51 protein-coding genes and 1 tRNA gene (1 of these 52 running past the window's edge) are annotated in these 57,671 nt (G+C 58.6%); 32 read left to right on the forward strand and 20 right to left on the reverse strand.

Features of this window, described 5'->3' with window-relative positions:
- Together ACEN2J_RS08615 and ACEN2J_RS08620 are read right to left on the reverse strand one after the other, a co-directional pair.
- Positions 1–565 (reverse strand): sugar transferase (locus tag ACEN2J_RS08615; protein WP_442104998.1); only part of this gene is annotated, 565 nt, incomplete at its 3' end.
- Positions 566–1,035: 470 nt separating this feature from the next.
- Positions 1,036–1,233 (reverse strand): hypothetical protein, encoded by a 198-nt coding sequence (locus ACEN2J_RS08620; protein WP_442105000.1) that lies wholly within the window; start codon positions 1,231–1,233, stop codon positions 1,036–1,038.
- 280 nt (positions 1,234–1,513) lie between these two features.
- Here ACEN2J_RS08620 and ACEN2J_RS08625 point away from each other — a divergent pair, with 280 nt between their 5' ends.
- On the forward strand, positions 1,514–2,767 hold the full coding sequence (locus ACEN2J_RS08625) for a glycosyltransferase (RefSeq protein ID WP_442105002.1): 1,254 nt from the start codon (positions 1,514–1,516) through the stop codon (positions 2,765–2,767).
- Here the strand turns inward: ACEN2J_RS08625 and ACEN2J_RS08630 are convergent.
- The 3 genes from ACEN2J_RS08630 to ACEN2J_RS08640 are packed head-to-tail and all read right to left on the reverse strand — an operon-like array spanning position 2,764 to position 7,247.
- The gene (locus ACEN2J_RS08630) at positions 2,764–3,600 is read right to left on the reverse strand and encodes a glycosyltransferase family 2 protein (protein WP_442105004.1); all 837 of its coding nucleotides are present in this window, start codon (positions 3,598–3,600) and stop codon (positions 2,764–2,766) included. The two genes, ACEN2J_RS08625 and ACEN2J_RS08630, sit on opposite strands and share 4 nt — an antisense overlap.
- On the reverse strand, positions 3,594–6,230 hold the full coding sequence (locus ACEN2J_RS08635) for a hypothetical protein (RefSeq protein ID WP_442105006.1): 2,637 nt from the start codon (positions 6,228–6,230) through the stop codon (positions 3,594–3,596). The genes ACEN2J_RS08630 and ACEN2J_RS08635 overlap by 7 nt, the downstream gene beginning before the upstream one ends.
- A gap of 45 nt (positions 6,231–6,275) precedes the next feature.
- Positions 6,276–7,247, reverse strand: a complete 972-nt coding sequence (locus ACEN2J_RS08640; protein WP_442105008.1) for a hypothetical protein — start codon at positions 7,245–7,247, stop codon at positions 6,276–6,278.
- A gap of 88 nt (positions 7,248–7,335) precedes the next feature.
- Here ACEN2J_RS08640 and ACEN2J_RS08645 point away from each other — a divergent pair, with 88 nt between their 5' ends.
- The 4 genes from ACEN2J_RS08645 (at position 7,336) to ACEN2J_RS08660 (ending at position 10,036) form a co-directional block, all read left to right on the forward strand.
- Complete coding sequence (locus tag ACEN2J_RS08645; RefSeq protein ID WP_442105010.1) at positions 7,336–7,581, forward strand: WGR domain-containing protein; 246 nt, start codon at positions 7,336–7,338, stop codon at positions 7,579–7,581.
- Between the two features lie 12 nt (positions 7,582–7,593).
- The gene (locus ACEN2J_RS08650; protein ID WP_442105012.1) at positions 7,594–8,643 is read left to right on the forward strand and encodes a saccharopine dehydrogenase; all 1,050 of its coding nucleotides are present in this window, start codon (positions 7,594–7,596) and stop codon (positions 8,641–8,643) included.
- A 213-nt stretch (positions 8,644–8,856) separates the two neighbouring features.
- Entirely contained in the window at positions 8,857–9,393 is a 537-nt protein-coding gene (locus ACEN2J_RS08655) for a sigma-70 family RNA polymerase sigma factor (RefSeq protein ID WP_442105215.1), read from the forward strand.
- A gap of 10 nt (positions 9,394–9,403) precedes the next feature.
- Entirely contained in the window at positions 9,404–10,036 is a 633-nt protein-coding gene (locus ACEN2J_RS08660) for a ChrR family anti-sigma-E factor (RefSeq protein ID WP_442105014.1), read from the forward strand.
- Positions 10,037–10,070: 34 nt separating this feature from the next.
- Here the strand turns inward: ACEN2J_RS08660 and ACEN2J_RS08665 are convergent, their stop codons facing one another.
- Complete coding sequence (locus ACEN2J_RS08665) at positions 10,071–10,274, reverse strand: DUF1674 domain-containing protein (RefSeq protein WP_442105016.1); 204 nt, start codon at positions 10,272–10,274, stop codon at positions 10,071–10,073.
- Positions 10,275–10,348: 74 nt separating this feature from the next.
- On the opposite strand from ACEN2J_RS08665, the gene ACEN2J_RS08670 reads away from it, so the two are divergent.
- From ACEN2J_RS08670 to ACEN2J_RS08710, 9 genes are all read left to right on the forward strand, one after another.
- Complete coding sequence (locus tag ACEN2J_RS08670; protein WP_442105018.1) at positions 10,349–11,617, forward strand: RsmB/NOP family class I SAM-dependent RNA methyltransferase; 1,269 nt, start codon at positions 10,349–10,351, stop codon at positions 11,615–11,617.
- Positions 11,618–11,720: 103 nt separating this feature from the next.
- Positions 11,721–13,445, forward strand: coding sequence for a heparinase II/III family protein (locus ACEN2J_RS08675; RefSeq protein ID WP_442105020.1), 1,725 nt, complete (start codon positions 11,721–11,723; stop codon positions 13,443–13,445).
- 38 nt (positions 13,446–13,483) lie between these two features.
- Positions 13,484–15,073 carry a bifunctional phosphoribosylaminoimidazolecarboxamide formyltransferase/IMP cyclohydrolase gene (gene purH / locus ACEN2J_RS08680; protein ID WP_442105022.1) on the forward strand — a complete coding sequence of 530 codons (1,590 nt, stop codon included), beginning with the start codon at positions 13,484–13,486 and terminating at the stop codon, positions 15,071–15,073.
- Position 15,074: 1 nt separating this feature from the next.
- Positions 15,075–15,557 carry a signal peptidase II gene (gene lspA, locus ACEN2J_RS08685; protein WP_442105024.1) on the forward strand — a complete coding sequence of 161 codons (483 nt, stop codon included), beginning with the start codon at positions 15,075–15,077 and terminating at the stop codon, positions 15,555–15,557.
- Positions 15,558–15,610: 53 nt separating this feature from the next.
- Positions 15,611–16,138: a DUF3035 domain-containing protein gene (locus tag ACEN2J_RS08690; protein WP_442105026.1), complete on the forward strand. Its 528-nt coding sequence runs from the start codon at positions 15,611–15,613 to the stop codon at positions 16,136–16,138.
- A gap of 97 nt (positions 16,139–16,235) precedes the next feature.
- Positions 16,236–17,594: a M16 family metallopeptidase gene (locus ACEN2J_RS08695; RefSeq protein ID WP_442105027.1), complete on the forward strand. Its 1,359-nt coding sequence runs from the start codon at positions 16,236–16,238 to the stop codon at positions 17,592–17,594.
- On the forward strand, positions 17,591–18,910 hold the full coding sequence (locus ACEN2J_RS08700; protein WP_442105029.1) for a M16 family metallopeptidase: 1,320 nt from the start codon (positions 17,591–17,593) through the stop codon (positions 18,908–18,910). Before ACEN2J_RS08695 ends, ACEN2J_RS08700 begins: the two co-directional genes overlap by 4 nt.
- Positions 18,911–18,983: 73 nt before the next feature.
- Entirely contained in the window at positions 18,984–20,819 is a 1,836-nt protein-coding gene (mutL, locus tag ACEN2J_RS08705; protein WP_442105031.1) for a DNA mismatch repair endonuclease MutL, read from the forward strand.
- Complete coding sequence (locus ACEN2J_RS08710) at positions 20,816–21,976, forward strand: DNA recombination protein RmuC (RefSeq protein WP_442105033.1); 1,161 nt, start codon at positions 20,816–20,818, stop codon at positions 21,974–21,976. Before mutL ends, ACEN2J_RS08710 begins: the two co-directional genes overlap by 4 nt.
- 7 nt (positions 21,977–21,983) lie before the next feature.
- Here ACEN2J_RS08710 and ACEN2J_RS08715 read toward each other — a convergent pair whose 3' ends face one another.
- A complete protein-coding gene (locus ACEN2J_RS08715) occupies positions 21,984–22,757 on the reverse strand; it encodes an ABC transporter permease (RefSeq protein WP_442105035.1) in 774 nt (257 codons plus the stop codon).
- Between the two features lie 189 nt (positions 22,758–22,946).
- On the opposite strand from ACEN2J_RS08715, the gene cysQ reads away from it, so the two are divergent.
- The 7 genes from cysQ (at position 22,947) to ACEN2J_RS08750 (ending at position 31,372) form a co-directional block, all read left to right on the forward strand.
- On the forward strand, positions 22,947–23,741 hold the full coding sequence (cysQ, locus tag ACEN2J_RS08720) for a 3'(2'),5'-bisphosphate nucleotidase CysQ (RefSeq protein WP_442105036.1): 795 nt from the start codon (positions 22,947–22,949) through the stop codon (positions 23,739–23,741).
- Positions 23,738–24,982, forward strand: a complete 1,245-nt coding sequence (locus ACEN2J_RS08725) for a glycosyltransferase family 2 protein (protein ID WP_442105037.1) — start codon at positions 23,738–23,740, stop codon at positions 24,980–24,982. Before cysQ ends, ACEN2J_RS08725 begins: the two co-directional genes overlap by 4 nt.
- 105 nt (positions 24,983–25,087) lie before the next feature.
- Positions 25,088–25,984 (forward strand): UTP--glucose-1-phosphate uridylyltransferase GalU, encoded by an 897-nt coding sequence (galU, locus tag ACEN2J_RS08730; RefSeq protein WP_442105039.1) that lies wholly within the window; start codon positions 25,088–25,090, stop codon positions 25,982–25,984.
- Positions 25,985–25,988: 4 nt separating this feature from the next.
- Positions 25,989–27,206 carry a glycosyltransferase gene (locus ACEN2J_RS08735; protein ID WP_442105041.1) on the forward strand — a complete coding sequence of 406 codons (1,218 nt, stop codon included), beginning with the start codon at positions 25,989–25,991 and terminating at the stop codon, positions 27,204–27,206.
- Between the two features lie 62 nt (positions 27,207–27,268).
- Positions 27,269–28,279: a glycosyltransferase family 2 protein gene (locus tag ACEN2J_RS08740; RefSeq protein WP_442105042.1), complete on the forward strand. Its 1,011-nt coding sequence runs from the start codon at positions 27,269–27,271 to the stop codon at positions 28,277–28,279.
- A complete protein-coding gene (locus ACEN2J_RS08745) occupies positions 28,276–29,973 on the forward strand; it encodes a DUF5927 domain-containing protein (RefSeq protein ID WP_442105044.1) in 1,698 nt (565 codons plus the stop codon). Before ACEN2J_RS08740 ends, ACEN2J_RS08745 begins: the two co-directional genes overlap by 4 nt.
- Before the next feature lie 4 nt (positions 29,974–29,977).
- Complete coding sequence (locus ACEN2J_RS08750; protein ID WP_442105046.1) at positions 29,978–31,372, forward strand: nodulation protein NodH; 1,395 nt, start codon at positions 29,978–29,980, stop codon at positions 31,370–31,372.
- 9 nt (positions 31,373–31,381) lie between these two features.
- Here the strand turns inward: ACEN2J_RS08750 and fzlA are convergent, their stop codons facing one another.
- The 8 genes from fzlA to ACEN2J_RS08790 all read right to left on the reverse strand — a co-directional run bounded on the left by fzlA (position 31,382) and on the right by ACEN2J_RS08790 (position 42,119).
- Positions 31,382–32,047: an FtsZ-binding protein FzlA gene (gene fzlA / locus ACEN2J_RS08755; protein WP_442105047.1), complete on the reverse strand. Its 666-nt coding sequence runs from the start codon at positions 32,045–32,047 to the stop codon at positions 31,382–31,384.
- Between the two features lie 74 nt (positions 32,048–32,121).
- Entirely contained in the window at positions 32,122–32,775 is a 654-nt protein-coding gene (gene mtgA / locus ACEN2J_RS08760) for a monofunctional biosynthetic peptidoglycan transglycosylase (RefSeq protein ID WP_442105217.1), read from the reverse strand.
- 187 nt (positions 32,776–32,962) lie between these two features.
- Complete coding sequence (gltB, locus tag ACEN2J_RS08765) at positions 32,963–37,510, reverse strand: glutamate synthase large subunit (protein WP_442105049.1); 4,548 nt, start codon at positions 37,508–37,510, stop codon at positions 32,963–32,965.
- A gap of 67 nt (positions 37,511–37,577) precedes the next feature.
- Positions 37,578–37,952, reverse strand: coding sequence for a hypothetical protein (locus ACEN2J_RS08770; protein ID WP_442105050.1), 375 nt, complete (start codon positions 37,950–37,952; stop codon positions 37,578–37,580).
- Positions 37,942–38,658: a hypothetical protein gene (locus ACEN2J_RS08775; RefSeq protein WP_442105052.1), complete on the reverse strand. Its 717-nt coding sequence runs from the start codon at positions 38,656–38,658 to the stop codon at positions 37,942–37,944. The genes ACEN2J_RS08770 and ACEN2J_RS08775 overlap by 11 nt, the downstream gene beginning before the upstream one ends.
- A gap of 42 nt (positions 38,659–38,700) precedes the next feature.
- The gene (locus ACEN2J_RS08780) at positions 38,701–40,137 is read right to left on the reverse strand and encodes an NAD(P)-dependent oxidoreductase (RefSeq protein ID WP_442105053.1); all 1,437 of its coding nucleotides are present in this window, start codon (positions 40,135–40,137) and stop codon (positions 38,701–38,703) included.
- A gap of 174 nt (positions 40,138–40,311) precedes the next feature.
- The gene (locus ACEN2J_RS08785; protein ID WP_442105055.1) at positions 40,312–41,115 is read right to left on the reverse strand and encodes an undecaprenyl-diphosphate phosphatase; all 804 of its coding nucleotides are present in this window, start codon (positions 41,113–41,115) and stop codon (positions 40,312–40,314) included.
- Between the two features lie 17 nt (positions 41,116–41,132).
- A complete protein-coding gene (locus ACEN2J_RS08790; RefSeq protein ID WP_442105057.1) occupies positions 41,133–42,119 on the reverse strand; it encodes a complex I NDUFA9 subunit family protein in 987 nt (328 codons plus the stop codon).
- A gap of 150 nt (positions 42,120–42,269) precedes the next feature.
- Between ACEN2J_RS08790 and ACEN2J_RS08795 the strand changes: the two genes are divergently transcribed.
- Positions 42,270–42,354: transfer RNA gene (locus ACEN2J_RS08795), tRNA-Leu, on the forward strand.
- Positions 42,355–42,478: 124 nt separating this feature from the next.
- Here ACEN2J_RS08795 and ACEN2J_RS08800 read toward each other — a convergent pair.
- Positions 42,479–43,030: a TlpA family protein disulfide reductase gene (locus ACEN2J_RS08800; RefSeq protein WP_442105058.1), complete on the reverse strand. Its 552-nt coding sequence runs from the start codon at positions 43,028–43,030 to the stop codon at positions 42,479–42,481.
- 24 nt (positions 43,031–43,054) lie between these two features.
- On the opposite strand from ACEN2J_RS08800, the gene argH reads away from it, so the two are divergent.
- From argH to ACEN2J_RS08830, 6 genes are all read left to right on the forward strand, one after another.
- Positions 43,055–44,458, forward strand: a complete 1,404-nt coding sequence (gene argH / locus ACEN2J_RS08805) for an argininosuccinate lyase (protein WP_442105059.1) — start codon at positions 43,055–43,057, stop codon at positions 44,456–44,458.
- Complete coding sequence (locus ACEN2J_RS08810; RefSeq protein ID WP_442105061.1) at positions 44,455–44,595, forward strand: hypothetical protein; 141 nt, start codon at positions 44,455–44,457, stop codon at positions 44,593–44,595. Before argH ends, ACEN2J_RS08810 begins: the two co-directional genes overlap by 4 nt.
- A 188-nt stretch (positions 44,596–44,783) precedes the next feature.
- The gene (locus ACEN2J_RS08815; protein WP_442105063.1) at positions 44,784–44,909 is read left to right on the forward strand and encodes a hypothetical protein; all 126 of its coding nucleotides are present in this window, start codon (positions 44,784–44,786) and stop codon (positions 44,907–44,909) included.
- Positions 44,910–45,114: 205 nt separating this feature from the next.
- Complete coding sequence (locus ACEN2J_RS08820; protein WP_442105064.1) at positions 45,115–45,861, forward strand: class II aldolase and adducin N-terminal domain-containing protein; 747 nt, start codon at positions 45,115–45,117, stop codon at positions 45,859–45,861.
- A gap of 72 nt (positions 45,862–45,933) precedes the next feature.
- Positions 45,934–47,199: a diaminopimelate decarboxylase gene (gene lysA, locus ACEN2J_RS08825; RefSeq protein ID WP_442105065.1), complete on the forward strand. Its 1,266-nt coding sequence runs from the start codon at positions 45,934–45,936 to the stop codon at positions 47,197–47,199.
- A gap of 41 nt (positions 47,200–47,240) precedes the next feature.
- Positions 47,241–49,850: a TIGR02302 family protein gene (locus ACEN2J_RS08830; protein ID WP_442105067.1), complete on the forward strand. Its 2,610-nt coding sequence runs from the start codon at positions 47,241–47,243 to the stop codon at positions 49,848–49,850.
- Between the two features lie 85 nt (positions 49,851–49,935).
- Here ACEN2J_RS08830 and ACEN2J_RS08835 read toward each other — a convergent pair whose 3' ends face one another.
- Positions 49,936–51,012, reverse strand: a complete 1,077-nt coding sequence (locus tag ACEN2J_RS08835; protein WP_442105069.1) for a zinc-ribbon domain-containing protein — start codon at positions 51,010–51,012, stop codon at positions 49,936–49,938.
- A 181-nt stretch (positions 51,013–51,193) separates the two neighbouring features.
- Here ACEN2J_RS08835 and ACEN2J_RS08840 point away from each other — a divergent pair, with 181 nt between their 5' ends.
- The 3 genes from ACEN2J_RS08840 to ACEN2J_RS08850 are packed head-to-tail and all read left to right on the forward strand — an operon-like array spanning position 51,194 to position 53,507.
- Positions 51,194–51,865 carry a cell division ATP-binding protein FtsE gene (locus tag ACEN2J_RS08840; RefSeq protein ID WP_442105071.1) on the forward strand — a complete coding sequence of 224 codons (672 nt, stop codon included), beginning with the start codon at positions 51,194–51,196 and terminating at the stop codon, positions 51,863–51,865.
- 5 nt (positions 51,866–51,870) lie between these two features.
- Entirely contained in the window at positions 51,871–52,761 is an 891-nt protein-coding gene (locus ACEN2J_RS08845) for a cell division protein FtsX (RefSeq protein WP_442105219.1), read from the forward strand.
- Between the two features lie 11 nt (positions 52,762–52,772).
- Positions 52,773–53,507, forward strand: a complete 735-nt coding sequence (locus ACEN2J_RS08850; RefSeq protein ID WP_442105221.1) for a lysophospholipid acyltransferase family protein — start codon at positions 52,773–52,775, stop codon at positions 53,505–53,507.
- 69 nt (positions 53,508–53,576) lie between these two features.
- Here ACEN2J_RS08850 and ACEN2J_RS08855 read toward each other — a convergent pair whose 3' ends face one another.
- Both ACEN2J_RS08855 and fnrL read right to left on the reverse strand, forming a co-directional pair.
- Positions 53,577–54,467: a PhzF family phenazine biosynthesis protein gene (locus tag ACEN2J_RS08855; protein ID WP_442105073.1), complete on the reverse strand. Its 891-nt coding sequence runs from the start codon at positions 54,465–54,467 to the stop codon at positions 53,577–53,579.
- A gap of 100 nt (positions 54,468–54,567) precedes the next feature.
- Positions 54,568–55,314: a transcriptional regulator FnrL gene (gene fnrL / locus ACEN2J_RS08860; protein WP_442105075.1), complete on the reverse strand. Its 747-nt coding sequence runs from the start codon at positions 55,312–55,314 to the stop codon at positions 54,568–54,570.
- A 64-nt stretch (positions 55,315–55,378) separates the two neighbouring features.
- Here fnrL and hemN point away from each other — a divergent pair, with 64 nt between their 5' ends.
- Positions 55,379–56,734 carry an oxygen-independent coproporphyrinogen III oxidase gene (gene hemN, locus ACEN2J_RS08865; RefSeq protein WP_442105077.1) on the forward strand — a complete coding sequence of 452 codons (1,356 nt, stop codon included), beginning with the start codon at positions 55,379–55,381 and terminating at the stop codon, positions 56,732–56,734.
- Here hemN and ACEN2J_RS08870 read toward each other — a convergent pair.
- On the reverse strand, positions 56,731–57,671 hold the 3' portion of the coding sequence (locus tag ACEN2J_RS08870) for a glycosyltransferase (RefSeq protein ID WP_442105079.1). 289 nt of this gene lie beyond the right edge of the window; the window shows 941 of its 1,230 coding nt (coding positions 290–1,230); its start codon lies beyond the right edge, outside the window; its stop codon occupies positions 56,731–56,733. The genes hemN and ACEN2J_RS08870 overlap by 4 nt on opposite strands.

A 57,671-nucleotide genomic window follows, 5' to 3' on the forward strand; every position in this document is an offset into this window, starting at 1 on the left:
ACGGAATTGAAGCCACAACCCCAGACCAGATCGCCGCATGACCGACAAGCCTCAAACACCAGATTTGACAATAACTCACAACGCTCATCTCGCCAACAAAGACATTCCACAGTTGCGGCAACTCATCCAACGAAGATCGGCGCAAAAACTGGCCGAAACGCGTGATCCTCGGGTCGGATTTCAGCTTTTGCGTGGCGTCCCATTCCGCGCGGGCCTGCGGGTTGGCGGCAAGGTAATCGGCCATCCGACCGTCCGCATCGGTGACCATGCTGCGCAATTTCCACATGCGGAAATGCCGCCCCTCTTTACCCACACGCAACTGACTATAGAACGCGCTGCCACCATCACGGCGCACGCCCAACGCGAGGCCAAAAATGATCGGCACAATAATCGGGCCTGCCAGAACAACAGCCACGACATCCAGCGCACGTTTAAAAAAGTTTCGATATGCACCGCGCCGCCGAGGCTTGGCCTCAAACGGTAGGAATACAAGATCAGCGGCCCGAACAGGATCTTCACTGACCTCCGGGCCAACGGCAAGTAAATCTGAATAACGCATTGTCATTTTTGCGACCCAAAATACAATTGGGCACCCAAAAAGCGCGCATTAAACATGTTGTGATTAGGGCGGCCGGTCAAAGCCATCTCAAAACCATCAATTAGAACACAAAACTTATGATTAAAGCAGATCATAACACACACTCGGCAATTACGCCCCCGCTTACCCTTTTATCATATCTTAAGCGGGATTGGCGAAAATTATGGTCAAAGGTGCACTATATTATCGTAAAATTGTCTGCAAATTCGACGCGCAATTTTATGCCGTCAGGTTAATACAACCCGCGCAGGAAACGCCAACTCAGCGCATCGACATTAACCATTTGGGTGATTCGAAAAACGCCGCAAGAACTGCTAGTCTTGGCCTGTAGGGTAGCCCACGCGCCGTTGCTTTGCGCCGCGCCTTTGGGTGACGACGCACCCAAGGCTATTGGTTCCACACAGGCATAAATCTCTGTCAGTGTGCCTATTGGCAATCTACTGCCAGGCCGCTGACAGACCATAGCTTTGCACCCGAGAGCGTAGAACGGCCATCGTGATAAAGGCTGCTGCGCCGAAAACGCCGACTACCGGATAGAGAAGAATTGCGGCCCACAATGGTGCGCCCATGAGCAAAGAGGCCAACGTGGCAAAAACGCCAAAAACAATGCCCGAAAGTAAAACGCCGATAACCATTTCAAACCCTTCCCGCCAAATTGCCTTGGCTTTTGATCGTGTTACTTATTGGCAGTGGCTCCTCCGCCGCTACGTTAATTAATGTGTCGGCAGAGTGTGGCAAGTCTTGGGCAAGCTTAGGGCGGCAACGCGGCGTCTTGAATCTTTTAAGGATAAATTGACGGTGTCTCATCAAGGGCCAGCAATTGCCCGCAGTCACCAAAGGCTTGGCTGCGCGGTTCCGGGCTTGCAACGGCGCGGCCGCCCTTTACACCTGAACACAGTCAAAGGAGCCGCTGCTGTGAAAATTGCTTATCTCGTCAACACATACCCGCGCGCCTCGCACACATTTATCCGGCGCGAGGTACAGGCGCTAGAACGGCTAGGGCATCAGGTCCACCGCTTTGCAATGCGGTCCGAGAGGGGCAGTCTGATCGACCCCGCAGATCTGGCTGAAGACACCCGCACCGAGCATGTGCTGCAAAAGGGTTTGTTGCCTGTTGCGTGGGTGGCTTTGTGCTGGTGCATGGCGCATCCGGCAAAGCTGGCCCAAGCCTTTGCGGCAGCAATGCGGGCGGGCAAGCGCGGTGCGGGGCAAACAGCCGGCACGGGTGGGCGCTTGCGCCAGTTTGTGTATCTGATCGAAGCCGCCTATGTCGCCCAGCGCTGCGATGCCTTGGGTATTCAGCATTTGCACGCCCATTTTGGCACCAACTCGGCCGCGGTGGCGATGCTGGCCCATTTTCTTGGCGGCCCGCGCTACAGTTTCACCGTCCATGGCCCCGAGGAATTTGACGCGCCTTTAGCCTTGATGCTCGATGAAAAAATCCATCATGCGGCGTTTGTCGTGGCGATCAGCAGCTTTGGCCGCAGTCAACTGTACCGTTGGGCCGCCCTACCCGATTGGAAAAAGCTGCATGTCGTGCATTGCGGCATCGAGCAGGAAAAGTTTACCGCCACCAGCCCACTGCCCAGCGGAGGCCCGCATTTGGTGGCGATCGGGCGTCTGGCCGAACAAAAGGGCTTTTCCATGTTGATTGAGGCGCTGTCACTGGCGCTGCCTTTGCACCCGAACCTACGGTTAACACTGGTCGGCGATGGTCCGCTTCGCCCCGAAATAGAGGCCCTGATCGCCACCAACGGGTTGTCGCAAAACGTCATCTTGGCAGGTTGGCAAGATGAGGCAGGCGTGCAGGCAGCCCTTGCCGCCGCCCAAGCGTTGATTTTGCCATCCTTTGCCGAAGGCCTGCCGATGGTCGTGATGGAGGCAATGGCCGCAAACCGACCGGTGATTGCCACAGCCATCGCAGGCGTGCCGGAACTGGTGGTCGCGGGTGAAACGGGTTGGATTGTGCCCGCAGGTGACCCGCTGGCGCTGGCCGAGGCGATTGCCGCCCTCGCCGTCACCCCGCCCCAGACCCTTGCAGCAATGGGCCAAGCCGCGCATGATCGGGTGTTCGAACGCCACGATGTTGATATCGAAGCTGCCAAGCTGACAGCGCTTATCACAGGCGAAAAAGTCGGGGGCGCAAAACTCTCGGGGGCAAAGGTTTAACGCCCCCGCGTCCAATCTGAATTGCCACGCCGCGCCTTTACCGCCCCCGCCTTTACCGCCACAGACACAGCCGCATAGGTGGCAAAGCCAAGCGGATCAGCCACCGCGCGGCGCAGCAGTCCCAAAACGCCAAGCGGCGCCTTGCCTTCTTTTGCCAAAATATCGGGATAGCTTTGGGCAAGCTGCGCCACGCCCGCATCTTGCCTGCGCCGCACGCGGACCAAGGCGGCAAAGCCCTCGATCATCGGCCAATGATAGGCGGCATCAACGCCCACCCGTTCACTGGGCGCGAAGTGAAGCCGCACAAAGGTATCATCCGAAATAATATCGGGAAACGCGCCCCACCGCGCCCGCCCCGCCGCGTTCACCGCAAACAACCCGTATCCGGGGGCCACCGATTGCGTGAAAGGCATGGTTTGCCAAAACCGCGCATAGGCCCGCGTGACCGCCGATTTGGCGCACGGAATAACCGCCCGCCCCGAGGCATAGCGCGGCGCCGAGGTGCTTAGCGCCTGTTCCAACTGCGCCATCACATCGGGGCTAACAATCACATCTGCATCCAGATAGGCCCGCATATCGCCCGTTGCTGCCGCATCACCTGCGTTCAGGGCACCGATCTTGCCACCTTCGGGCAGGCCAATCACCTGCAAGCGCCAGCCCTTGGCCGTGGCAATCTCGGCAAAACCCTGCGCGCGGGCGGCGGTATCATCGCGGCAACCGTTGGCGACCACGATCACCTCAGCACCCAGTACGGTATTGGACGCAAACAGCGCGGTCAGGCAGGGGCCGATATAATTCGCCTCATTGCTGGCGGGGATGATAACACTCAGCACGTCTTGCACCCATGCGCGAGCGCCTGCCAGCGCGGGTTATCATCGCCCAAATGCCGCAAACCGCCCCAACTGCCCCATTTGCTCGGCGCATAGACATCAACAAAGGCATTAAACGGCGCAGGCGTCAGCGCGGCCCAGCCCTCTTGCAGGTTTTCGTAAAGCACCCCCATTTGTGGCGCATAGTTTAAATGTTGGAAAAAGGCGGTGACCTCGTCGTCATCCACCAGCGCGCCATTGGCAACCACATGCGTGCCGCCCTCATACATCATCAAGGTTAGCCCCCGCTGCTCTGCCACGGCCGCGTGGTGCGGTAAAACATGTGTCAGCAAGTCGACCAACGTATCCCTCGATTGGCCGGTGACAAAGCCGTTTTCCAGCTCGGTCGCGGCGCGGTCGGTGGCCATATCAAAGCGGTGGGTTGCGATATAGTCATCCTTGGCCTGCCCCGTCAGCCCTTGTTGGTCGGCCTGTGCCGTGGCAAGCCTGCGGCTATCGGCCAGCCAACCGCGCAGCACATTCGCCTTGTCATCGCTGCCCAAACTGGCGGCGAAATAACCCGTCACAGCATAGGCGTCAAAGCTGTCGACAGGCGGTTTATGCCCTTCGGCGACCGACAACGGCGCATCAAGAATTTGATCCTCTAGCCCGATCCAGCCGGTTTGCGTGGAAATCACGCGGGTCAGGCGGTCTTTGGCGCTGTCGCCAAACACCTCGGCCCAAATATCCATCACCTCGGCGGCGCGCATACCGTAATACTGCATCCAGCAATCAGCGGTTTTCCAACGGGCGCGGCATTGCGCATCGGCCCAAGCGGCCTGCCCGAACTGCCAGTTCCACACCTCATTCGAATATTCGACCTGCGCATGCAGCCCCGGCGCAAGGCCATCGCGCACCACTTGCGCATAAAGGCGCACCAGCGCGTTGCTGGCCAAATGCGGTATCGTAAACCACGCATCGCTGCGCAGTTCATTGGCCAGTGCCACCATCACCTCAACCGGTACACCGTTGATCGCCCAGCTAAAATTGGTTGATTTCGGGCGGTCCTGTATTTCGGCCAGCGTGGAATTGTTGGTCGCGATCCAATCCATAAACCGCAGCCCCTTTGCACCGCGAATACGGCCCAGCCAATCGGGGTTGAACAGCGCCCCCGCATCAAAGGCGGCCAGATGATCATCGCGCACAATCGTGATGTCGCGGATCGGGTCTGCGGCCTCCAAGCGCGATACCGTCAGGATAACGCTGCCCGGCCCCGGCGAATAGTCAAAGCTGATACGACCGGGGGCGGCCTCAATATTTTCGGCCCGCCCTGTCAGGGTCAACTCACCGCTACCCTGATAGCGCAGCACATAGCGGCCTGCGACCTTGCCCGCATCCTCGGGCAGATCGGTCAGCACCAGCGTAGAGATGCCGGTCACATCGGGCGGCATTGCGGTTGGCCAGCCATTGGCATCCAGATATCCGCCTGCAAGCAATGCGTCATAGTCCACCCCGCCCCAACCGCCCGCAAGATGCCCGATCCAAGGCCGCGCGGTTTTCATCACATCCAAGAAAGGCTGCTGCACCGACCAATCATTGACCGCGGCAAGCCCCAAGGACAGGCGCGGATTGGTGATCGCACGCGGCACATCTATGGCCACGGCTTTGGTCACAGCGGGGGTAGCTTTTTCGACGGTTTGGGTGATTTCGGGGGCAGCCGCCTCAGGAACCGCCATTTCAGGAACAGCGGTGGCGGGTGTGACGACAGGGTCAGGAACAACGGCAACGGCGGGGACAACAACAGGCGCATTGGTCGCAAACGCCTGCGCCAACGCCTCTATCCGTGGCACATCGGTCGCGCGGTAGTCCTCAACCGCCGCCCAAGCAATGCGCTGAAACGCGGAGGCTTGGGCATCGGTAATCACCCCAGCCCGACTAATCCAATGACGGGTCAGTTTGGCGGGCAGGCCCTGTGGGTCTTGGCCCGTAATCACCGCGATATGCACCAGCGCGAGGAAATAAAGGGCGCGGTCGTCGGGGTGGATATCATCGTCAAACAGCGCGTCGATGCTGGAAATTCCCGGCACCCCACCTGCGGCAATCGCATCGGCCAGCCGCCCCATCGCCTGACCGGCTGGGATTAACCGGACCAAAGGCGCGCCTGTCGGGCGGGCGGCATTGGCGGCGGCGGTAGCGCCCTCCCACAAGGGCAAGTCCTTGGTCAGCCGGTCGCGCCACGGAATGCCTGCGTCGGGATCGTCCTTTATCTCTACCCCCGGCCCGCTTTGGATGCTGGGCCATGTCTCATAGATATAGACCTGAGTATCGGGCCGCGTCTGCCACGCCAGCCCCGCGAATTTTGCCACATAACCGCCGGTGTCATTCCATTGCACTTGGGCGAAAATCGGGGTCGCCTCGGTCAGCACCAGCACATCTATTTCGCCCTTGGGCAAAATCACCCGCGCATCGCCGCGCTCGCCTTCAGCGCTGTTATCCCAGCTATAGCGCAAAGGGGCACCGTTGATCACTTGCGCGGAAACCGCTGAAGGCTGGCCTTGTTTGCCCAAGCCTGCCTCTATCATCGGCGGCAAGGACGGCCCGACAAGGCTGTGACCCACAAGCAAAATTTTCGTCAGCAGGGTAAGCAAAGACATCGGCACCCGTCCCTTATGATCCGCAAAACCAAGCTGTGACGGGGCCTAGCCCGCAACACCTGTGAAAGCATAACCCGAGACGGCCTGCCAGACCAGCCGTTGTAGCGGCACCACTGCGGCAGGTGGCAAAGCAATCGCGAGTTGCCCATTTGCTAGGCGCAAGCTGTGCGGCAAACCCTCGGGGCTGCGCTGGTACAGCACGGCAAAATGAGTCAGCGCGATGATATAGGTCCCAAGGTCATTCAGGTGGATTTGGTCAACCGCCCCGTCTTCAACTGGGCCGTTTTGGGTTTTTGCAAACAGGTCCTCTCGGCGGGTCAGGCCCGGCACTTTGCCTGCCTCAATCGCGCGGGTGGCTGCGGCCAAAACTTGGCCCCCGGGGATAAGGTAGATGGTGCCCACGGCGGGGTCTGCCATTGCCACGCGCAGCAGCTCATCCTGCCATGCCTGCGTAAGATCACGGTCAATACGGTCAAGCCAGCCTTCGGGGTCATCCAAATTGTGCCACAACTCATACAGATACAGCCGCACGTCGGGGTTGCCAGACCGCGCCACCCGCGCCCAATGGGCAAGGTTTGCACCGCTGTCATGGTAACGGATCGCATCGCGGATTTCGACCATTTCAGCAAAAATAACAGCGTCATACCCTGCCTTTGCAAGGCTTTGCGCAGGCTGATGAAAGCTGTGGGCGTTTTCTTCGGCAAAGCCCGGAACCGCGCCGGTACGATGCTGGTCAAGGCTGGCGCCCCAGCCCAACTGACTGGCGTGGTGGTGGGTCGCAAACCCCGCCGCTTGCGCCAATTGGTCCAGCATCACCGGCATATCGCGCCCGACAAGGCTGTGACCAAGGTGATACACCGAAAGCCCATGATCCGGCGGGCGCAACGGTGTGGCATAGCGCGCGGCAAAGGGCCCCGCTGCCATGCGCTTGGGCGACATCCATCGCGACAGACCAATCCCCGCCAGCGCGCAGGCCAAGCCTGCCAAAATAACCCGCCGCTTCACTCGGCTGTGCATAACTTTCCCACTCTTTGGCAAATTCCACTGTTGCTTGGCCATAAATCTGGTATCTCTTGGGGCAGAAGCCAAGCCTGGGGGGCTAAAAATGATCGGTTTCCATTTGCTGCGCACCCACAAAGGCCGCGCACGCTATTACCGCGTCGATGTGGCTTATAACCTGTTTGGGGAATACTCGGTGCTGCGCGAATGGGGGCTGCGCGGCAGGCCCGGCGCGGGTGCTGGCAGCCGCCAGATCACTTGGTTTTCCAACCTGCGCGATGCCTGCGTTGCCGCTGAAAAGTGGCAAAAGCGGGCGGTGGGCCGCGGATATGACCGCCTTATCAACGACTAAGGAATACATGAGATGACACATATCTGGGTCCGCGCCGAACAGCGCCCGAATGAAGAGCGCGTAGGCATTACCCCCCAAGGCGTAGCCGACATGTTGGCCGCAGGCTTTCAGGTCACGGTCGAGGAGAGCTCGGTTCGGGCCATTGGGATTGACGGGTACCGCGCCACGGGTTGCGCGATTGCGGCTGAGAACAGCTGGCCAAGCGCCCCGCATGATGCGCTTATTTTCGGGTTAAAAGAGCTGCCCGATGACGGCACGCCATTGCCCCACCGCCACATCCTGTTTGGCCATGCCTACAAGGGCCAACCCGACGGCCAAACCCTGCTGCGCCGGTTCAAGGCGGGGGGCGGCACGCTATATGATATTGAATATCTGGTTGATGAGGACGGGCGGCGCGTTGCAGCCTTTGGCTATTGGGCGGGCTATGCGGGGGCCGCTGTGGCGCTGAAATGCTGGGCCGCACAGCAGCGCGGGCAAATTGCGGGGCCGGTAGCGAAATACACCGGCAAGCAGGCGCTTTTGGCCGACCTGCACGCCGAACTTGCCACATACCGCCGCCCACGTGCCCTTGTGATCGGCGCTTTGGGCCGCGTGGGCACAGGCGCGTCCGATCTGTGCGAGGCCTTGGGCATAGCCGTGACCAAATGGGATATGGCCGAGACCGCGCATGGCGGCCCCTTCCCCGAAGTGCTGGCGCATGAGATCTTTTTGAACTGCATTCTGGCGCGCCCCGGTTGCCCTGTGTTCGTGCCCAAAACCGCCCTGATCGACCCGCGCGCGCTGACGGTTATCGGCGATATCGCCTGTGATCCGACATCCGCGTTTTCGCCCATCAAAGTGTATGACCGCGCGACAGATTGGGCCGCCCCTGCCCTGCGTGTGGCCGAAAACCCCGTGCTTGACGTGACGGCGATTGATAACCTGCCCTCGCTCTTGCCCGTTGAAAGCAGCGAGGATTTTGCAGGGCTTTTGCTGCCATCCTTGCTAACACTGAATGACCTGACAAAAGGCGTGTGGGGCCGCGCGAAAACCTTATTCGATACACATAGCGCCAAAGTCTGAGGCCAAGCGCCCAAAAAGTGTAGGCCCCCAAAAAATCTGGGTAAAGGTGATCCAATCACCAACCGCCTGCGTAATGGATTTATGTTTGATCTCATGACACGCGAAAATATTGCTGCACTGCCCGCGCCGCCGCCTTATGATGGCGACGCGTTAAGGAATGCGTTGCGCCAGAAAGGGCAGCCTGTGCCAGATCAAACTGTGCCAGATCAATCTCTGGCAAATCAAGACGATTGGGGTACGCTGATCCAGCGGGTCAGCACCAGCCAAGACAAAGCGGCGTTTGCCGCGCTGTTTCGGCATTTTGCCCCCCGTATCAAAGGGTTTTTAATGAAATCCGGTGCCAGCGCCGCGCTGGCCGAGGATTGCGCCCAAGACGTCATGGCCACGCTGTGGAACAAGGCGCACCTGTTTGATCCGGCCCGCGCCTCGGCGGCAACTTGGGTGTTTACCATCGCCCGAAACCGCCGCATCGACGCCTTGCGCAAATCGCGCAGGCCAGAACCCGAAGACCTGCCTTGGGGGCCAGAAGCCGAACCCGACCAGCATGACGCGCTAGAGCTGCGCCAAGAAACCGCGCGCCTGGCCGAGGCGATTGCCGACTTGCCCGAGGCCCAGCGTGACCTGATTGCGCGCGCCTATTTTGGCGAGTTGTCGCATAGCGAAATCGCGGTCGAGACTGGCCTGCCGCTTGGCACTATCAAATCCCGTATCCGTCTGGCGCTTGATCGCCTGCGCCATAAGTTAAGCTGAAAGAACGCATATGCCGATCCGCCACCATATTTCCGACCAACTGCTTATGGCCTATTCTGCGGGCCAGTTGCCCGAAGCGTTCAGCCTGATTATGGCCGTTCACCTGTCAATGTGCGACGACTGCAAGGCGCGTCTTGGCGCCTTTGACGCCGTTGGCGGCGTGGTGATGGGCGGCTGTGACGCGGTCGCGATGGGCACAGACAGCCTTGCCGCAACCTTGGCCAAGCTGGACAACCCTGTGCCAACACCGCCTCGCGTTCAAAGCAGCTTGCCAGCCCCCTTGGCCGATTACATCGGTGGCGATTTGTCGGCGGTGAAATGGCGTAGCCTTGGCGCGGGTGTGCGTCAGGCGATTTTGCCCACAGATAAGTCTGCGACCGCGCGCTTGTTGTATATTCCCGCAGGCAAACCAGTTCCCGACCACGGACACCGTGGAACGGAATTGACCTTGGTTTTGCAAGGCGCGTTTCACGATGAGGTAGACCGCTTTGGCCCCGGCGACCTGGAAATTGCCGACGAAGAGCTGAACCACCAGCCGATTGCCGAGGCTGGTGCGGATTGCATTTGCCTTGCCGCGACCGATGCGCCGCTGCGGTTCAACGCGTTCATCCCGCGCCTTGTGCAGCCGTTTTTCCGTATCTAACGCGGGTTAGGTCGCGGTTTTAGAAATCGCGGCCTTAGAAATCGACCGCAATTCCCTTTTTCTCCCAATCGCCATAGCGCACAGCCTCGGGGCCAATGCGTCCGCCCAATTCGGTGGGCAGTGGTGGTGCGGCATCTGCGGCTTTGCGGCGTTCTTCGGCCTCGGCCAGCGCACGCTGGGCTGCTGGCGGAAGATTTACGGGCGGCAGGTCGGTCATGTCACTGTTATCATCGGGCATCGCACAGCCTTCCTTGTCTGAACATCGGGTTTGATATAGGCCGCAATGAACAAGCAAACAACAGGAACAGCACAATGGCAGTCGACGGAGCAGCAGCGCGCACCGCAGCAGTGGCCCTTTTGGGGGCGGTTCTGGATGAGGGGCAGCAGTTTAGCCAAGTCATAGACGCGCCCGACGGCCCCCTTGCGGGCCTGCCCCCATCGGAAAAAGCCCGTGCGCAACGGCTGGCCCTAACCACGCTGCGCCATGTGGAACAGGCCGACCGCGTGCTGCAACCCTACCTGCGCAAATCGCCGCCGGATTTGGTGATGAACGCTTTGCGGCTGGGTGTTGTGGAACTGGCCGTTGACGGCGGGGCGGCGCATGGCGTGGTGAATGCTGTGGTTGATCTGGTCAGCCGTGGCAATCGCACAGGGCACATGAAAGGGCTGGCCAATGCCGTGATGCGCAAGGTCGCCGCCACGCCCGAACCCTTTGCCAAGCTGCCACCACAACGGATGCCGCAATGGCTGCGCCAACCGCTGGTGCACCGCTGGGGGCGTGATGTGGTTGCCGCGATTGAGGCGGTGCAGGGCCAAACCCCGCCGCTTGATCTGACCGCCAAGGCGCAAATGCCGGAGATTGACGGCGCCACCGCCCTGCCCACCGGCAGCACGCGGCTGGCCCATGCGACCCAAGTGTCGAACCTGCCCGGCTTTGCAACCGGCGATTGGTGGGTCCAAGATGCCGCCGCCAGCCTTGCCGCGCGTCTGCTGGATGCGCAAGCGGGCGAGTGGGTGCTGGACCTGTGTGCCGCACCGGGGGGCAAAACCCTGCAACTTGCGGCTGCGGGTGCCACTGTGACCGCGCTGGATATTTCCTCGCCCCGCCTGAACCGTTTGCGCGAAAACCTTGCCCGCACAGGGCTTGCGGCCGACATCATCGCCACCGATGCGCTACATTGGCAACCGCCTGCGCTGTTTGATGCGGTGCTGCTGGATGCGCCGTGTTCGGCCACGGGCACCCTGCGCCGCCACCCCGACCTGCCGTTTATCAAGGATGATAGCGACATTCCCGCGCTGGTAGCCCTGCAAGCGCAACTGATCGACAAAGCGCTGACCTTTCTGAAACCCGGTGGGCGGCTGGTGTTTTGCACCTGCTCGCTGCTGGCCGAGGAAGGCGAAGACCAACTGGCCGCCACCCTTGCCCGCCACCCCAACCTGACGGTAGAACCGCCAACCCTGCCAGGCATCGCTCCTGAATGGGTTACCGAGCAAGGTGGCCTGCGTCTGCGGCCTGATTATTGGGCAGAAATCGGCGGCATGGACGGGTTTTTCATGGCACGTTTGCGGGTTCCTGCATAACCGCGCTCAATTAACGGTGACAGCACGGGCCTGCGCGGCTATGATCGCGGCTAAGCAGACCCTAAACGGGCATACGTTTGAGTGGCAGTAAAGATGAGGCACCTTGGCTAACCCCGGTAAAGATGGGTTCGCGGCGCGTAGAACGCGCTGGCAGAACCGGCTGGCGGCTTGGCGTGCACAGCGCAGCCATGCCGCAACGGGGTTTGTATCACAGCCCGAACCGCGCAGTATCGGCATGTTCGCGCGCGGCAAACAGTTAACGGCGGGCAACTTCCTGTTCGCGGGCCGCCTGATCGAGGCCCCCGGAGAATCACTGTGGGATGCGCCCAGCACATCCGCCAAATTCTGGGCCGAAGCGCATGGTTTTGTCTGGCTAGATGACCTGGCCGCCGTGGGCGACCCGATTGCCAAGGCCCGCGCACAAGATTGGACGTGGGGCTGGATCGCCCGATTTGGCACAGGCAAAGGACCGGGCTGGACACCCGATTTAACCGGCCGCCGCCTGATCCGCTGGATAAACCACGCTATTTTCTTGATGAATGGCCGCAGCCCGGACGAGACAAAGCTGTATTTCAAAGCCTTGTCGGTGCAAACGGTATTCTTATCACGGCGCTGGCACGCAACCGCCCCCGGACTGCCGCGGTTTGAGGCCCTGACCGGCCTGATTTACGCAGGCCTCGCGCTGACTGGGATGGAAAAGCTGGTCACCCCCGCTATCATAGCACTGGCCCGCGAATGCGAGGCCGAGATTGATGACCACGGCGGCCTGCCCACCCGCAACCCCGAAGAGTTGCTGGAGGTGTTCAGCCTGCTAACATGGGCTGCACAAGCCATTGGCGAAGCAGGAAAAACTGTTCCCCAAGCCCACCGTGCCGCGATTGAACGCATCGCGCCCACCTTGCGCAGCCTGCGCCATGCGGATGGGGCGCTTGCGCGGTTTCACGGCGGCGGGCGCGGAATGGACGGGCGGCTGGATCACGCGCTTGCGGCGTCAAACATTCGGGCAGCAGCGGGCAACGGGCCTGCGATGGGGTTCTTGCGTCTGGCGGCGGCCCGCACATCTATCGTCATAGATGCCGCAGACCCGCCCGGCGGGGCCGCAGGGGCCTCGGCCCATGCCTCGACCCTTGCGTTTGAAATGACGTCGGGCCGCAGGCCGGTGATTGTGAACTGTGGCTCGGGTGCGCCTTTTGGGGCCGAATGGCTTCGCGCGGGCCGTGCGACGCCCAGTCATTCCACCCTCACGGTTGAGGGGTATTCGTCAAGCCGCCTGAACCTTGGCTCGCCCGAGGTGATGGCCGACCGCGCCCATGTGACCCAAACCCGCCCAACCGAGACCGCCGAGGGCCATGCCTTGCGCCTTGCGCATGATGGCTGGGTTGCCACACATGGCCTCACCCATTCCCGACTGTTGTTATTGTCACATGATGGCCGCCATGTCGGCGGGCAGGATGAGCTAAGCGCCGTATCGCCCAAAGACCGCGCGCGCCTTGCTGCCGTGATGCAGCGCAAATCAGATACGGCGATTCGGTTTGCCATCCGGTTTCACCTGCATCCTGATGTGGATGCCGCGATTGATCTGGGCGGCAACGCCGTCTCTTTGGCCCTGAAAAGCGGCGAGATCTGGATTTTCCGCCATTCCAACGCGCAGGGTCTGGCGCTTGAACCATCGGTTTACCTTGAAAAAGGCCGTTTGAACCCGCGTGCGTCGAAACAAATCGTCCTTTCTGGCCATGTCGCCGAGTATGATGCCGTGATTGGCTGGACCTTGGCGAAGGCACAGGATACTCCGCTGGCCATCCGCGATCTTGAACGAGATGAGTTCTAGATCTTGTCCTGACCCAAGTTACCCCAAGGAATTTGCCCATGACTTCCGATCTTGCCCCTGTAAAACGCGCGCTTTTGTCCGTGTCTGATAAGACGGGGTTGATTGACCTCGCCAAGGCGCTGGCGGCCCATGGGGTCGAATTGCTGTCTACTGGTGGGTCGGCGGCGGCGCTGCGCGATGCAGGGCTGGTGGTGCGCGATGTGGCCGATGTAACAGGCTTTCCCGAAATGATGGACGGGCGGGTGAAAACGCTGCACCCGATGGTCCACGGCGGTTTGCTGGCCCTGCGCGATAACGCCGACCATCAGGCCGCTATGGAAACCCACGGCATTGCGCCGATCGACCTGCTGGTAGTGAACCTGTATCCGTTTGAGGCGACCGTGGCCAAAGGTGCCGATTATGACACCTGCATCGAAAACATTGATATTGGCGGGCCAGCGATGATCCGCGCGGCGTCGAAAAACCATGCGTTCGTCAGCGTGGTCACCGACCCCGAAGATTACAGCGCCTTGCTCGCCGAAATGGATACCAATGGCGGCAACACCACCTATGCGTTCCGTCAGCGTCTGTCGCAAATCGCCTATGGGCGCACGGCGGCCTATGATGCGGCTGTGTCGAACTGGATGGCGGGCGCGTTGGATATTGCAGCACCCCGCCGCCGCGCCTTTGCAGGCACGCTTGCGCAAACCCTGCGTTACGGCGAAAACCCGCATCAGGCCGCTGCGTTTTACACCGATGGAACCGACCGCGCAGGCGTGGCTACGGCCAAACAATGGCAGGGCAAAGAGCTGTCCTATAACAACATCAACGACACAGACGCCGCGTTTGAGCTGGTCGCCGAATTTGCGGGCAAAGGCCCGGCTTGTGCGATTATCAAACACGCGAACCCTTGTGGCGTGGCCACGGGTGCGACCTTGGCCGAGGCCTATGCGCGGGCGTTTGATTGCGACCGCACCTCTGCCTTTGGCGGGATTATCGCGTTGAACCAAACGCTTGACGGGCCAACAGCCGAAAAGATTGTCGAAATCTTTACCGAGGTCGTGATTGCACCCGATGCCGATGAGGCCGCCCGCGCGGTGTTTGCGACCAAGAAAAACCTGCGTTTGCTGACTACGGGCACCCTGCCCGATGCGTCCACGCTGGGCCTTGCGTTCCGGCAAGTCGCCGGTGGCTTCTTGGTGCAAGACCGTGATGCTGCCAATGTGACTCTAGATGATCTGCGCGTGGTGACAAAACGCGCCCCAACCGATGCCGAAATGCGCGATTTGCTGATGGCGTGGACCGTGGCGAAACACGTCAAATCCAACGCGATTATCTATGTCAAAGACGGGGCGACCGTGGGGGTTGGCGCAGGCCAGATGAGCCGCGTTGACAGTACCCGTATCGCTGCCCGCAAGGCGCAAGACATGGCCGAGGCGATGGGCCTGCCGAACCCGCTGACCATCGGGTCGGTTGTGGCGTCGGATGCGTTTTTCCCCTTTGCCGACGGGCTGATCACTGCGGCCGAGGCCGGGGCCACGGCGATTATCCAACCCGGCGGGTCGATGCGCGATGATGAGGTGATTGCGGCGGCGGATGCGGCGGGCCTTGCGATGGTGTTCACCGGCCAGCGGCATTTCCGGCACTAAGATGCGGATGTTTTGGGCGGCCCTAGCTGTTTTCGCATTGGATCAGGCCAGCAAACTGGCCGTGGTCTTTGGCCTCAACCTGCGCGAAATCGGCGAGATGGACATCTGGCCGCCCTACCTGACCTTTCGCATGGCGTGGAACAAGGGCGTTAACTTCGGCCTGTTCTCCCATAACGCCGATGCGATGCGCTGGGTGCTGGTTGTGGTGTCTTTGGCCATTACCGCTTGGGTCTGGCGCTGGATAGCGCGGGGCAATCAACCGAAACTGGCGCAAATCTCGGCCGGTATTTTGATCGGCGGGGCCTTGGGCAATGTGATTGACCGCGTGGCATATGGTGCTGTAGCCGATTTTCTGAATATGTCTTGCTGTGGCTTTGAAAACCCCTATGCATTCAATGTAGCGGACATCGCAATCTTTGCCGGCGCGGCGGGCTTGGTGTTTTTCGCCGCCGATGGCAAGACAAAGTCGCGAAAGACCCCGTGACGCGCCGATAAGTTTCGGCTAAACAGGGGACGAATGATTTGAAGGAGGCGGAAATGCTTACAGGAAAAGGGGTACTGGCACTCGCAACAGCGACGATGCTAACACTTGCCGCCTGTTCCGGTGACACTCCGCAGCTTATGCATTTGCGGGCTTCGGGTGACGGACCAGATGAATTTGCGATTCTTCCTACAAAATCGCTACAAATGCCGACGGATTTGAAGACCCTGCCAGAACCAACTCTTGGTGGCACCAACCTGACAGACCCAACGCCCGAGGCCGATATTGCCTTGGCCCTTGGTGGCCGTTTGCGCGATGGGACGGGCATTCCAGCAGGTGATTCTGCGCTTGTAAACCATAGCGCCCGCTATGGTCGCTCGGCCTCGATCCGCACCGATTTGGCAGCCGACGACCTGCAATTCCGCCGCGATAATAATGGTCGTTTGTTGGAACGTGTGTTCAAAGTGAACGTCTATTTCAAAGCCTATGCAAAACAATCGCTTGATCAGCAGGCTGAATTGCAAAAGTGGCGCAATCGCGGTGTGCGCACCGTCTCGGCCCCGCCCGCCAAAGCGGATGAGTAAAACCTGCGTTAACAGCCTGCCTCTTTACGCTTTGAAGGCTTGACCCTGCGCTTGCTGCGTTTAGGTGTAGGCCTGAACGCCGAACGGAGGATTGCCGATGCTGCGTAAACTGTTGATGCCCATTGGTTTGGGGATGCTTACCGCCACTTCGGCGCTTGCCGATAAGGTTACCACATTCACATTGCAAAACGGGCTAGAGGCTGTGGTGATCGAAGACCACCGCGCCCCCGTTGTGACCCATATGATGTGGTATAAAATCGGCTCGGCGGATGAGCCGCGCGGGAAATCCGGCATTGCGCATTTCTTGGAACACCTGATGTTCAAAGGCACCGAATCGGTGGCCCCCGGCGCCTTTTCGGCCACAGTCGAGGCGCAGGGCGGTGACGACAACGCCTTTACCTATTACGACTATACTGCCTATTTTCAACGGGTTGCCACAGACCGGCTTGACCTGATGATGACGATGGAGGCCGACCGGATGCGCGGGCTTATCCTGTCCGAGGATAACGTGAAAACCGAACGCGCCGTGATTATTGAAGAACGCGCACAGCGCACCGACAGCGACCCAGGGTCATTGTTTGGCGAGCAGCGCCGTGCGGCACAATACCTGAACCACCCCTACAGCACCCCCGTCATCGGCTGGAAGCATGAGGCCGAGGCTCTGACCCGCGAGGATGCGCTGTCGTTCTATCACACCTATTACGCGCCCAATAATGCGGTGCTTGTGGTTGCGGGCGATGTGAATCCTGATGAGGTGAAGGCGATGGCCGAATCCCATTATGGCCCCGTAGCCCCTACCCCCGGCTTGGGCGAGCGTAACCGAGTGACCGAACCGCCGCAACTGGCCGAACGCAGGCTGGCCATGACGGACCCGCGCGTTGCGCAACCCTATGTTATCCGCAGCTATCTTGCCCCCGAGCGCAACAGCGGTGCACAAGAACAGGCCGCAGCCCTGACCGTTTTGGCCGAGCTGCTGGGCGGCAATTCCACCACCTCATTGCTGGCGCGCGCGTTACAGTTTGGCGATGCGCCCAAGGCCATTTACACCAGCGCCTATTATGACGGCCTGTCGCTGGATATCAGCGATTTTGGCTTTGTCGCGGTGCCGACGCCCGAGACTTCGCTAGCCGATCTAGAGGCCGCGGTCGATGACGTGTTGGCAGATTTCTTGAAAAATGGCGTCGATCAAACTGCATTTGACCGCATCAAACGTCAGCTCCGCGCGGCCGAGATTTATGCCCGCGACAACGTGGATGGTTTGGCGCGCGAATATGGCACCGCATTGACTAGCGGCCTGACGGTTGCCGATGTGCAGGCGTGGCCCGATATTTTGCAAGCGGTAACGCCCGAGGATGTGCTGGCCGCCGCACAAGACGTACTGCGCCGCAACAACGCCGTCACCGGATGGCTGGAACGCGATGATGCTGATGCCCCCAAAGCCGAGGTAAACCAATGATACTGCGCGTTTTCTTTGCCGCCCTTGTTGCGTTTTCCTTGCCCGCATATGCCGAACTGCCAATCCAAAAGGTCACCTCGCCCGGCGGCATTACGGCCTGGCTGGTCGAGGATCACGAGATCCCCTTTACCGCGCTGGAAATTCAGTTTCGCGGCGGCACCTCGTTGGACCCTGCCGAACAGCGCGGTGGCGTGAACCTGATGACAGCGCTGCTAGAGGAAGGGGCCGGCGATCTGGATGCCCAAGCCTTTGCCAACGCCCGCGATGCGCTTGCGGCCCGTTTCGGGTTTGGTTCGAGCACCGACAGCGTCAGCATTTCGGCGCAGTTTCTAACCGAAAATCGTGATGAAGCCGTTGATTTGCTGCGCCTTGCGATCACAGCGCCGCGCTTTGATGCCGATGCGGTGGAACGGGTGCGGGGGCAAGTTTTGTCGAACATCCGCGCCGAACTGAAAAGCCCCGAGGCGATTGCCGCCAACAGCTTTGACCGCCTAGCCTTTGGCACGCACCCCTATGGCAGCAATGGCGACGGCAATGAAATGAGCGTGGCCGGCCTAAGCCGCGCCGATATTGAGGCGGCCTTTAAAGGTGCGCTAAGCCGTGACCGGATTTATGTGGCGGCGACAGGCGATATTGATGGCGCACAGCTGGGCGCTTTGCTTGACACATTGTTGGGCGACCTGCCTGCAAAAGGCGCACCCTTTCCAAAGCGCGCAGATTGGGGCTTAACGCCCGGCGTTACCGTGATTGATTTTCCCAGCCCGCAATCGGTAATCTACTTCGGCCAACAAGGCATCAAGCGCGATGACCCCGACTTTTTCCCCGCCTATATCTTGAACGAAATTCTGGGCGGCGGCCGCTTCACCGCGCGCTTGATGACAGAAGTACGCGACAAACGCGGCCTGACCTACGGCATCAGCAGCTATTTGGTGCCGCAAGATTATGCCGAGATGATGGTCGGTCAGTTTTCCAGCGCCAATGCCACCACGGCCCAAGCGATTGACATCGTGCGCGCCGAATGGAAACGGCTTTATGATAACGGCGTCACAGCCGAGGAACTGGCCAAAACCAAGACCTATTTGACCGGCTCTTACCCGCTGCGCTTTGACGGCAACGCCCGCATTGCCCGCATTTTGGTTGGCATGCAGGCCGATGGGTTGCCCATCGATTACGCCCAAACCCGCAATGCGAAAATTGAGGCGGTGACGCTGGAAGACATCGCCAAAATCGCCAAACGGTTGCTGAAGCCTGATGATTTGCACTTTGTTGTGGTCGGCCAACCTGAAGGCCTGCCCGAAAACCTACCCAAGCCGTAACGAGATTTAAAAACGGTGGATAACTGTTCCGGCATGGTGGCAAGACTGCTGCCGCCATGCTAGAAATGGTGCCATGATTGCTGCAAACCCCTACATACACACCACCCAGCGCCCCATCATCCGCCAGTTGGATGAGGCCGCTATCAACCGCATTGCAGCGGGTGAGGTGGTCGAACGCCCTGCCTCGGCGGTAAAAGAGTTGGTGGAGAACGCGCTGGATGCGGGCGCGCGGCGGATCAGCATCGACTATGCCGATGGCGGCAAAACGCTGATTCGCGTCACCGATGATGGGTGCGGCATGACCGCCGAAGACTTGCCACTGGCACTGTCCCGCCACGCTACGTCGAAAATTGACGGCTCTGACCTGCTGAACATCCATTCCTTTGGTTTTCGCGGTGAGGCGCTGCCCTCGCTGGGGGCTGTCGGGCGGCTGACCATCAGTTCGCGCCCAGAAGGCAATGACGGGATGATGATCGCCGTTTCCGGTGGCCGGATTGACCCCGTGCGCCCCAGCCCGCTGTCACAAGGCACGATCGTTGAGCTGCGCGATCTGTTTTACGCTACGCCTGCGCGGCTGAAATTTATGCGCTCGGACCGTGCCGAATCAATGGCGATTTCCGAGGTGATAAAGCGGCTGGCGCTGGCCGAACCCGAGGTTGGCTTTACCCTGCGTGATGTCTCAAATGGTGAGGCGCGGGTAATGTTTCGCGCAGACCCCGTGTCGGGCGACTTTTTTGATGCGCTGCACGGGCGCGTTACTTCGGTTTTGGGGCGCGATTTTGCCGACAATGCCTTGGCGATTGACCACAGCCGCGAAGGGCTGCGCCTTGTGGGGTACGCAGCGCTGCCGACCTATTCGCGCGGGTCATCCGCCGCGCAATATCTGTTTGTGAATGGCCGCCCTGTGCAAGATCGCGCGCTGTTTGGGGCCTTGCGCGCGGCCTATATGGATGTGCTCAGCCGTGATCGCCACCCCGCTGCCGTGCTGAACATTGAATGCGATCCGCAAAGCGTTGACGTAAACGTCCATCCGGCGAAATCCGAGGTGCGGTTTCGCGACCCTGCCCTTGCACGGGCGTTGATCGTATCGACCCTGCGCCATGCGCTTGCCGAGGCGGGGCATCGGGCATCTGCGACCGTTGGCGCCGAAACCTTGGGCGCGTTTCAGCCTGAAACCAATCAGCCGCCGCGCGTGTATCAGATGGACAGGCCGTCCTCTGGCGCGATTTCAAGCGCTTATACGTTTCAGGCCCCAAGTGCGGACATGGGCTTTGCCGAGGCACCGACAGCACGGATGGAACCCCAAGAGATTGCGCAAACCGATGCCGCCCGCCCTTTGGGGGCCGCCCGCGCGCAGGTGCATGAGAATTATATCATCGCCCAAACCGCCGATGGCATGGTGATTGTCGACCAACACGCCGCCCATGAACGGCTTGTCTATGAACGGCTAAAGGCGCAGCGCGATGCCAATGGCATTGCCGCGCAGGCGCTTCTTATCCCTGAAATCATTGATCTTTCTGCGTCTGATACCGCCCGCCTGTTGGATGTGGCCCCCGAGCTTGCACAGCTTGGGCTGGTGATTGAGGCGTTTGGCGGTACGGCGATTGCCGTGCGAGAAACGCCTGCGATTTTAGGCCGCGTCAACGCGAGCGCCCTGCTGCGTGATATTCTGGACGACCTTGCCGACCTTGGCACATCTGACCGATTGCAAGCCCGCATGGATGCGGTTTTGTCGCGGATGGCCTGCCACGGCTCTATTCGTTCGGGCCGCCAAATGCGGGCCGAGGAAATGAACGCCCTGCTGCGCGAGATGGAGGCGACACCGCTTTCAGGCCAGTGCAACCACGGCCGCCCGACATATGTTGAACTAAAGTTGGCTGATATTGAAAAGCTGTTTGGCCGCCGATGATTGAAATCGCAGGACAAACCTACCCGTGGAATGACCCGTTGGTGTTAATCATCGCGGGTGCGGCGCTTGTGGTGTTGGGGTTTTTCCTGCTGATTTTACGCGCGGCAGGGCAATCGGCACGCGCGGCCGAACCCCTAATGCGCGAAATGGGCTGGCTGGGGCAACGCGTGCAAAACCTGTCGGAGGGCCAAGAGCGGCTGGCGGGCGGCCTGCACCATGTGTCGGAAACCCAAACCCATAGCCAGACCGCCATGCTGCAACTGATGGAAAAGCGGCTGGCAGAGGTGCAACGCAGCATGACGGAAAGCCTGCAAGGCACCTCAACCCGCACGGCACATAGTTTGGGCGAACTGCAACAGCGGTTGGCAACCATCGATAAAGCGCAGGCCAATATCGAAAAACTGTCAGGCAACGTATTGGGGTTGCAGGATATTTTGTCTAACAAGCAAACTCGCGGGGCCTTTGGTGAAATTCAGCTGAATGATATCGTCCACAAGGCACTTCCGTCCGATGCCTATACGATGCAGGCCACGCTTTCCAACGGCAAGCGCGCCGATTGCCTGATCCACCTGCCCAACCCGCCCGGCCCGATTGTCATCGACAGCAAATTCCCGCTGGAGGCCTATGAGGCGCTGCGCCGCGCCCGCACGCCTGCCGAGCAGACCGAGGCCGCACGGTTTATGCGCATATCGGTGCGGACGCATATCAAAGCGATTTCGGAAAAATACATCCTTGAGGGCGAGACCGCCGATGGGGCGCTAATGTTTTTGCCGTCCGAGGCAGTCTATGCCGAGCTGCACGCCAATTTCCCCGAATTGGTGCGCGACGGCTTTGCGGCAAAGGTTTGGATCGTGTCGCCAACCACCTGCATGGCCACGCTGAACACCATGCGCGCCGTGCTAAAGGATGCACGGATGCGCGAACAGGCCGGCGCCATTCGCACCACCCTGCGGCTGTTGCACCGCGATGTTGAACTGATTGTCGGGCGTGTGGATAAGCTGAACACCCACTTTCATCAGGCCCGCGCCGACCTTGAAGGGATTGGCACAGCCGCAGAACGCGCAGGCAAACGCGCGGCAAAGCTGGATAATTTTGATTTTGAAGAGCTGGCACCTGAACCTACGCTGCCAGGTATCGGCAACACCGCTGCCGAATGACGGCTGCCTAATGCTTGGAGCCCCAGCTCAGGGATGCATGTTTGCGGGTAAAGTGTTCGGCCATCAGCCCAATCACAAACACCACAAATGTAACCTTTAGCGGGTACATGTAATTGCTGTAATGCGGGTGGTAATTCAAAAAAATAAACCCGCGACCTTGGTCAATCGTGTGAAACAGCGGGTTCCAATCAAACAGCTTTAGCTTGGATGTCGGCATCGCATTAGCCAAAAACATCTTACCGCTCGCGATCATGTTTGCGCGTTGGTAAAGCTGGGTCACGATGCCCATTGTTTCAGGTTGCCACGGCTTTAGCGCCAAAAAAAGTGTGCCGATTGCCACACCGCTGGACCATGAAATAAGCAGCATCCCGATGGCGCCGGGAAGGTCATGAAATTCAATCGGTTGAAACGCCGCGTGGTAGACATAGATCACTACCCCCGCCGATAATACCTGAATATAAAGCGAACTGAGCGCTGCCGAGGCGATTGCGACCAATGTATTCATCGGGGCGTGCTTCATCATTGCGGAGGTTGGTCCTTCGCAGCCCGCAACCGCCCCCAAGGCCTTGATATGCGTCATATACATAAAGATGCCAGACATCACATAAAGCAAAAAGTCACCGCGAATTGCATTACGACGCAGGCCCAAAACGTGGAACATAATGTAGAACACACCGACCAGCATAACGGTCTGAAAGATGTTCATTAACAGCCCGATTGCGGGGTTCCCGTGATTCTTGCGGACGTTTCTTACCGTGGCATGAAAGATCAATTCCATCATACCTAACGCCGTGCTTACCCGATTTTTTCGGGCCTCGCGCTGAAACATCGTAGATCCTACCTCTGCTCGGTGGTGGCCCTCGTCGTTTTTATAGCTTTGAAATCTTGATGATTCCTTAGGTACGGATGATAAGGGGCGACAAGTGTTTTTACAATATTATCAAAACAGGTCAAAAATATGGAGCGTATTATGGATTTCCCCCCCTTTGTGGCGCTGATGCGTAAACTGGCGCTAGAGGCTGGCGATAAGATCATGGAAGTCTATGCTGACCCCGATTTTGACGTGCGTTCTAAGTCGGATGAGAGCCCGGTGACTGAGGCGGACGAGGCTGCGGATGCCATTATTTCTGCAGGGTTGCGCGCGGCCTATCCCGATGTGACGCTGATCACCGAAGAGCAAGCCGATAGCCACGCACTGCAAGCCCAGACCTTTATGATTGTTGATCCGCTTGACGGCACCAAGGAATTCGTGAATCGGCGCGGCGATTTTACCGTGAATATCGCCTATGTTGAAAACGGCGTGCCAAAGCTGGGCGTCGTCTACGCTCCCGCCAAGGGCCGCCTGTTTTATACCCGCGCCGATGGGCAAGCCGTTGAAGAAACGGGCGATTTTGCCAAGGATGTCGTCGGCCCCACACATGAAATTCACGTTTCAACTCCCGACGACAGCGCCTTGATGGTTGTCGCGTCAAAATCGCACCGTGATGCTGCGACCGATGCCTATATCGGAAAATATGCCGTGCGTGATATGACGTCTGCGGGCAGCAGCCTAAAATTTTGCCTTGTAGCCACGGGTGAGGCAGACCTTTACCCCCGCCTTGGCCGCACCATGGAATGGGATACGGCGGCCGGTGATGCGGTGTTGCGCGGGGCGGGCGGCCATGTCGTGCGTTTTGATACCCACGCGCCGCTTGCCTATGGCAAAGCGGGTTGGGACAATCCGTTCTTTATCGCCTATGCACCGGGCGTGTCGCTGAAAAAATGACCGCCCAGCCTGCCAGCCTGATCATCGTCAGCCGCCACCGGACTGCGGCGTTGAAGGTGGCGCTGGCAGGCGTGGTGCAGATGGACTACCCAAATTTTGAGGTGATCGTTGTCACTGATCCAGCCTCGGCTGGGGCGGTGCGCGGGTTGGGGTTGCCTGTGAAACTAACAGAATATGACCAGCCCAATATTTCAGCCGCGCGCAATATCGGCCTGCAATTGGCGGCGGCCCCTGTGGTGGCCTTTATGGATGATGACGCGGTGCCCGAGCCAAGCTGGCTGTCGCGCCTGACGGCCCCCTTTACCAACCCGCAGGTCACGGCGGCGGCGGGGTATGTTTTGGGGCGATCGGGGCTTGCGTGGCAATGGCGGGCGATGTGGGTGGATAGTGACGGCTTTGACCATCCGTTTGACGCCGGCCACCAGACCAGCCTGCACAGAGGCACACCACAGCGCACGATCAAAACCCAAGGCACCAACTGCGCCTTTCGCCGTGACGCCGTGCTGGCGCTTGGTGGTTTTGATGAAGCCTATACCTTTTACCTTGATGAAACCGACCTGAACCTGCGGCTTGCGGCCCAGGGTGGGGTAACGGCGGTTGTGCCGGGGGCTGTGGTGCATCACGGCTTTGCGCAATCCAGCATGCGGACGCAGAACCGCGTGCCTACCGACCTTACGCAAATCGGCCACAGCCTTGCGTATTTTATCACCAAGCATGGCCGAAACCCGGCGGCGTTGCAAAAGCATGTGGCCCATCAACGCGCCCGATTAATTCGCCTTGTGCTGCGCGGTGCGATGGGGCCTTTCACTGCGCGCCGCCTTATGGCTGGCCTGCAACAAGGCATTGCCTTGTCCAAAGAGCCCGCGAACCACGCCCCACTGATGCCCGGTCAAACCCCGTTTCTGCCGATGCCCAACACCGGCCCGCGCCCAGGCTGCCTGCTGATAGGCCGCAGCGCGGATCGCCACCTGCTGGAACAGCAGGCCCAGGCCGCCCGCGCCAACGGACACATCGTAACCCTGATTCTTTTGTCGCGCGGCATCCGCCCCCACACCCACCGCTTTACCGAAAACGGCTGGTGGGAACAAAGCGGAGGCCGCTTTGGCCGCGCCTTTCGCAACGGTCAGCGCTTTGTTTGGTGCAACGCACAAGAGCGTCGGCAGATCGAGGCCCGTCGCCTTAGGGAGTTGCGACCAATTAACTCTATCCATGATGATGAAAAAAAACTAAACAACCCTTAATTGTTTCCAATTTGTCAACTTTCTGCCGAAATTATACCCCAATTGGCTGCGAAAGCATGCAACAGGTTAACAATACAACGAAACAAATTGGGTAAGGTCGAGTCCATGACAAGCAGAAAAATTACAAAAGCAGTATTTCCCGTCGCCGGAAAAGGCACGCGTTTCTTGCCAGCAACCAAGTCAATCCCCAAGGAAATCATGACGCTCGTTGATCGTCCATTGATCCAATACGCGATTGATGAGGCCCGCGCCGCTGGCATTACCGAATTCATTTTTGTGACCTCGCGTGGTAAATCCGCGCTGGAGGACTATTTTGACATCGCGCCCGAGCTTGAAATGACATTGCGCGAAGCTGGCAAAACCGAGTTGCTGGACGTTTTGCATAAAACCAACATGGACAGCGGCGCCATCTCTTATGTCCGTCAAAATCAGGCGCTGGGGCTTGGCCATGCTGTCTGGTGCGCCCGCCGTTTGATTGGTGATGAGCCGTTTGCGGTTTTGCTGCCCGATGATGTGATCGCGGCCGAAAAACCTTGTTTGCAGCAAATGGTCGAGGCCTATGCCGAAACCGGCGGCAACATGGTTGCCACAATGGAAGTTCAGCCTGAAAAGGCCGGCTCTTATGGTGTGCTGGATGTGGCCGAAGACAATGGCGATATCGTCCGCGCCAAAGGCATGGTTGAAAAGCCGAAGTTTGGTGAGGCCCCCTCCAACCTTGCCGTCATCGGGCGCTACATCTTGTCGCCGAACGTTCTGACAAACTTGAACGAAATGAAAAAAGGCGCCGGTGGCGAGATCCAGCTAACGGATGCAATCGCCCAAGAGCTTGACGGTGGATCATCGATTTACGGTTACCGTTTCCGCGGCCAGCGCTACGATTGCGGCTCAAAGGCTGGGTTCTTGCAGGCGACGGTGGCCTTTGGCCTTGCCCGCCCTGATCTGCAAGACGAGTTTGCGGAATATTTGCATGACGTGATCGAGCTGCAAAAGGTGGCAAAGTAAGTCTATGGCCTCAACCGCTCGGCTGCTTGATCTTACGCGCTTGGTACAGCGTTTGGGAAAAGGGCAGCCGACCGGCATTGACCGGGTTGAGGCCGCCTATCTTGACCATTTCCTGACGCTACAAACGCCGGTTTACGGGCTTGTGCGCAGCAGGCTGGGCTTTTTGCTGCTGAACAAGCAAGGCATGGCCGGATTTCGACAATTGCTGTCCGATCAGCGCCTGCCGCCCCCCGACTGGCTGTCGCGGCTGACACGGCGAAACGACGCAGTGCTTGCCCGCAGTGAGACTGCCACGCGCAGGCTGGCCTTTGCCCGTTCCAGCCCGTGGCGTTTGGCGCAAACCTTGCGGCACCAGCTGCCCGGCGAGTTTGACTATTTTAACACGGGCCACGCCAACCTAACCCGCAAAACCCTGACGGCGATAAAGGCATCTGGCGGGCGGGTTGCGGTTTTGGTGCATGACACCATCCCGCTTGATCACCCCGAATACACCCGCCCCGATACCATCACCCGTTTTGGCGAAAAACTAGCGTCGGTGGCAGCTGTGGCCGATCTGGTGATCCACACCGCCCGCACCACACAAGGCCTGACCGAGGCCCATTTTGCCCGCCTTGGCCGCACCCCGCCGGGCATTGTGGCCCCTTTGGGGATTGTGCCGCTGCACCCCAACCAAACCGCACCACGGCCGCACCCCTATTTCGTAACATTGGGCACCATCGAGCCCCGCAAAAACCACGGCTTTCTGCTGGACCTCTGGGCCGAAATGCACCGCACACTTGCCCCTGATGCGATCCCGCATCTTCTTATCCTTGGGCGGCGCGGCTGGTCGAATGAAGCCGTTTTTCAACGACTTGATACGCTGCCCTTCATTGGCCAAACTGTGTTTGAGATGGCCGATTTGGCAGATGATGACGTGGCAGGCCTGTTGGCCAACTCTTGCGGGCTGCTGTTTCCCAGCCATGTCGAAGGCTATGGCCTGCCCCCGTTTGAGGCCGCCACCCTTGGCGTTGCTGTTATTGTGCCACCTTTGGCAATTTATCGTGAAACTCTGGGGAATTACCCCGTTTACGCCGCGCTAGATGATAGTTATTCTTGGATGGAAACAATCATGCGCCTAAAAGATAGGCGTAAGGGGCAAACAACAACAGGGGAGAGCATAGGTAAGGGGTTTAATCCCCCGAGCTGGGAAGACCATTTCAAGATTGTCTTAAGCTCTTTTTGATAGAGATTTATGAGTAGGTTTGGCTGCACCGCATTGGGTCTGGCACATCTGGAAAGCAACGAGTGAGCATAATTTCAAACTATCGGCTAAGACTGGCGCGCAAACGCTGGCTTTTTCGTGCCTTTCGCAAACGGCGCGAGATGAAGCCTGTTGTGAACCACACTGCTGCGATTACGCCCACCGATATTTTGCTATTTTCGACCCTGCGCAATGAGCGGGTGCGTCTGCCATTTTTCCTAAAATACTACCGTGATCTCGGGATTAATCATTTCCTGATCGTGGACAATGACAGCGATGATGGATCACGCGAATATCTGCAAGACCAGCCAGACGTGTCGCTTTGGCGCACAAAACGCAGCTATAAAAAGGCCCGCTTTGGGGTGGATTGGCTGAACTGGCTGCAAAGGCGCTATGCCCATGATCATTGGGCGCTGGTCGTCGACCCGGATGAATTTTTTGTCTATCCGTTTTGTGATACCCGCCCTCTGCGCGCGTTGACCGACTGGCTTGATGCCTCGTCGATCAAATCCTTTTCGGCAATGCTGCTGGATATGTACCCCAAAGGCCCGATTGGCGACCAGCCCTACCAAGAAGGGCAAGACCCTTTCGAGATTGCACAATGGTTTGATAGCGGGAACTATTCGATCAGCCGTAACGGCTATTTTGGCAACCTGTGGATTCAGGGCGGGCCACGCGGGCGCATGTTCTTTGCCGATGCCCCAGAACGCGCGCCGGCGCTGAATAAAATTCCGCTGGTAAAATGGCATCGCGACTATGCCTATGCCTCATCGACCCACATGCTGCTGCCGCGCGGTTTAAACTTTGTTTACGATGAATGGGGCGGCGAAAAAGCCAGCGGATGCCTGCTGCACGCCAAATTCCTTGATACCTTTGCCACAAAGGCCGAGGAAGAAATGCTGCGCGGCCAGCACTATGCCAACAGCCATGAATACAAGGCCTATAAGGCCGCGATGGATGACAGCCCCGACATGTGGTGCAAGTGGTCGGAAAAATATATCAACTGGCGGCAGCTTGAAATTCTGGGCCTGATGTCCAAGGGAAACTGGGCATGAGCTTGGGTGTCGTAATGCTGTGCCACACGGCGTTTGATCGGGCGGCCCAAGTGGCGCAGCATTGGGTATCGCGGGGGTGCCCCGTTGTTATCCACGTTGATAAACGCGTCAGCAAATCCGAATTCAACGGCCTGCAAGCCGCGCTGGCCGATGTTGCGGATGTGCGGTTTTCGCGCCGCTATCCCTGCGAATGGGGTACTTGGGGCATTGTTGCCGCCACCCAAACCGCCGCCGCAACCATGCTACGCGATTTTCCGGGCGTGCGGCATGTCTATCTTGCCTCGGGCTCGTGCCTGCCTTTGCGCCCAGTGCATGAATTGGTGACCTATCTGGATGAGCGCCCGCGCACCGATTTCATCGAATCCGTCACCACCGCGGATGTCGGCTGGACTGTGGGGGGTCTTGATCTTGAACGCTTTACCCTGCGCTTTCCGTTTTCATGGCGCAAGCATCGGCGTTTGTTTGATGGCTATGTCAACCTACAACGCCGTATTGGCTTTAAACGCCGCATACCGCCGGGCATCGTGCCACATCTGGGCAGCCAATGGTGGTGCCTGACGCGCCAAACCCTGTCGGCCATTCTCGAAGACCCCGAGCGTGAGGAAATAGATCGCTATTTCCGCCGCGTCTGGATACCGGACGAATCCTATTTTCAAACGCTGGTCCGGCGTTATTCCGCGAATGTGGAAAGCCGCTCGCTTACCCTGTCAAAATTCGATTTTCAGGGCAAACCACATATTTTTTACGATGACCATCTGCAGCTTTTGCGCCGGTCCGATTGCTTTGTCGCCCGCAAAATCTGGCCCCATGCCAAAAAGCTGTACCGCGTTTTCATGACCGAGGACGGTGTGGGCCAAGCCGCAGCCGAGCCGAACCCCGGCAAAATTGACCGTCTGTTTTCCAAGGCGATCGAACGGCGGACCAAAGGCCGTGCGGGCCTTTATATGCAAAGCCGCTATCCAAATGAAAACTGGGAAAACGGTAAAAGTGCGTCGCCCTATTCGGTGTTTGAAGGCTTTACCGAACTGTTTGAAAACTTTGAGCCTTGGTTGGGCAAAGTGACCGGCGCGCGGGTGCATGGCCATCTTTTCTCGCTTGATCGGGTTGAGTTTGCGGGCGGCGAAACCGTTTACAACGGCGCACTATCGTCCTCGGCGGCCTTGCGCGACTATAACCCCAAAAGTTTCCTGTCGAACCTGCTGTGGAATACGCGGGGGGAACGGCAATGTTTCCAATTCGGCCCCGCCGATAATCAGCATATCAACTGGCAGCTTGCGGGCGACCCAAATGCCACAATCTCGGTTATTTCGGGGGCGTGGGCTGTACCATTGTTCAAATCCAACCTGAATTTTTCCGAAATCCGGCAAGAGGCCGCGCGCCTGCAACGCAATGAGCAAGAGCATCTGAACGTGCTGCGCAGCCCTTGGACCAAGGCGCGCACACGCATCTGGAACCTTGCCGAGTTTGTCGAAAACCCGATGGAGCCATTGCAAACCATCGTGGATGAAATCAGCCCGCGCGCGCTGCGCCGCCTGACCGAGGCGCCGCATATGACCGACCTTGCGGGCTTTGGCCAATTCTTGCAAAATCTGCGCAATCAGGGCATGCAGCCCGTCTTGATGGGCGATTTTCCCGTGAATGATGACCTACAGCAAAACGCCGCCCGCAGGGGCCGCCCCTATTTGGTAAAGTAGCCCCTTGGAACAGAAATTCGATAGCTTTGTCTTGCTGGCCGAGATGCGCACCGGCAGCAATTTCCTTGAGGCCAACCTGAACACCCTGCCCAATACCGCCTGCTATGGTGAGGCGTTTAATCCGCATTTTATCGGCAAGCTGAACCAAGATACGGCGTTTGGCGTCACCCTTGCACAGCGTGAGGCTGACCCAATCCTGCTGCTGCGCCAGATGCGCGCGCAGGGACCGGCGCTGACCGGATTTCGCTATTTTCACGACCATGACCCCCGCGTTTTGCCGCTGGTTTTGGCAGATGCGCGCTGTGCCAAAATCATCCTGACCCGCAATCCGGTCGAAAGCTATGTCAGCTGGAAAATCGCCCAAGCCACCGGTCAGTGGAAGCTGACGAAGGCCAAGCGTTTGAAAACGGCCAAAGCACAGTTTGACGGGCCGGAATTTACCACCCATTTGGCGCAATTGCAGGAGTTTCAGCTTGCTTTGATGCATGGGCTGCAAACCAGCGGCCAAACCGCGTTCTACATCGACTATGAGGATATCAACGACACCGACGTGCTCAACGGCCTCGCGCGGTTTCTGGGGGTTCAGGGAACGCTGTCCGCCCCTGATGACACGCTGAAAAAGCAAAACCCCGAGGATATTTCAGAAAAAGTTGAAAATTTTGAAGACATGGCCGCCGCCTTGTCGCAGCTTGATCGTTTCAACCTGTCACGCACGCCCAATTTTGAACCCCGCCGCGCCCCCGCCATTCCATCGTTTTTGGCCGCTGGTGCCGCACTTTATATGCCCGTGCGCGGCGGCCCAGAGGATGCGGTGACCCAATGGTTGGCAGGTCTTGGCCCGGTTATGGACAATTTTAACCAAAAATCTATGCGCCAATGGCTGCGTAAAAACACCAATCACCGCAGCTTTACCGTGCTGCGCCACCCCGTGGCCCGCGCCCATGCGGGGTTTTGCAGCCACATCCTGACTGGCGCTTTGCCGCATATTCGCGAAGGCCTGATCAAAACCTACAAGGTTGGGCTGCCAAAAATCGGCGAGGGTATGTCTGTTGCCGATCACCGACAAGCGTTCCTCGATTTTCTGCGGTTTTTGAAACTGAATGTTGCGGGCCAATCGGGTTTGCGCATTGACCCACATTTCGCCAGCCAAACCGCCGTTTTACAGGGTTTTGCACAATTCCAAGGCCCCGATCTTGTGCTGCGCGAAGAAAGCCTGCCGATGGGTCTTGGGTTTGTCGCCGCCGAAATTGGCGCCGCCTGCCCTGCCATCCCTGCCCTGCCCGACCCGTCACGCGATCTGCTGGCCCAGATTTATGACCCCGAGATTGAAGCCGCAACGCGCGATGCCTATAGCCGCGACTACATGGGGTACGGGTTCAGCGACTGGCGTGCAGATTAAAAATTCCAGTTAAAAATCCAAGTCGGTGTAATGCGATGGCGGCGGGAAGCCCGGCACCTGATCGGCGAGCAGTGGCCGAAAGGATGGCCGCGATTTTATCTTGGCATACCAATCCTTTACGTTGGAAGACCGGTTCCAATCGACATCCGAAATATAGTCCAAGCAGCTCAGATGCGCGGCGGCGGTGAAATCTGCCAAGGTCATTTCATTGCCAGCCAGCCAACGCCGCTGATCCAGCAGCCACGCCATATAATCCAGATGATATTTGATCCGATTAGCGCCCAGCTTTACCGCTTTGCTATCGGGATAGCCCAGCTTCATCACCTTTTTATTCACCCGTTCGTACAGCAGGTTCGACGTCACCTCGGAATGGAACTTATCGTCAAACCACGCGCAGAGGCGCCGCACCTCAAACCGCCCGTCAATGTCACGCGGCATCAGGGCCGGTGTCGGGTATTTTTCTTCCAGATACTCACAAATCGCTTGGCTTTCGGTCAGCATCTTGGTGTCGGTTTTCAGAATTGGTACCTTACCCGCCGGATTGCGCCGCAGAAAATCGGTCGATGGTTCCCAATAACGCTCTTCAATCAGTTCCACTTCCTGCTTTTTCTCGGCCAGCGTCAACCTGACCTTGCGGCAAAACGGTGAGAGAGGGAAATGGTACAGTCGGTTCATTACGTCTAAACTTTCAGCAAAAGGAATAGCCTCTTATCTGCCAATTCGCAGAGATTTCAATCCCAGTTGCCGCCTTAAGGTTCAAAACAAGCGGATCTTCCGTCACTGCGAATGGTGGCCGCGCCGTCAAAAATGGCGGCTGAGCGTTTGCGCAGTGCCGCGCTTGGCTTTTCGGCATTGCGATCTTTTGGGTCGGGCAAAACAGCCGCAAGGCGCGCAGCATGTACAGCCGTCAAATCGGCGGGCTCGACAGCAAAATAGCTGGCCGCCGCTGCCTTGACCCCAAACACACCTTCGTCAAATTCTGCGACGTTCAGATACACCTCTAGGATGCGGCGTTTGGACCAAATAATCTCAATCACCGGTGTAATCAGCGCTTCCAACGCCTTGCGCGTATAGGTGCGCCCTTGCCACAAAAACACATTCTTGGCGACTTGCTGGGTCAGGGTTGACGCGCCCCGATTGCCGCCCGCGTCAATCGCCGCGCGGATAGCCCCCATGTCAAAACCCCAATGCGTGCAAAAATTGGCATCCTCGGCGGCCACAACCGACCGCGCCATCACGGGCGCAATCTCATCCCAACTGGCCCATTCCTGTTTAACTTTGCCAAGACGCTGGCCCTCTTGCCACATGTAAAAGGTGGTCGGTGGGTTGACGACGGAAAACAGCAGCACCAGCGCCACAAGCACCAGCGCCGCCCCAGCCAGAAGCCGCAACACCCAACGCATCACCCATTTAACGGGGTTGCGGCGGATTGCGGGTGTTTTGGTTTTCGTACGTTTTGCCATGCCCTGTTTAGCCATGAAGGCCAGCTGCGATCAAGCGCGGACTGACCCACGAACCCCAAACCCGGCAAAGAAAAAACCCGGCGAAAATATCCGCCGGGCTTCACATTAGGCTCGCAGATGCGCCTGATTATTCAGCAGGCACTGCCTCGCGCTCATCCGACAGCGGATGCGGCAAATGCACCAGCATTTCCCTTGGGCAGGCTTGCAGGAAGTTTACCCGCTCATCGGCCCAGTCGTTCAAGATTGCCTTGGCCTTCAAGCTGCCCGTCTCATCCGCATGGCGCTGAATCAAGCCCTTCAGCTGTGCCTCCCAATGCGGGTGGCTGACGGCACAGGTGACAAGGGTTTCAACGTTCATGAACTCTTCGGCCACGCCGTCCGGATCGTACAGATAGGCCATACCGCCCGACATACCGGCACCAAAGTTGGCCCCGATCGACCCAAGAATAACCGCCACACCGCCGGTCATATACTCACACCCGTTGGTGCCGCAGCCTTCAACCACAACCGACGCGCCAGAGTTACGCACAGCAAACCGCTCACCCGCGCGACCGCTGGCGAACAGGTTGCCCGCCGTTGCACCGTACAGAACCGTGTTGCCGATGATCGTGTTGGCAGACGCATCCAGCGGGCTGGACATATGCGGCCGCACCGTGATGGTAGCCCCCGAAAGGCCCTTGCCGACATAGTCGTTGGCATCGCCGTACACCTCAAGCTTGATGCCCCGCACCGCAAATGCGCCCAGCGATTGGCCACAGGACCCCGACAGTTTCACCGTCAGATGGTCTTCTTGCAGGCTGTTGCGCATGCCAAAGCGTTTCACGATATGGCTGGATGCCCGCGTTCCTATGGTGCGCAGCGTATTGCGCACGGCATAGGACAGCTGCATCTTTTCGCCATCTTCAAAGAAGCGCGCGCCATCGCGGATAATTTCCGCATCCAGCGTGTCCGGCACCGCATTGCGCGGCTTGGACCGGTCATAGGTGATCCGGTTCGCGCCATCGACGGTAATCAGCAGCGGGTTCAAATCGAGATCATCAAGATGTGCCGAGCCACGCGAAACCTGAGACAGCAAGTCCGCCCGCCCGATCACCTCATCCAAAGACCGTGCGCCGATGCTGGCCAAAATCTCACGCACTTCTTGCGCATAGAAGGTGATCAGGTTGACCACTTTATCCGCGTTGCCCGTGAACTTTTTGCGCAGCTCATCGTTTTGGGTACACACGCCCACCGGGCAAGTGTTGCTTTGGCACTGACGCACCATAATACAGCCCATCGCGATCAATGCTGCGGTGCCGATGCCGTATTCTTCGGCCCCCATCATCGCCGCCATCACGATATCGCGGCCCGTGCGCAAACCACCATCAGTCCGCAGGGTAACGCGTTCGCGCAGGTTGTTCATCGACAACACCTGATGCGCCTCGGTCAGGCCCATTTCCCATGGCAGACCAGCGTATTTGATAGATGTAGCAGGGCTGGCACCCGTGCCGCCGTTATGGCCCGAAATCAGGATCACATCGGCCTTGGCCTTGGCCACGCCTGCCGCAATCGTCCCCACACCCGAAGAAGACACCAGCTTGACCGTCACTTTGGCCCGCGGGTTTATCTGTTTCAGGTCATAGATCAGCTGCGCCAAATCTTCGATCGAATAGATATCATGGTGCGGCGGTGGCGAAATCAGGGTCACCCCTTGGGTCGAATGGCGCAACCGCGCGATGAGGGCCGTAACCTTCATCCCCGGCAACTGCCCGCCTTCACCCGGTTTCGCACCTTGTGCGACCTTGATTTCCAGCTCTTCACAGGCGTTGAGATATTCCGCCGTCACGCCAAAGCGCCCCGAGGCCACCTGCTTAATTTTCGCAGACGGATTGTCGCCATTCGCCTCGGGCAAGAAATGCGCGGGGTCTTCACCGCCCTCACCTGAATCCGATTTCGCGCCAATCCGGTTCATCGCCACGTTCAGCGTTTTATGCGCTTCGGGCGACAGCGCGCCCAAAGACATACCCGGCGTCACAAAGCGTTTGCGGATGGAGGTGATGCTTTCCACCTCTTCAATCGGCACAGGTTTGCCCAAGCTTTTGATATCCAGCAAGTCGCGCAAATGGATCGGCGGATTGGCCCGCATTGCGGCGGAATACTGCTTCCAAATGTCAAAGCTGGCACGGTCACAGGCCGATTGCAGCATGTGCATCGTCTGCGCTTCCCAGGCGTGCTTTTCGCCCGAGCGCCGCGCCTTGTAGATGCCGCCAATCGGCAACACATCTGCACCACCCAGCCAGCCGCGTGCGTGAACCTCTTCCAGCTTGTGCTGAATACCCGACACGCCGATACCGGAAATCCGGCTTTGCATCCCTGGGAAATACTCGGCAACCATGGCGCGGCTCAGGCCCACTGCCTCAAAGTTCAACCCGCCACGATAGGACGAGATCACCGAAATCCCCATCTTGGCCATAATCTTCAACAGGCCCGCATCCACCGCATCACGGTAGCGGCACGTGGCATCGGTCAGACTGCCTTCCAACAACCCGCGGTCAATCCGGTCAGAAAGGCTGTCTTGCGCCAGATAGGCGTTTACGGTGGTCGCACCACTGCCGATTAACACGGCAAAATAATGCGGGTCCACACATTCCGCCGACCGCAAGTTCAACGAACAGAACGTCCGCAGGCCTTTTCGCGTTAGCCAGCTATGCACCGCAGAGGTTGCCAAAATCATCGGCATCGGCACGCGGTCCGGCCCTTGGCCTTCGTCCGTCAGCACCAAGTGCCCCGCACCAGAGCGCACGGCGTCTTCGGCCTCGGCACGAATGCGTTCCAGCCCTTTGCGCAACGCATCGGGTTCGGCATCGCGCACAAAAGTACAGTCGATCACCGACACGGTATCGCCGAAATGGTCCATCATCGCGTGGAATTCGGCATTGGCCACAAACGGGCTGTCCAGCACCAAAATCTCGGTCTGGCTGCTGCTTTCATCCAACACGTTTTTCAGGTTACCGAAACGCGTTTTCAGGCTCATCACGCGGCTTTCGCGAAGTGAGTCAATCGGCGGGTTTGTTACCTGACTAAAGTTCTGGCGGAAGAAATGCGACAGCGGGCGGTAGATGCTGGACAGCACAGCCGCTGGCGTATCATCACCCATCGAGGCGATCATTTCCTTGCCGTCTTCGGCCATTGGCGCCAGCACTTGTTCCAGCTCTTCCAACGAATAGCCGGCAGCAATCTGGCGTTTGCGCAGCTCGGCGCCGGTAAATTGCGCGGTCTCTGGCACGTCATTCAGCAGGTTGTTCAGGTCAACGACCTTTTCAATCCAATCGCCAAACGGCTGTGCTGCGGCCAACTTATTTTTCAGCGAGGTGTCGTGGTACAGCTTGCCCTCAACCAGATCGACAGCAATCATCTGCCCCGGCCCAAGCGCGCCTTTTTCGCGGACGGTATTTTCGTCAATAGGCACCATCCCCGCCTCGGAGCCAGCGATCAGCAGGCCGTCACCGGTCACAACATAGCGCATCGGGCGCAAACCGTTGCGGTCAAGCCCGGCGCAAACCCAGCGACCATCGGTCATCGCAAGTGCAGCAGGGCCGTCCCACGGCTCCATCACGGCGTTGCAATAGGCGTACATATCGGCCCAAGCTTTGGGCATATCTGTCGTGGCTTTGCTCCACGCTTCGGGGACCAGCATGGTTTTGGTCATCGGCGCATTGCGGCCAGACCGTACCATCACCTCAAACACAGCATCCAGCGCGCCGGAATCGGACGTGCCTGCCGGAATGATCGGTTTGATATCCTCGGCCATGTCGCCAAAAGTGTTGGATGCCATGCGAATTTCATGGCTGCGCATCCAGTTCACGTTGCCTTTCAACGTGTTAATCTCGCCGTTATGGGCCAGCATGCGGAACGGCTGGGCCAGCCACCACTGCGGGAAAGTATTGGTCGAATAGCGCTGGTGATAGATCGCAAAGGCGGACTCGAAACGCTCATCCATCAGGTCGGGGTAGAATACCGCAACCTGTTCGGCCAGCATCATGCCTTTGTAGATGATCGACCGGCACGACAGGCTGCACAGATACAGGCCCGCAATATGCGCCTCGGCTGCTGCTTTTTCCACGCGACGGCGAATGATATACAGTTCACGCTCAAACTGGTCTTGGTCAATATCCTTATCGCAACGGATCAGGATTTGCTCAATCTCGGGGCGTGTTGCATTGGCTTTTTCTCCCAGCACGGTGGTTTCCACCGGCACATGCCGCCAGCCATAGATGTAATGGCCCATCCGCAAAACTTCGGTTTCCATGATGGTCCGGCAGCGTTCTTGGGCACCAAAATCGGTGCGCGGCAAGAAGACTTGGCCCACCGCGATCAGCTTTTTCGTATCGGGTTCATGGCCAGTGCGGCGCACTTGGTCATAGAAAAACTTAACCGGAATCTGCACATGGATGCCCGCGCCATCGCCAGTTTTGCCATCGGCATCAACCGCGCCACGGTGCCAAATTGCCTTTAGCGCATTGATGCCATTTTCCACCACTTTGCGCGTAGGCTTTCCCGAAATCGACGCAACAAGGCCCACCCCACAGGACGAATGCTCCTCCTCAGCTTTATAGAGGCTGTGCTCGTCCATAAAGGCGCGCTTTGCTTCCTCTGCGGCCACCCAGGCAGCATCATAAACCGGTGTCTTTGTCATTGGGTCACTCCTTCGGAAGGATCGAAATTTAAAACTGTGGCGGGCAAACGGCCCAAAGGCGCGCGGCTCATTCGTCCGGCTCTTCAAAATCTGACATCATTTTGGCGTAGACCTCATTGGGCGACATTGTCCAAGGAAAGGCCTCACCCTGTTCATAGGCACTGCGCCAAACATGGTAGTTATCTTCAAAAACCGACTCATCCACATAGAACGGGTCGGCCTCCATAAACTCGGCAGCTATAACAACGCCTTGCCAAAACGGTGCCATTTCAATGACCTGACTGCCCTCCTCGGGGCTGCGCACCATCAGGCTTAGCGTCGGTTCCGCCGCGACACCGCCCAAATCTTCGGGCGAATCAATACGGCCCACCCAGATCACCACGGGGTCAAACCCGTCCTGCTCACTGGTGTAAAACTCGCCTATCTCCAGCTCAATTTCCATCGGATGCCCCTTTGGAATAGCTGCTTAGGATTGCGTCACATTCGAACAACGGCTCGGTGCTGAAAAACCCCGGCTCGCCCGGAAAGATAAACTGCAACGGGCTGCCATCCATCGGCACGCCGCCGTTGCCATCATCCCATTCCGACGGACCCGCGAAAAACAAACGCCAGTCAGCATTGATATATTCGTTGCCGCGCGACTGTACGACAGAGCCGTCCGCCTTGGTCTCGGCAAATTCGAACTGGGTTTCTTGCAGGCTGATCCCGTCAATCACAACGGTTTTGCCAGTCAGACGGTCAAAGCCCCGCACAGTGCTGGCCCCACCATCATCGCGGCGCAATGAGAAGGCAAAGGTATCAACCCCGCCCAGCAGCTCGGAAAAAGAGGCGGGGTCTTCGGCACCATCCATCACTTGGCGCACCATCGGGTTCATATCGATGCTTTCCACCCATTGCCCCTCAGCGTCGGTGCGGCTGGCAAAAAACAGGCCTTCTTGGTCAAAATCGGTGCGCCACTGGTCGCCCGGCGCATCTTGCGTGCATTTGTAAAAGTTCGAAACCCGACAGGCCCGTCCTTGCACAGTCAGCCACCCCGTACAGCCCGCAGGCGGCGTAAAGCTGCCCGCGAAACCAGCGTCAGGCAGCATCAGCCCCCCACAAACCACCAGCGCGGTGCTGCGGCAGAGCGACAAAATAGCGTTGGTCATTGCAGCATCCTTTCCCACTTGGTGGATATGAACGGGCCGCGCCTATTCAGCAGCGACCACAGCTTCTTGCTTCATATAGTCCAGCATCGCATCGGCCGCCTCGCGCCCGTCACGGATGGCCCAAACCACAAGGCTTGCCCCGCGCACGATATCACCAACAGCATAAACGCCATCCATATTGGTCGCGTGGGTTTTGAAATCAGCCTTGATCGTCCCCCAGCGGGTCACGCCCAATTCAGGCTGGCCCCACAGGTTCGGCAGGTCTTCCGGCTCAAACCCAAGCGCCATAATCGCCAGATCGGCGGGTTCGACATAGTCAGCGCCTTCAATCACTTCGGGCATTTGACGGCCTGATGCGTCCGGCGCGCCAAGACGCATCTTTTGCACCATAACGCCTGTAACCTTATCGCCACCGGTGAACCCTTTTGGCGCGGAAAGCCAAACAAACTCTACGCCTTCTTCTTCGGCGTTCTGGGTTTCACGCTGGCTGCCCGGCATGTTCGCCTTATCGCGACGATAAAGGCATTTCACGGAAGTTGCGCCTTCACGAATGGCCGTGCGCACACAGTCCATCGCAGTATCACCACCGCCGATGACCACAACCCGCTTGCCCGCCGCATTCAGCGTGCCGTTATCATAGTCCGGCACATCATCGCCAAAGCTTTTGCGGTTGCTGGCAGTCAAGAATTCCAACGCAGGCACGATGCCTTTGGCACCAACGCCCGGTGCCGCCAAATCACGCGCTTTGTAAACGCCGGTCGCAATCAGCACCGCATCATGCTGGCCACGGATCGCGTCAAAGGTCAGATCTTTGCCAACAGTACAGTTCAACACAAACTGCACACCGCCGGCCTCTAGCTGGTCAATCCGTTGCATCACAACGTCTTTTTCCAACTTAAAGCTTGGGATGCCATAGGTCAGCAATCCGCCTGCACGGTCATAGCTGTCATACACCGTGACCTGGACACCCGCGCGGCGCAGCACATCTGCCGCCGACAGGCCGCCCGGCCCCGCACCGATTATGCCCACCGATTCCGCGCGTTCCCGCGCTGGCTTGATCGGCTTGACCCAGCCGTTTTCCCACGCGAGATCGGTCAGATACTTCTCAACCGAACCGATGGTCACAGTGCCATGACCCGACTGTTCAATGACGCAGTTGCCTTCGCACAGGCGGTCTTGCGGGCAGATCCGGCCGCAGACTTCGGGGAAAGTGTTCGTTGCTTGCGACAGCTCATAGGCCTCTTGCAAACGGCCCTCGGCAGTCAGGCGCAGCCAATCGGGGATGTTGTTGTGCAAAGGGCAATGCGATTGGCAAAACGGCACGCCACACTGGCTGCACCGGCTGGCTTGCTCGGCAGCTTTATCGGCAGCAAACTCGCGATAAATTTCATGGAAATCTTGGGCGCGCAAATTTGGCGGGCGCTTTTCGGGCATCTCCCGAGAAACATTCACGAAGCGGAGCATCCGTTCCTTGGCCATTCTAAGCGCCTCCCTATTGGTATTCATGCGGTCTTGGACAATAGCGACTTCATACTTTGGTACAAAACAGAATAAAAGTCAGCACAGCTGCCCTAAATCAAAGTATTTATTCGAAATTTGCCTGCGCCTATCTTATTCTTGTAAATAATAGGTCAGCAAGTATTACCTATTAGATCAGTACCCCGACGAAAGCGCTACCAAAGCAAGCCCGCCGACTATGATTCGCCACCAGCCAAACAGCGCATAGCCATGACGGCTGACATAGCCCAACAGCCAGCGCACGACCAGAACGGCCGCAATAAACGCCGCGATAAACCCTATCGCGATTTCATTCATCGCACTGGCATCCAAAACATCGCGGTTTTTATACAAATCATAGGCAAAAGCGCCGGCCATCGTCGGCATCGACAAAAAGAACGAGAACTCGGCCGCGGCGCGTTTATTGGCGCCCAACATCAACGCACCCACAATCGTAGCGCCCGAACGTGATACGCCCGGAATCATCGCAAGACATTGAATAAAGCCGATCTTCAGCGCCATCCCTAGCGGGATCTTCATCGCATCATCATAGCGCGGCTCGGGGGCAAAACGGTCCACAAACACCAGCACAATACCGCCCAATATCAGCATCACCGCAATCAATCGCGGGCTTTCAAACAGGACCGTTTTAATGAAGTCATGCGCCGCCACACCAATGAATACCGCTGGCAAAAACGCGATCAGAACCGATAGGATCGTCCTGCGCGCATCGGCACTATGCGGGGCAGCACTAAACACGCCCCACAGCTTCGCCGCATATACCGACAAAACCGCCAGCACCGCGCCCAGCTGAATCACCACTTCGAACGTCTTGCCAGAGCTTTCAAATCCGATGAAATGCCCTGCAAGCAGAATATGCCCTGTGGATGAGACGGGGATAAATTCCGTCAACCCTTCGAGAACCCCCAGAAAAAGGGCCGAAAGTGTCGTATCAGCCATAGCAAGCACCTTTTAGGTCAAATTTTCCGCAGGTTTTTGGCGCTGCTTTTAATTGCAGCATATTGGCCCGAAGGGCGATAAGGCCAAAGATATTCTGGCAACATCGATTCCATCGTCACCGGCTTGATCCCAAGATCGGCAAAGGTTTTAGCACCTTCAGCCACAACATTATTATGGCGTAGGGATTTCACCTGATCGCGCGTCAAAATACGGTTCGCAACCAGACCGCCGGTTATGGCAGACATCACGTCAAAGGTTTTGCCCATGATCGATGCAAGCACAAAGGGAATATTCAAAACCAGCCGCCGACGTTGAATAATCGCCAGCATTTGCTTCATCAAATCACGGAATGTCGCCACATCCGGCCCGCCCAACTCATACACGCCCGGCGCCGCAGCACCCGTAGCGCCCAGAACTGCTGCCTTTGCCACGTCATCCACAAACACAGGCTGAAACAGCGTGTCCGCACCGACCACTGGTAGAATTGGCCCCAAACCGGCCATGCCAGCAAAGCGGTTAAAGAACGCGTCTTCCGAGCCGAAAATAACCGAAGGTCGCAAAATCACCGCGCTTGGGAAAGCGGCTAGCACAGCCGCCTCGCCCTCGCCCTTGGTGCGTGCATAGATGCTATCTGCCGCCGCATCGGCCCCGATTGCCGAAATCTGCACCAAATTGACAACCGATTCTTCGGCTGCGATCCGCGCGATCCGCCCAGCGCCTTCAACCTGCACCGCTTCGAAATTATTCTTGCCGCCTTTGTCAAAGGTGCCAACGCAGTTCACAACCGCATCCGCCCCCATCAACGCGCGCCGCACCGAGGCGTCATCGCGGATATTACACAAAACAGGCTCAACTTGACCAACGGCACCAATGGTCCGCACGAAAAGCGCCTCATTCGGCCTGCGCACGGCCACGCGTACGCGCCAACCGTCTTTTGCCATACGCCGCGCGATATATCGCCCGACAAACCCCGAACCGCCGTAGATTGTGACCAGTTTGCTCATCCGTCTCGCCTCCGTCTGGAAAGCTTTTCATCCGATTGCATACATATCCCCACAAGACTTTCCAAACAAGCAACAAAAGACCTAATGATTTTTGTTTAACACCCGTTGACACCGCCACAACGCCCCGCTACATCGCCCTCACTACCATCGGCCCAGATGGCGGAACTGGTAGACGCGCACGGTTCAGGTCCGTGTGCCGCAAGGCGTGGAGGTTCGAGTCCTCTTCTGGGCACCATTACCATAAAGAAACCCGGCAACTATTATAAGTTGCCGGGTTTCTTTGGTTTTATGGCCCACCATTTTCTCTTTGGTGAAAATATCCTCGCCGAAGGCACGGTTTTTTTCAAAAAACCGCCCCCTTACGGCGCGATCAATGCGTCCAGCATCGCGCGGGCATCCGGCCCGTCCCATTCGGCATCACCAATCAACCGTGCGACCTCTTGCCCCTCGGGGTTCAGGATAACCGTCAACGGCAGACCGATCACCCCCATCTGGCGGGCCAGCGCGGTTTTTGCATCCAACAGCACAGGCAAGTTCTCAACACCGATCTCGGTAAAAAACCGCGTTACAGCAGCAGGCGGGTTGCGGCCTGTCGCCACGGTTACCACGGACACATCGTCACTAACAGCCAGTGCTAACCGATCCAAACTTGGCATTTCCTTGCGGCAGGGCGCGCACCATGTGGCCCAGAAATTCAGTACAACCCATTTCCCCTGCCACTCGGACAGCCCGCGCTCGGCGCCTTCTAGATCAACCAGAACCACATCCGGCACGGCTTTGGCCTCATCCAAAAACACCAATTTTCGCATATCGCCCGCCAGCACGGCCTTGGCCGCTACCACATCGGCCAAGGCTGGGTTTGCACCAAGCATCAAGGCGGTATAAAGGACGCAAAGACCAATTCGCAGCATTCTCATCTCCTCAGGGGCAAGCCCATGACCAATTCTTCCAAACCCAGCACTGCAAACACCATGTGGGGCGGCCGCTTTGAAGGCGGCAATGACGCCATCATGCAGGCCATCAACGCGTCAATCGGGTTTGACCGCCGCCTTGCCGCCCAGGATATTGCAGGCTCTCGGGCCCATGCTGCCATGTTGGCGGCACAGGGTATCCTGACGTCTAGCGATGCCGAGGCGATCCGTGAAGGCCTGCTCACGGTGTTGTCAGAAATTGAAGGCGGAAAGTTTCCGTTTCGCGTGGAATTGGAAGATATCCACATGAACGTTGAGGCGCGCCTAAAGGAAATTATCGGCGAACCGGCTGGTCGTTTGCACACAGGACGCTCGCGCAATGACCAAGTCGCCGTCGATTTCCGGCTCTGGGTGCGCGACCAATGTGATGCCGCGATCACGGGACTTGAGGCTTTGATGAAGGCGTTTTTGGCGCAGGCCGAGGCGGGCGCAGATTGGGTGATGCCCGGTTTCACCCATCTGCAAACTGCGCAGCCTGTCACTTGGGGCCACCATATGCTGGCCTATGTGGAAATGTTCGCGCGGGATCGGTCACGTTTCATTGACGCCCGCAAACGGATGAACGAATGTCCATTGGGGGCTGCGGCGTTGGCGGGGACCTCTTTCCCAATCGACCGCGATGCCACCGCTGCCGCCTTGGGTTTTGACCGCCCCACCGCCAACAGCCTTGATTCGGTGTCCGACCGCGACTTCGCGCTTGAGTTCCTCTCGGCCTCGTCGATTTGCGCGATGCACCTTAGCCGCTTTGCCGAGGAGTTGGTGATCTGGTCTTCATCGCAATTCCGTTTTGTAAAGCTGTCCGACAAATGGACGACCGGCTCTTCAATCATGCCGCAAAAGAAAAACCCCGATGCAGCCGAGCTGCTGCGCTCGAAACTCGGGCGCATCTTGGGGGCCACGGTGGCGCTGTTCACCATCATGAAGGGCCTTGCGCTGACCTATTCCAAGGACATGCAAGAAGACAAAGAGCAAACCTTTGACGCCGCCGACAGCCTGATGTTGGGCCTTGCCGCGATGACAGGCATGGTCGGCGATATGACGGCGCTGCGTGACAATCTGAAAACCGCCGCCGCATCGGGTTTTTCCACCGCCACAGACCTTGCCGATTGGCTGGTGCGTGAGCTGGGAATGCCGTTCCGCGATGCCCACCATGTGACCGGCACGCTGGTCGCCATGGCCGAAAAGGCGGGGATTGACCTGCCCGACCTTACGCTTGCACAGATGAAATCGGTACATGACGGTATTCGTCAGGATGTATTTGACGTTTTGGGTGTAGAAAACTCTGTGCGCAGCCGTATGTCTTATGGCGGGACAGCCCCCGATCAGGTGCGCGCCCAAACCGCACGCTGGAAGGAAATGCTGAAGTGAAACCGCTGTTTGTGCTGGCCTTAGTGTTTATATCTGCCTGTGACCTGTCACCCCGCACAGGGGCCGACCCGATGGTCACCGGCATGGGCCGCACAGAAACCTCGGTCACGGGCGGCGCGCCCGTCTTTACGTTTTGATGCGCGCGCCAGCGATTATTTCAGCTAGTGTTGCGGTGTTCCTTCTGGTCGGGTGCTCTGCCCCCGGCCTGCACACAAATATCAGGATCGGCCCCAATGGCGTAACCGTCACGCCGGTCGCAACTGCACGGATCGTAGGGGCCTCTGTGTCCGTTCGCCCCTAATAACTGGCCCAAATAGGTACCCCCATGCGCTTTATCTTTGCCTTTCTGACTTTATCCATCCTTGCCGCCTGCGGTGCCGATGGTGCCCCCACCGCGCCCGGCCTGCACGCGTCTGGCAACGTGGCGGTTGGCGTCTCAACGGTCAATTAGGGCGTTTTGCTCCGGCCTGTGGGTTCGCTGCAATCTAAAGCCATCGCCGCCAATTATCCAGCTGTGCCGCCCCTCGCCCCAAACCGCCCCCCCCGAAATCGCAGCCCTTATCGGTAGCCATGCGATCAGCGGCCCGCGATTTCCCCTTGCCCATCGCGCGCCTGCGGCCCAGCATGGCGCAAATGCATACAGCGGGGATGTTTCGATGAACCAACACCATAACCTGACCCACCACGCCGAGCGTGTCGATATGGCCGCCGCCTTTCGTTGGACCGCACGGCTGAACATGCATGAGGCGGTCGCCAACCACTTTTCCCTTGCTGTGTCGGATGATGGTAAGGATTTCCTGATCAACCCCAATCAGCGTCATTTCTCCCTGATCAAGGCCAGCGACCTGCTGCTGTTGAACGCCGATGACCCCGAGGCGCTGAACCGCCCCGATGCCCCCGACCCAACCGCATGGGGGCTGCATGGGTCAATTCACCGCCATGTGCCGCACGCCCGCTGCGTGATGCATGTGCATTCGATATTCTCTACTGTTCTTGCCAGCTTGGCCGACAGCCGCCTACCGCCGATTGACCAAAACACCGCCACCTTTTTCAACCGTGTGGTGATTGACGAAGGCTATGGCGGCCTTGCGTTTGAAGACGAAGGCACCCGCTGCGCCGCGATGCTACAAGACCCGCGCCATAAGGTCATGGTCATGGGCAATCATGGCGTTTTGGTGCTGGGGTCCTCGGTCGCCGATGCTTTTAACCGGCTGTATTATTTCGAACGCTCTGCCGAAACCTATATCCGCGCGCTGCAAACGGGCCAAAAACTGCGGCTTTTATCGGATGAGGTGGCGACTGGCGTGGCCGATGCGATGGACCATTACGATGGTCAGGCCGATCGCTTTTTCGACGACATCAAAACCTTGCTAGACAAAAGCGAGCCGGATTTCCGCGCCTGAAACGCTCCTGCTTGGCTGTGCCGCCGATACCATGTAAACGCAGCCCAAGCAGATTGCACCAAGGGGGCTAGATTGGACCATTTTCAGTATAAATCCGGTATACTTCATGCCGAAGGGGTGGCCATTGCCGATATCGCGGCCACAGTTGACACGCCGTTTTATTGCTATTCAACGGCCACGCTGACCCGCCATTACCAGCTGTTCACCGAGGCGCTGTCGCCGATGCCGCACCTTGTGTGCTTTGCCATCAAGTCTTTGTCCAACGTAGCTGTGCTGAAAGTACTGGGCGATCTGGGCGCTGGCATGGATGTGGTGTCCGGCGGCGAATATCTGCGCGCCAAGGCGGCTGGCGTTCCGGGGGACCGTATCGTGTTTTCTGGCGTTGGCAAAACCCGCCAGGAAATGCACCTCGCGCTGACCGGCGGCATCCGCCAGTTCAACGTCGAATCAGAGCCTGAAATGCGTGTGTTGTCCGAGGTGGCGCATGGCCTTGGCCTGATCGCGCCGATCACCATCCGCGTGAACCCTGATGTTGACGCCAAAACCCACGAAAAAATCTCAACCGGTAAAAAAGGTGATAAATTCGGTATCCCGATTTCCCGCGCGCGTGAGGTGTATGCCGAAGCCGCCAAATTGCCCGGCCTGAAAGTTGTTGGCATCGACGTGCATATCGGCAGCCAATTGACAGCGCTTGAACCGTTTGAGGCGGCATACCTGAAGGTGGCCGAGCTGACCCACGCCCTGCGTGCCGATGGCCATACGATTGAACGCCTAGATCTTGGCGGCGGGCTTGGCATCCCCTATGCCCGCGACAATAACGCCCCGCCTTTGCCGATGGATTACGGCGCGCTGATCAAACGCACTGTCGGCGATTTGGGCTGCGAAATTGAAATCGAACCCGGTCGCCTGATTTCCGGCAACGCAGGGATTTTGGTATCGGAAGTGATCTATGTGAAAAACGGCGAAGACCGTGATTTCCTGATCGTCGATGCCGCGATGAATGATCTGATCCGGCCTGCGATGTACGGATCACACCATGATATTATCCCTGCGATTGAACCCAGCGCAGGGGCCGCACAGCAGCCCTATGATATCGTTGGCCCAATCTGCGAATCGGGTGATACCTTTGCCAAGGCCCGCAATCTGCCAGCGTTGCAGGCAGGCGACCTGATCGCGCTGCGTTCGGCCGGTGCTTATGGTGCCGTGATGTCGTCGGAATACAACTCGCGCCCGTTGGTGCCCGAAGTTTTGGTGCATGGCGATCACTTTGCAGTCATCCGCGCCCGTCCAACGTTTGACGAAATGCTTTCTCGCGATACCATACCTGAGTGGCTGTAACGCATTACAGCCCAACAGGCCCAACTCGCCAAGGCAGGTAAATGACGCAATCCCCGCGCGACAGCATCGCAGCCCAGCTAAAACGCCCAGCCGCCCTTACGCAGGCGGGGCTTTGGGCTGAACGGCTGGCGCGCTGCTTTTGGCCACTGTGGACGATCATAATCGCCGTTTTGGCTGTACTTGCCTTTGGCCTGCAAGATTTCGTGCCCTTGCCTGTGGTTTGGGCTAGCTTGGCAGCGGCACTTTTCACGATGATCGTGACGTTCTGGCGCGGTTGGCGCAGTTTTATGCGCCCAAGCCGCCAAGACGCGCTGAACCGCCTTGACGCCACCCTGCCCGGCCGCCCCATTGCCACGCTTGCCGATACCCAAGCCATCGGTGCCACCGACCCCGCATCTCAGGCCGTTTGGGCCGCCCACCTTGCCCGCATGGCCCGCGCGGCAGCAACCGCCCGCGCCGTGCCCCCAGACCTGCGGCTGGCCAAGCACGACCGTTTTGGCCTGCGCTACATCGCGCTGACGGCCCTTGTTATGGCGCTGATGTTCGGTTCGGTTTGGCGCATCGCCTCGGTCACCGGCCTCGGCCCAACGCAAGCCACAGCAATGAACGGCCCCAGCTGGGAAGGCTGGGTTCAGCCCCCGCCCTATACCGGCAAACCCGCGCTATATCTGAATGACATCACCCAAGACACGCTTGAAGTGGCGACCGGCAGCCGCGTGCAGCTGCGTTTTTATGGCGAGGTTGGCGCATTGACCCTGACCCAATCGGTATCGGCGCCCGCACCGCTTGACGCTGATGCACCCGAAGCCCCCACCGCGCACAGCTTTGACATCATCCAAAGCGGCGACATCACGATCAACGGCCCCAGTGGCCGCAGTTGGGCCATCACCACCAGCATCGACACGCCCCCCAGTATCTTCGCCAAAGGCGCGTTGACGCGTGAGGCGAATGGCAGCCTGAAACTGCCATTTGAGGCCGCAGATGACTTTGGCGTCACGGCAGGCAAAGCTGTCATCGCGCTGGACCTTGCCGCAATCGACCGCCGCTATGGCCTTACAGCCCAGCCTGAGGCCACCGACCCGATCACGCTTGATCTGCCGCTGCCAATCAGCGGCCAGCGCACGGATTTCACCGAAACCCTGCTGGATGACCTGTCGCAACACGTCTTTGCCAACCTGCCTGTCACCATCACCTTATCAGCCACGGATGCAGCAGGCCAAACCGGTACCGCAGCCCCCTTGCATGTGACCTTACCCGGAAAACGCTTTTTTGACCCGCTGGCGGCAGCGGTGATTGAGATGCGCCGTGATATCCTGTGGGCGCGTACAAATGCCCCACGCGCGGTACAAATTTTCAACGCCATCACCAACCGCCCCGAGGGTCTTTTTTCGAATGAAAAGGCCTATCTGCGCCTGCGCGTTGCCCAACGCCGGCTTGAGTCGCAGCAAAGTGACCTGACGGTTGAGGCGCGCGATGACCTTGCCAAAGCACTGTGGGATATCGCTGTGCTGATCGAGGAAGGCGACCTGAATTCAGCCCGCGAACGCCTGAAACGCGCCCAAGACCGCCTGAATGAGGCGATCCGCAACGGCGCTGACCCGTCGGAAATTGACCAACTTATGCAAGAGCTGCGCCAAGCGATGGACGACTACATGCGCCAGCTTGCCGAAGAGGCCGAGCGCAACCCGAATGGGCAGGCCGCTGATGAGCAAAACTCGATGGACATCACCGGCGACCAGCTGCAAGACATGCTGAAAGAGTTGCAAAAGCTGCTTGAGGAAGGCCGGATGGAAGAGGCCGCCGAGCTGATGGCAATGCTTCAGCAGTTGATGGAAAACATCCAAGTAACCCAAGGCGAAGGTGGCCAAGGCGGCCCCGGCCAACAGGCGATGAAAAACCTTGGCGACACGTTGCGCGACCAACAAGACCTGTCGGATGACAGCTTTTCCGAGTTGCAAAACCCCGGCGGCCAAGAGGGCGCGCAACAGCAGCAGCCCGATGTGCAAGGTCAAGACGGGCAGCAAGACGGCGCACAAGGCCAGCAAGATGGCCAACAAAACGGTGAGGGGCAGGCCGACCAGCCTGAAAAGGGGCAGTCTGAAAATGGCCAATCCGAACAAGGCACTGGCTCCCAAGGGCAGGGCCAAGGTCAAAGCTTAGAGCAACGCCAAAGCGATCTGCGTGACCGCCTCAACCGCTTGAACGGCGACATGTTACCCGGTGCAGGCACCGAACAAGGCGAAGCCGGCCGCAGCGCGCTGGATGAGGCAGGCCGCGCGATGGAAGACGCCGAGCGCGCCTTGGGTCAAGGCGATATGGCAGGTGCGCTGGACAAACAGGCCGATGCCATGCGGGCGATGCGCGACGGCATGCGCAGCCTGAACGAGTCGATGGCGCAAGAGCGCCGCGAGAACGGCAACAACGGCCAAGCCGAGGCCGTTGGCCGCGCCGACCCAAATTCAGAGCGGGATCCACTCGGCCGCGAACCGGGCGAAGGCGCGCGCATCGGGTCTGATCGCAACTTGCTGCAAGGCGATGATGTCTATCGCCGCGCGCAGGATTTGCTGGATGAAATTCGCCGCCGCCAAGGCGACCAAACCCGTCCCGACAGCGAACGCGACTATTTAAAGCGGTTGCTGGAATTGTACTAAACCGGCTTGGCGTCAATGTCAGGCGGACCCCAAAGCACCGACGGCCCCTTTTGCGCCCGCGCCTTGGGCTAAGCTGCACAGCCGCCTAGCTGTTTGATCCGCTTGTCAGATTTTGCAAGGTGGCGATGGCTTTGCGCATTGCGTTATCCAGCCACGCCCGCGCCACATCAACTCCCGCGACATAGCTGTTCATCGCGGCCTCGGCTGCGGGGAATTGCTCAATGATTTTGGGGGCGGCCACATAGGCAGTAATGAGCACCACAGCAATCAGCAGCATAAGCGAAAACCCGCTGCGAAAGCCGTCATTGGCTGCCGCTGCATCGGCGTCTTCTGTCGCCATCGCCGCCTCATCGCCGCTGCGGTTTTCCGAACTGGCGCGTAAGGTTGAATTGATTTCCTCAATATCGGGCAGCAAATCGCGCCGCGCAGTGGGCTTGTCATTCCCTTCCGGCTCGGGCTCTTGGCCACGCAAACGGGCCAAACGGTCGCGCACCGCCTTGGCCGCACTGGCCCCGCCAGATGTTTCTTGCAGCCCTAAATCAGTCTGCGTTTCCAATGGACGTGGGGTTTGTGACCGACGCACCGAGACTTCACGCTCGGCCTCTTCGCGCAACACGGCCTTCAGGCTTTCGTCCAATGCCCGGCGCGGTGCGACAGGAGGTTGGGATTGCGCATCGGTTTCTGGATGGTTTGAGGCAGCAGGTTCACCCTGTTTTGGTTCGGCCAGAAATGGCGCGGCAGCTTCACGATTCAGCGCCGCAACCATGGCCGCAGCCTGCCGTTGCTTTTCAGCGGCTGCAGCTAAAGTTTTGGCTGTCTCCTGCTGCTCAAGATCTGCCGTATGGCTTTCTGCCGTGCTTTTTACAGAGGTCTCGGCTTGGGGCTGTCTATTGAGGGGCTTTTTGGATGAAACACCCGCGGGTGCCGCATGTGGTGCCACAGGTGGCGGCCTAACGGGCGCGGGCACTGCGCGCACTGGCGCACGAGCCGGCGCTGGCGTGCCAAAAAGTTCTTCTTCAGCGTCACGCTCGGCCTCTAGCTCGGGCGGCAACTGAAACCATGTATGGCCACAGTTCGAACACTGTACATCACGCCCGGCATCCGTAAGCGCGCCCGGTGCGAGTTCGTACTGTGCATCGCAATTTGGACAAACCAGCCGCATTTGCTATCTCTCCGCCACAAAGTTACTCGTCCCCTATGGCTTTGTAGCCTTGATATTATGTATATCCAAGCCTTTGTCCTCATTCTGTGTACAATATGGCGTTGAAACCGCCCCCACTCTGGGCAAAACTGCAACAATTGCGGCACACCGCCGTGTGAAACGCCGTAAAACGGAGCATTGTGTGATAGCCCTTGAAAACGTTGCCTATTCCTATGGCGGAGGAGAGTTGTTGTCCGAGGTCAGCTTGCGTCTGGCACCGGGGTCATTTCACTTTCTGACGGGGCCATCAGGGGCAGGTAAATCCACGCTGCTGAAGCTCTGCTATGCCGAATTGCTGCCAACGGCGGGCCACGTTACCCTGTTTGACCGCGAGGTTCGTAGTTTGGACCGCGACGAAGTGGCGATGATGCGGCGGCGCATTGGCGTGGTGCACCAAGACTGCCAGTTCCTTGACCACCTGCCGCTGGCCGCCAATGTGACCCTGCCCGCAATGGTGTCGGGGCGGGACTCGGTGATGGCCGATCTTGATGATCTGTTGAATTGGGTGGGGCTGGCGAAACTGGCCAACTCGTTGCCGCCGCAACTGTCGGGCGGGGAACGCCAACGCGCTGCAGTTGCCCGCGCGGTGATTATGTCACCCGATGTGGTGCTGGCCGATGAACCGACGGGCAACCTCGATTGGGAAATGTCGCTGCGCCTGCTGACCCTGCTGGTCGAGTTGAACAAAATGGGCAAAACAATCCTGATCGCTACGCATGACCTAAACCTGATCCGCGCCGCGAAACAACAAGTGCCCGCCCGTGTGCTGCGCATTGCCAAACGCCGCGTGCAGCTTGCGGGGGCCGACCTGTGAACCTGATGGCCCTTGCCGATATGCTGCGCGGCGATAAACATGCTGATCGCGTGGTCCCCCCCTCTGGCCATACGGCATGGCTGACCAGCTTTACGGCCGCGACAATGACCTTTCTGGCGGTGTTTGCGCTGGCACTGTCGCTGGCCTCGGGGCGGCTGGCCGACCGTTGGGGCGACGCGCTGGCCCGCAGCGCCACAATCCGCATTTCCGCCTCGACCGGCCAGATGGATGCCCAAACCCGTGCGGTGCTGGATGTGCTGGCCACCACGCCGGGGGTCGAGCGCGCCCGCGCCATGACCGATGCCGAACAACGCGCCTTGCTGGAACCTTGGTTCGGCCCAGACCTACCGCTGGATGCCCTGCCTATTCCACGGCTGATTGAGATCACCGAAGACGGTACCGGCTATGACAGCGAAGGCCTGCGCCAACGCCTGAGCGCCGAGGCCCCCGGGGCCGTGTTGGATGACCATACCCGCTGGCGCAAACCGCTGGTCATGGCGGCGGGGCGGCTGCGGTTGCTGGGGCTAATGTCTATTCTGCTAATCGGCGCCACGATGGCGGCGATGATAACCCTTGCGGCCAACGCCGCGCTGGCCGCCAATTCCCAAGTGATCCGCGTGCTGCGGCTGGTCGGCGCGCGTGATAGCTATATCGCCCGCGCCTTTGTGCGCCGTTTCACCCTGCGCACCTTGGGCGGGTCGGCCTTGGGCGCGACGCTGGGTGTGATCGGTGTGGCCTTTCTGCCCTCGGCTGATGTGGCAGGCGGGTTTCTAACAGGCCTCAGCTTTCAAGGTGCGGGTTGGCTTTTGCCGCTGGCCCTGCCACCACTGGCAGCACTGGTGGCCTTTACAGCCACCCGCTTTGCCGCCTTTCGCAAACTTAAGGAACTGACCTGATGCGCGCTACCCTGACCTATGCAATCCAATGGTTATTGTCGCTGATCTTCATCATCCAGATGTATATCGCGATGGCGGTGGTAGGCATTTTGTACTTTCCCTATGCGCTGGTAACCCGCGATGGCGCACTGGCGGCCGGCCATGCCTATGCCGCATGGGTGATCTTTTCACTGCGCATCCTGACAGGGATGAAAACCGAAGTGCGCGGCACACCGCCAACTGGCCCCGTGCTGATCGCAGCAAAACACCAAAGCTTTCTGGATATTTTGGCGATTTTCAACGCCGTTCCGCGCGGACGGTTCATTATGAAAAAAGAGCTAACCTATGCACCTATCTTGGGCTGGTTTGGGCTGCGCATGGGCTGCATTCCCGTTGATCGAGGCAAACGCGGTGCAGCCGTTACCAAAATGAAAAACGATGTAAAAGCGGGGCTGCTGCGGCCCGGTCAGCTTATTATCTATAGCCAAGGCACCCGTGTCGCACCCGGCGTCAAAGCGCCCTATAAAACGGGGACCGCCGCACTGTATTTACAAATGGGCCAAGACTGCGTGCCTGTGGCAACTAACGTTGGCGTGCTGTGGCCCAAACATGGCATTATGCGCAAACGTGGGGTGGCTGTGATTGAGTTTTTACCAATAATCCCGCCGGGCCTGAAAGGATCCGCGTTTATGGAACGCTTGGAACGCGAGGTTGAAACCGCCTCGGATGCATTGATGGCCGAGGCGGGGTTTAAATTTCCAACGTAAAGGGGGCTGCCACCTCGGGGGGCATCGAGCCCCCGCTCGGCGGCCTTGGCACCAAGCGGGAAGGCCAGCCTATTGCGGGATACGGATGCGGCCGTCACTTATGCGCACGGCCGTTCCCGCCACCCGCACCGATTTCACCCCCTGCACATCGCAAACCACGGTCAGCGCAATCTCGCTGCGCCGCCCCATTTCCACGCCTTGCAGCAAGTTAAACCGCGATTCGCCCGTGCAAAGCGCCCCCGCCGCCCATAATTGCGCCGCCAAAATTGCACTGGCCGATCCTGTTGCAGGGTCTTCGGGAATGCCTGCTGTGGGCGAAAACAACCGCGCCTGATACCCGCCCTCGTTTGGCGTATAAAGATAGGCGCTATCCACACCGCCCGCCGCCATCACGTGCGACCATGCAGGTTCGCATGGGCGAGCACGGCCCAGCACGGACAAGTCCTTAACCGGTACATACAGGAAACGCGGACCGCCCTGCCACAGCCCCGGCGCATGGCCGCCAAAACCAATCTCATCCGCCACAAGGCCCAGCGCTGCGGGCAGCAGTTCGTCTGACACCGTGCCGCTGGTTGCAGCATGTGGCGTCACCGGCGCGGTAAATTCGGCCAACACCCTGCCCGACTGGCGGGTCAAAACAACCGGCACCAAACCCGCCTCTTCCTCTAGCACAATCTGCATAGGGTCATCGCCCAAGGCGCCCTCGGCCAGTAATATCGCACAGCCGATTGTAGGATGGCCCGCAAAAGGGATCTCGGCCGTTGGGAAAAAGATACGCACCCGCGCGGTGTGGCCTGGATTTTGGGGACGCATGACAAAGATCGTCTCGGACAAATTAAACTCGCGCGCGATGGTTTGCATCTGCGCATCGCTCAAATCATCAGCCCCCAAAACCACAGCCAAGGGATTGCCTGCAAAGGGCGTATCGGTGAACACATCCAGCGTATGAAATTCCAGCATATGCCCCCGAAACCGCACATTCGCGGGTTACTATTTGGTAAACTATGTTGCTTATTTAATTCTAAATCAATCGCTTATGAAAATGTCACCGCGCGCATCCTCAGGCAAACATCCCACCATCACTGTCATCACCCGCCGCCTCTTGCAGCGCATCGAAATCCTCAATCGTGACATGCCGTTTGCCTTCGAGCGAGATCACATTTTCCTTGCGCAGTGCCGAAATTTGCCGTGACACGGTTTCCAACGTCAGCCCCAAATAATCGGCCATTTCTTCGCGTGTCAAAGGCAGATCAAAGATCAACCGCTTGCTGCCTTGTTTCAACGAAAGGCTGGCATCGCGGCGCGCAATGATCGACAACAGGCTTGCAATCTTTTCCCGCGCGGTTTTGCGGCCCAAAAGCAGCATCCATTCGCGTGCCGAATCAAGCTCGTCCAGCGTCATTTCCAGCAATCTCTGGCCAACATGCGGGGTCGAGAGCATCATCTCCTCAAACGGTTTTTTGCGGAAACAACACATCACAAGGTCGGTCGTCGCGGTCACATCATAGGCAACCGTATCGCGCCCCGGACGGCCAACAAAATCCGACGGCAGCAAAAGCCCGACCATCTGGCGCCGCCCATCCTCCATCGTCTGGCTAAGCGTGGCCACACCACTGACCACCGAGGCCACAAAATCCATCCGGTCGCCCGACCAAATCACCGTTTGGCCGGCCTGATAGCTGCGGTAATACTTGATTTGCTCCAGCTTCTCCAACTCGTCGCCCTCACAACGGGCACAAACAGCGCGATGCCGAATGGGACAGTCACCGCAATCATGTGAAAAGGTCGGGGTGTCGAGCATCGCCATATCACGTTTTCCAATTTGATCTGTGTCAAAGTTTTCAAACTCATTATACGCCACAGATTCAGATATGAACACACAATCAGAACTCAAGCGCCTCGGTCTATTTGACGCGCGTGTCCCGCGATATACCAGCTACCCCACGGCCCCGCATTTTGCGGGTGGCGTTGATGCTGGCCAATTCACAAAATGGATTGAGGCCGTGCCTGCAGGCGCGGAAATCTCGCTCTATGTTCACGTGCCGTTTTGCCGCCGACTGTGCTGGTTTTGTGCCTGCAGGACCCAAGGCACCACCTCGGATGCACCAGTTATTGCCTATGCCGAAATGCTGCGCGAAGAGATCGCTTTGCTGCGCCGCCATCTTGCCCCCGGCGTCACTTTATCCCGTCTGCATTGGGGCGGCGGCACCCCTACCCTGCTGTCACCCGCCCTGATGCGCGGTTTGGCCGACCAGATTTTCGATGCCGTACCGCTGGCCACCGGCGGTGAATTTTCGGTTGAGATTGACCCCAATGAAATTGACGCCGCGCGGCTGGATGCCTTGGTCGCATCAGGCATGAACCGTGCGTCAATCGGGGTGCAGGATTTCGACCCTGAGATCCAAAAAACCATCGGGCGCGAGCAAAGCTATGAGCTGACTAAGCAAGTCGCCGACATGATCCGCGAGCGTGGTGTACAAAGCCTGAACGCCGATATTCTCTATGGCCTGCCGCACCAAACCAACATCCGCATCGCTGATTCGGTACAAAAACTGCTGACACTGTCACCCGATCGCGTGGCGCTGTACGGCTATGCCCATGTGCCGTGGATGAGCCGCCGCCAGCAGTTGATCCCATCCGACAAAATCCCAGCAGCACAGGACCGCTTGTCGCTGTTCGAAACCGCGCGCAAGCTGTTCACCATGGATGGCTATGCCGAGGTTGGCATTGACCATTTCGCGCTCCCCTCGGACGGTTTGGCCAAAGCACAAGCAGCGGGCACCCTGCGCCGCAATTTCCAAGGCTATACCGATGATACCGCAGCGGCACTGATCGGGCTTGGGGCCTCATCCATCTCTCGCTTTCCGCAGGGGTTTGCGCAAAATGCAAGCGCCACGGCGGCCCACACCAAACCCATCCGCGACGGGCAGTTTTCAACCCACCGCGGCCATATTTTCACCGGCGAAGACCTGCTGCGCGCCCGCATGATCGAGGCCGTGATGTGCGATTTCCGTATTGACCGCGCCGAGCTGCTGCGCGATTTCGACGTCAGCGTCGCGCGGGTTGAGACATTGCTGCAAGCTGCCAAAACCGCCTTTGGCGATATGGTGACGCTGAATGACGATGGCCTTACTATTCCGCCCCACGCCCGCCCTTTGACGCGGATGATTGCCCGCATCTTTGATGAATATGACCACGCCAAGGCGCAGCATTCAGCGGCGGTTTAACCTTTCGGAGCAAAGCTTTCGACAAAGTCGACCATACGCGGCATGCAAACGCTTTGCAGGTCGTAATTATCGACTATCGTTTGCCGTGCGGCGCGGCGCAGGGGCATAAACCGTTCAGGTTCGGCCAGCCCTTGGGTCAGCGCATCGGACCATGCCTTGATGTCAAAGAAATCGACCAAACGGCCATTTACGCCGTCCTCTATCAACTCCTCTACTGGGGCCGAGCGTGAGCCGACGACATAGGCCCCCGCCGACATCGCCTCTAGCATCGACCACGACAGTACGAACGGATAGGTCAGATACGCATGCACGCGGCTGATCTGCATCAGCGCCACGAATTGCGCGTAGGGCACTTTGCCAAGGAAATGCACGCGCGACAGGTCGATCCGATCGCTCACCTCATCCAGAAACATCTGTTTCCAGTTTTGGCCTTTTGGGGCCGCCGCACCATAGCTGACATCATCGCCGCCAACAATCACCACCTGCGCATCGGCCCGCGCGGCCATCACATCGGGCAGCGCCCGCATGAACGTGTGATAACCGCGATAGGGTTCAAGATTGCGGTTCACAAAGGTTAGCACCTCATCCCCCGCGCGTAACTGCTGACCGTTGGGCAAGGTTAGGCTCGCCGCCGCATTCGGCACCATCACATCCGTATTCACGCCATCAAAAATCACCTTAATCATCGGCTGCAAGGCGGGCGGATAGGTGCTGGCCTGCCATTTTGTCGGCGCAAGCGCTGCATCGGCATGTAGCAAAGACTGCCCTAAATGCGCCGCCCGCGACTGCGCGGTCATTACCGCATCAAAGCCGCCGCGCGAAAACTCAACGTCGAACCCCACATCGCGATCCACGCCGCGATAGTAAAACTCGGCATAAACTATCAGCTTGGCATCAGGCCAAACCTCTTTCAAAAACAGCGTTTCGCCCCAGCCGG

This window comes from Pseudorhodobacter sp. W20_MBD10_FR17, assembly GCF_052119765.1.
In the GTDB taxonomy this organism is placed as follows: Bacteria; Pseudomonadota; Alphaproteobacteria; order Rhodobacterales; family Rhodobacteraceae; genus Pseudorhodobacter.

Bases quoted from the DNA above. Each gene is read 5' to 3' on its own strand.
- ACEN2J_RS08620 (WP_442105000.1), bottom strand. From the start codon at position 1,233: ATGGTTATCGGCGTTTTACTTTCGGGCATTGTTTTTGGCGTTTTTGCC.
- ACEN2J_RS08635 (WP_442105006.1), bottom strand. From the start codon at position 6,230: ATGTCTTTGCTTACCCTGCTGACGAAAATTTTGCTTGTGGGTCACAGC.
- ACEN2J_RS08640 (WP_442105008.1), bottom strand. From the start codon at position 7,247: ATGCACAGCCGAGTGAAGCGGCGGGTTATTTTGGCAGGCTTGGCCTGC.
- ACEN2J_RS08645 (WP_442105010.1), top strand. From the start codon at position 7,336: ATGATCGGTTTCCATTTGCTGCGCACCCACAAAGGCCGCGCACGCTAT.
- ACEN2J_RS08650 (WP_442105012.1), top strand. From the start codon at position 7,594: ATGACACATATCTGGGTCCGCGCCGAACAGCGCCCGAATGAAGAGCGC.
- ACEN2J_RS08660 (WP_442105014.1), top strand. From the start codon at position 9,404: ATGCCGATCCGCCACCATATTTCCGACCAACTGCTTATGGCCTATTCT.
- ACEN2J_RS08665 (WP_442105016.1), bottom strand. From the start codon at position 10,274: ATGCCCGATGATAACAGTGACATGACCGACCTGCCGCCCGTAAATCTT.
- ACEN2J_RS08670 (WP_442105018.1), top strand. From the start codon at position 10,349: ATGGCAGTCGACGGAGCAGCAGCGCGCACCGCAGCAGTGGCCCTTTTG.
- purH (WP_442105022.1), top strand. From the start codon at position 13,484: ATGACTTCCGATCTTGCCCCTGTAAAACGCGCGCTTTTGTCCGTGTCT.
- lspA (WP_442105024.1), top strand. From the start codon at position 15,075: ATGCGGATGTTTTGGGCGGCCCTAGCTGTTTTCGCATTGGATCAGGCC.
- ACEN2J_RS08690 (WP_442105026.1), top strand. From the start codon at position 15,611: ATGCTTACAGGAAAAGGGGTACTGGCACTCGCAACAGCGACGATGCTA.
- ACEN2J_RS08695 (WP_442105027.1), top strand. From the start codon at position 16,236: ATGCTGCGTAAACTGTTGATGCCCATTGGTTTGGGGATGCTTACCGCC.
- ACEN2J_RS08700 (WP_442105029.1), top strand. From the start codon at position 17,591: ATGATACTGCGCGTTTTCTTTGCCGCCCTTGTTGCGTTTTCCTTGCCC.
- mutL (WP_442105031.1), top strand. From the start codon at position 18,984: ATGATTGCTGCAAACCCCTACATACACACCACCCAGCGCCCCATCATC.
- ACEN2J_RS08710 (WP_442105033.1), top strand. From the start codon at position 20,816: ATGATTGAAATCGCAGGACAAACCTACCCGTGGAATGACCCGTTGGTG.
- ACEN2J_RS08715 (WP_442105035.1), bottom strand. From the start codon at position 22,757: ATGATGGAATTGATCTTTCATGCCACGGTAAGAAACGTCCGCAAGAAT.
- cysQ (WP_442105036.1), top strand. From the start codon at position 22,947: ATGGATTTCCCCCCCTTTGTGGCGCTGATGCGTAAACTGGCGCTAGAG.
- ACEN2J_RS08725 (WP_442105037.1), top strand. From the start codon at position 23,738: ATGACCGCCCAGCCTGCCAGCCTGATCATCGTCAGCCGCCACCGGACT.
- galU (WP_442105039.1), top strand. From the start codon at position 25,088: ATGACAAGCAGAAAAATTACAAAAGCAGTATTTCCCGTCGCCGGAAAA.
- ACEN2J_RS08735 (WP_442105041.1), top strand. From the start codon at position 25,989: ATGGCCTCAACCGCTCGGCTGCTTGATCTTACGCGCTTGGTACAGCGT.
- ACEN2J_RS08745 (WP_442105044.1), top strand. From the start codon at position 28,276: ATGAGCTTGGGTGTCGTAATGCTGTGCCACACGGCGTTTGATCGGGCG.
- fzlA (WP_442105047.1), bottom strand. From the start codon at position 32,047: ATGAACCGACTGTACCATTTCCCTCTCTCACCGTTTTGCCGCAAGGTC.
- mtgA (WP_442105217.1), bottom strand. From the start codon at position 32,775: ATGCGTTGGGTGTTGCGGCTTCTGGCTGGGGCGGCGCTGGTGCTTGTG.
- gltB (WP_442105049.1), bottom strand. From the start codon at position 37,510: ATGACAAAGACACCGGTTTATGATGCTGCCTGGGTGGCCGCAGAGGAA.
- ACEN2J_RS08770 (WP_442105050.1), bottom strand. From the start codon at position 37,952: ATGGAAATTGAGCTGGAGATAGGCGAGTTTTACACCAGTGAGCAGGAC.
- ACEN2J_RS08775 (WP_442105052.1), bottom strand. From the start codon at position 38,658: ATGACCAACGCTATTTTGTCGCTCTGCCGCAGCACCGCGCTGGTGGTT.
- ACEN2J_RS08780 (WP_442105053.1), bottom strand. From the start codon at position 40,137: ATGGCCAAGGAACGGATGCTCCGCTTCGTGAATGTTTCTCGGGAGATG.
- ACEN2J_RS08785 (WP_442105055.1), bottom strand. From the start codon at position 41,115: ATGGCTGATACGACACTTTCGGCCCTTTTTCTGGGGGTTCTCGAAGGG.
- ACEN2J_RS08790 (WP_442105057.1), bottom strand. From the start codon at position 42,119: ATGAGCAAACTGGTCACAATCTACGGCGGTTCGGGGTTTGTCGGGCGA.
- ACEN2J_RS08800 (WP_442105058.1), bottom strand. From the start codon at position 43,030: ATGCTGCGAATTGGTCTTTGCGTCCTTTATACCGCCTTGATGCTTGGT.
- argH (WP_442105059.1), top strand. From the start codon at position 43,055: ATGACCAATTCTTCCAAACCCAGCACTGCAAACACCATGTGGGGCGGC.
- ACEN2J_RS08815 (WP_442105063.1), top strand. From the start codon at position 44,784: ATGCGCTTTATCTTTGCCTTTCTGACTTTATCCATCCTTGCCGCCTGC.
- ACEN2J_RS08820 (WP_442105064.1), top strand. From the start codon at position 45,115: ATGAACCAACACCATAACCTGACCCACCACGCCGAGCGTGTCGATATG.
- ACEN2J_RS08830 (WP_442105067.1), top strand. From the start codon at position 47,241: ATGACGCAATCCCCGCGCGACAGCATCGCAGCCCAGCTAAAACGCCCA.
- ACEN2J_RS08835 (WP_442105069.1), bottom strand. From the start codon at position 51,012: ATGCGGCTGGTTTGTCCAAATTGCGATGCACAGTACGAACTCGCACCG.
- ACEN2J_RS08845 (WP_442105219.1), top strand. From the start codon at position 51,871: ATGGCCCTTGCCGATATGCTGCGCGGCGATAAACATGCTGATCGCGTG.
- ACEN2J_RS08855 (WP_442105073.1), bottom strand. From the start codon at position 54,467: ATGCTGGAATTTCATACGCTGGATGTGTTCACCGATACGCCCTTTGCA.
- fnrL (WP_442105075.1), bottom strand. From the start codon at position 55,314: ATGGCGATGCTCGACACCCCGACCTTTTCACATGATTGCGGTGACTGT.
- hemN (WP_442105077.1), top strand. From the start codon at position 55,379: ATGAACACACAATCAGAACTCAAGCGCCTCGGTCTATTTGACGCGCGT.